46 protein-coding genes and 2 pseudogenes (2 of these 48 only partly in view) are annotated in these 57,671 nt (G+C 71.8%); 23 read left to right on the top strand and 25 right to left on the bottom strand.

Annotated features, from left to right (window positions below; all coding sequences use genetic code 11):
- The 3 genes from BF93_RS09255 to BF93_RS19330 form a co-directional block, all read left to right on the top strand.
- Positions 1-6,182, top strand: partial view of a DEAD/DEAH box helicase gene (locus BF93_RS09255; RefSeq protein ID WP_038372193.1) — the 3' portion only. The gene continues 469 nt to the left of window position 1, outside the view; the window shows 6,182 of its 6,651 coding nt (coding positions 470-6,651); the start codon falls outside the window, past its left edge; its stop codon occupies positions 6,180-6,182.
- The gene (locus BF93_RS09250) at positions 6,179-8,710 is read left to right on the top strand and encodes a UvrD-helicase domain-containing protein (RefSeq protein ID WP_038372191.1); all 2,532 of its coding nucleotides are present in this window, start codon (positions 6,179-6,181) and stop codon (positions 8,708-8,710) included. The genes BF93_RS09255 and BF93_RS09250 overlap by 4 nt, the downstream gene beginning before the upstream one ends.
- Positions 8,711-8,864: 154 nt before the next feature.
- A complete protein-coding gene (locus tag BF93_RS19330; RefSeq protein WP_084148421.1) occupies positions 8,865-10,586 on the top strand; it encodes an AAA family ATPase in 1,722 nt (573 codons plus the stop codon).
- 38 nt (positions 10,587-10,624) lie between these two features.
- On the opposite strand, the gene BF93_RS09245 is transcribed toward BF93_RS19330, so the two are convergent.
- The 4 genes and pseudogenes from BF93_RS09245 to BF93_RS09230 all read right to left on the bottom strand — a co-directional run bounded on the left by BF93_RS09245 (position 10,625) and on the right by BF93_RS09230 (position 12,588).
- On the bottom strand, positions 10,625-10,855 hold the full coding sequence (locus BF93_RS09245; RefSeq protein ID WP_198025399.1) for a PTS sugar transporter subunit IIC: 231 nt from the start codon (positions 10,853-10,855) through the stop codon (positions 10,625-10,627).
- 103 nt (positions 10,856-10,958) lie between these two features.
- A pseudogene (locus BF93_RS20295) lies at positions 10,959-11,330 on the bottom strand (PTS sugar transporter subunit IIB); the annotation flags it as partial.
- Complete coding sequence (locus tag BF93_RS09235) at positions 11,323-11,733, bottom strand: PTS sugar transporter subunit IIA (RefSeq protein WP_038372189.1); 411 nt, start codon at positions 11,731-11,733, stop codon at positions 11,323-11,325. The gene BF93_RS09235 and the pseudogene BF93_RS20295, both read right to left, overlap by 8 nt.
- A gap of 144 nt (positions 11,734-11,877) precedes the next feature.
- Complete coding sequence (locus BF93_RS09230) at positions 11,878-12,588, bottom strand: GntR family transcriptional regulator (RefSeq protein WP_038372187.1); 711 nt, start codon at positions 12,586-12,588, stop codon at positions 11,878-11,880.
- 282 nt (positions 12,589-12,870) lie between these two features.
- Between BF93_RS09230 and BF93_RS20290 the strand changes: the two genes are divergently transcribed.
- From BF93_RS20290 to BF93_RS19770, 4 genes and pseudogenes are all read left to right on the top strand, one after another.
- Positions 12,871-13,272 carry an IS1096 element passenger TnpR family protein gene (locus tag BF93_RS20290; RefSeq protein ID WP_084148420.1) on the top strand — a complete coding sequence of 134 codons (402 nt, stop codon included), beginning with the start codon at positions 12,871-12,873 and terminating at the stop codon, positions 13,270-13,272.
- Positions 13,185-13,406: pseudogene (locus tag BF93_RS20285) on the top strand (IS1096 element passenger TnpR family protein); the annotation flags it as partial. The gene BF93_RS20290 and the pseudogene BF93_RS20285, both read left to right, overlap by 88 nt.
- 284 nt (positions 13,407-13,690) lie before the next feature.
- Positions 13,691-14,200: a hypothetical protein gene (locus BF93_RS19775; RefSeq protein WP_051486778.1), complete on the top strand. Its 510-nt coding sequence runs from the start codon at positions 13,691-13,693 to the stop codon at positions 14,198-14,200.
- Between the two features lie 98 nt (positions 14,201-14,298).
- Positions 14,299-15,927 (top strand): homing endonuclease associated repeat-containing protein, encoded by a 1,629-nt coding sequence (locus tag BF93_RS19770; protein ID WP_038372186.1) that lies wholly within the window; start codon positions 14,299-14,301, stop codon positions 15,925-15,927.
- 280 nt (positions 15,928-16,207) lie between these two features.
- Here the strand turns inward: BF93_RS19770 and BF93_RS09215 are convergent, their stop codons facing one another.
- Together BF93_RS09215 and BF93_RS09210 are read right to left on the bottom strand one after the other, a co-directional pair.
- Positions 16,208-18,517 (bottom strand): sodium-translocating pyrophosphatase, encoded by a 2,310-nt coding sequence (locus BF93_RS09215; RefSeq protein WP_038372185.1) that lies wholly within the window; start codon positions 18,515-18,517, stop codon positions 16,208-16,210.
- Positions 18,518-18,670: 153 nt separating this feature from the next.
- The gene (locus BF93_RS09210; protein ID WP_232226294.1) at positions 18,671-19,513 is read right to left on the bottom strand and encodes a patatin-like phospholipase family protein; all 843 of its coding nucleotides are present in this window, start codon (positions 19,511-19,513) and stop codon (positions 18,671-18,673) included.
- 552 nt (positions 19,514-20,065) lie between these two features.
- Here BF93_RS09210 and BF93_RS09205 point away from each other — a divergent pair.
- The 3 genes from BF93_RS09205 to BF93_RS18970 all read left to right on the top strand — a co-directional run bounded on the left by BF93_RS09205 (position 20,066) and on the right by BF93_RS18970 (position 22,601).
- Entirely contained in the window at positions 20,066-20,845 is a 780-nt protein-coding gene (locus BF93_RS09205) for a CPBP family intramembrane glutamic endopeptidase (protein ID WP_198025394.1), read from the top strand.
- A gap of 127 nt (positions 20,846-20,972) precedes the next feature.
- Positions 20,973-22,049 carry a helix-turn-helix domain-containing protein gene (locus tag BF93_RS09200; protein WP_038372183.1) on the top strand — a complete coding sequence of 359 codons (1,077 nt, stop codon included), beginning with the start codon at positions 20,973-20,975 and terminating at the stop codon, positions 22,047-22,049.
- A gap of 72 nt (positions 22,050-22,121) precedes the next feature.
- Positions 22,122-22,601, top strand: a complete 480-nt coding sequence (locus tag BF93_RS18970; protein ID WP_051486777.1) for a hypothetical protein — start codon at positions 22,122-22,124, stop codon at positions 22,599-22,601.
- A 53-nt stretch (positions 22,602-22,654) separates the two neighbouring features.
- Here BF93_RS18970 and BF93_RS09190 read toward each other — a convergent pair whose 3' ends face one another.
- On the bottom strand, positions 22,655-23,254 hold the full coding sequence (locus BF93_RS09190) for a TetR family transcriptional regulator (RefSeq protein ID WP_084148428.1): 600 nt from the start codon (positions 23,252-23,254) through the stop codon (positions 22,655-22,657).
- 96 nt (positions 23,255-23,350) lie between these two features.
- Positions 23,351-23,641 (bottom strand): VOC family protein, encoded by a 291-nt coding sequence (locus tag BF93_RS09185; protein ID WP_232226293.1) that lies wholly within the window; start codon positions 23,639-23,641, stop codon positions 23,351-23,353.
- Positions 23,642-23,854: 213 nt separating this feature from the next.
- Between BF93_RS09185 and BF93_RS09180 the strand changes: the two genes are divergently transcribed.
- Complete coding sequence (locus tag BF93_RS09180) at positions 23,855-24,475, top strand: biotin transporter BioY (protein WP_051486775.1); 621 nt, start codon at positions 23,855-23,857, stop codon at positions 24,473-24,475.
- A complete protein-coding gene (bioB, locus tag BF93_RS09175) occupies positions 24,475-25,557 on the top strand; it encodes a biotin synthase BioB (protein ID WP_038372181.1) in 1,083 nt (360 codons plus the stop codon). Before BF93_RS09180 ends, bioB begins: the two co-directional genes overlap by 1 nt.
- A 39-nt stretch (positions 25,558-25,596) precedes the next feature.
- On the opposite strand, the gene BF93_RS09170 is transcribed toward bioB, so the two are convergent.
- The 9 genes from BF93_RS09170 to BF93_RS09130 all read right to left on the bottom strand — a co-directional run bounded on the left by BF93_RS09170 (position 25,597) and on the right by BF93_RS09130 (position 38,405).
- Positions 25,597-26,142, bottom strand: coding sequence for an RloB family protein (locus BF93_RS09170; protein ID WP_051486774.1), 546 nt, complete (start codon positions 26,140-26,142; stop codon positions 25,597-25,599).
- Positions 26,143-26,207: 65 nt separating this feature from the next.
- Complete coding sequence (locus BF93_RS09165; protein ID WP_038372179.1) at positions 26,208-27,542, bottom strand: AAA family ATPase; 1,335 nt, start codon at positions 27,540-27,542, stop codon at positions 26,208-26,210.
- 151 nt (positions 27,543-27,693) lie between these two features.
- Positions 27,694-28,875 carry a Wadjet anti-phage system protein JetD domain-containing protein gene (locus tag BF93_RS09160; protein WP_038372178.1) on the bottom strand — a complete coding sequence of 394 codons (1,182 nt, stop codon included), beginning with the start codon at positions 28,873-28,875 and terminating at the stop codon, positions 27,694-27,696.
- The gene (locus tag BF93_RS09155) at positions 28,872-32,309 is read right to left on the bottom strand and encodes an ATP-binding protein (protein ID WP_084148418.1); all 3,438 of its coding nucleotides are present in this window, start codon (positions 32,307-32,309) and stop codon (positions 28,872-28,874) included. Before BF93_RS09155 ends, BF93_RS09160 begins: the two co-directional genes overlap by 4 nt.
- Positions 32,306-33,013 (bottom strand): DUF4194 domain-containing protein, encoded by a 708-nt coding sequence (locus BF93_RS09150; protein WP_051486772.1) that lies wholly within the window; start codon positions 33,011-33,013, stop codon positions 32,306-32,308. The genes BF93_RS09155 and BF93_RS09150 overlap by 4 nt, the downstream gene beginning before the upstream one ends.
- 58 nt (positions 33,014-33,071) lie before the next feature.
- Entirely contained in the window at positions 33,072-34,544 is a 1,473-nt protein-coding gene (locus BF93_RS09145; protein ID WP_038372177.1) for a DUF3375 domain-containing protein, read from the bottom strand.
- Positions 34,545-34,653: 109 nt separating this feature from the next.
- Entirely contained in the window at positions 34,654-35,325 is a 672-nt protein-coding gene (locus tag BF93_RS09140; RefSeq protein ID WP_051486771.1) for a class I SAM-dependent methyltransferase, read from the bottom strand.
- A 66-nt stretch (positions 35,326-35,391) separates the two neighbouring features.
- Complete coding sequence (locus BF93_RS09135) at positions 35,392-37,038, bottom strand: sulfatase family protein (protein ID WP_051486770.1); 1,647 nt, start codon at positions 37,036-37,038, stop codon at positions 35,392-35,394.
- 11 nt (positions 37,039-37,049) lie between these two features.
- Entirely contained in the window at positions 37,050-38,405 is a 1,356-nt protein-coding gene (locus BF93_RS09130; RefSeq protein WP_084148416.1) for an MFS transporter, read from the bottom strand.
- 86 nt (positions 38,406-38,491) lie between these two features.
- Here BF93_RS09130 and BF93_RS09125 point away from each other — a divergent pair, with 86 nt between their 5' ends.
- Positions 38,492-39,124 carry a TetR/AcrR family transcriptional regulator gene (locus BF93_RS09125; RefSeq protein ID WP_038372176.1) on the top strand — a complete coding sequence of 211 codons (633 nt, stop codon included), beginning with the start codon at positions 38,492-38,494 and terminating at the stop codon, positions 39,122-39,124.
- Here the strand turns inward: BF93_RS09125 and BF93_RS09120 are convergent.
- Entirely contained in the window at positions 39,101-40,126 is a 1,026-nt protein-coding gene (locus BF93_RS09120; protein ID WP_038372175.1) for an SWIM zinc finger family protein, read from the bottom strand. The two genes, BF93_RS09125 and BF93_RS09120, sit on opposite strands and share 24 nt — an antisense overlap.
- A 39-nt stretch (positions 40,127-40,165) precedes the next feature.
- Between BF93_RS09120 and BF93_RS09115 the strand changes: the two genes are divergently transcribed.
- Positions 40,166-41,251: a hypothetical protein gene (locus BF93_RS09115; RefSeq protein ID WP_038372174.1), complete on the top strand. Its 1,086-nt coding sequence runs from the start codon at positions 40,166-40,168 to the stop codon at positions 41,249-41,251.
- A gap of 111 nt (positions 41,252-41,362) precedes the next feature.
- Here the strand turns inward: BF93_RS09115 and BF93_RS09110 are convergent, their stop codons facing one another.
- Positions 41,363-42,304, bottom strand: a complete 942-nt coding sequence (locus tag BF93_RS09110) for an AraC family transcriptional regulator (RefSeq protein WP_038372173.1) — start codon at positions 42,302-42,304, stop codon at positions 41,363-41,365.
- A complete protein-coding gene (locus BF93_RS09105) occupies positions 42,301-43,077 on the bottom strand; it encodes a phytanoyl-CoA dioxygenase family protein (RefSeq protein WP_038372171.1) in 777 nt (258 codons plus the stop codon). The genes BF93_RS09110 and BF93_RS09105 overlap by 4 nt, the downstream gene beginning before the upstream one ends.
- Positions 43,078-43,333: 256 nt before the next feature.
- Here BF93_RS09105 and BF93_RS09100 point away from each other — a divergent pair, with 256 nt between their 5' ends.
- Positions 43,334-43,543: a hypothetical protein gene (locus BF93_RS09100; protein ID WP_156954107.1), complete on the top strand. Its 210-nt coding sequence runs from the start codon at positions 43,334-43,336 to the stop codon at positions 43,541-43,543.
- 84 nt (positions 43,544-43,627) lie between these two features.
- On the opposite strand, the gene BF93_RS09095 is transcribed toward BF93_RS09100, so the two are convergent.
- The 3 genes from BF93_RS09095 to BF93_RS09085 form a co-directional block, all read right to left on the bottom strand.
- Positions 43,628-44,920, bottom strand: coding sequence for an MFS transporter (locus BF93_RS09095; protein WP_038372169.1), 1,293 nt, complete (start codon positions 44,918-44,920; stop codon positions 43,628-43,630).
- 154 nt (positions 44,921-45,074) lie between these two features.
- Entirely contained in the window at positions 45,075-45,815 is a 741-nt protein-coding gene (pepE, locus tag BF93_RS09090) for a dipeptidase PepE (RefSeq protein ID WP_038372168.1), read from the bottom strand.
- Between the two features lie 36 nt (positions 45,816-45,851).
- Positions 45,852-46,655 carry an IclR family transcriptional regulator gene (locus tag BF93_RS09085; protein WP_038372167.1) on the bottom strand — a complete coding sequence of 268 codons (804 nt, stop codon included), beginning with the start codon at positions 46,653-46,655 and terminating at the stop codon, positions 45,852-45,854.
- A gap of 195 nt (positions 46,656-46,850) precedes the next feature.
- On the opposite strand from BF93_RS09085, the gene BF93_RS09080 reads away from it, so the two are divergent.
- The 3 genes from BF93_RS09080 to BF93_RS09070 are packed head-to-tail and all read left to right on the top strand — an operon-like array spanning position 46,851 to position 50,223.
- Entirely contained in the window at positions 46,851-48,488 is a 1,638-nt protein-coding gene (locus BF93_RS09080) for an OPT/YSL family transporter (RefSeq protein ID WP_084148415.1), read from the top strand.
- Between the two features lie 19 nt (positions 48,489-48,507).
- Positions 48,508-49,245: an AroM family protein gene (locus BF93_RS09075; protein ID WP_198025393.1), complete on the top strand. Its 738-nt coding sequence runs from the start codon at positions 48,508-48,510 to the stop codon at positions 49,243-49,245.
- Between the two features lie 36 nt (positions 49,246-49,281).
- Complete coding sequence (locus BF93_RS09070) at positions 49,282-50,223, top strand: DUF1177 domain-containing protein (protein WP_038372165.1); 942 nt, start codon at positions 49,282-49,284, stop codon at positions 50,221-50,223.
- Positions 50,224-50,302: 79 nt separating this feature from the next.
- Here BF93_RS09070 and BF93_RS09065 read toward each other — a convergent pair whose 3' ends face one another.
- Together BF93_RS09065 and BF93_RS09060 are read right to left on the bottom strand one after the other, a co-directional pair.
- Positions 50,303-51,247 (bottom strand): arabinan endo-1,5-alpha-L-arabinosidase, encoded by a 945-nt coding sequence (locus BF93_RS09065; protein WP_051486790.1) that lies wholly within the window; start codon positions 51,245-51,247, stop codon positions 50,303-50,305.
- Between the two features lie 315 nt (positions 51,248-51,562).
- Positions 51,563-51,925 (bottom strand): iron chaperone, encoded by a 363-nt coding sequence (locus BF93_RS09060; RefSeq protein ID WP_038372163.1) that lies wholly within the window; start codon positions 51,923-51,925, stop codon positions 51,563-51,565.
- A gap of 209 nt (positions 51,926-52,134) precedes the next feature.
- On the opposite strand from BF93_RS09060, the gene BF93_RS09055 reads away from it, so the two are divergent.
- The 5 genes in view from BF93_RS09055 to BF93_RS09035 are tightly spaced (at most 40 nt apart) and all read left to right on the top strand, a layout consistent with a single transcriptional unit that may run on beyond the window.
- On the top strand, positions 52,135-52,821 hold the full coding sequence (locus tag BF93_RS09055; protein ID WP_038372162.1) for an NUDIX hydrolase: 687 nt from the start codon (positions 52,135-52,137) through the stop codon (positions 52,819-52,821).
- A 40-nt stretch (positions 52,822-52,861) separates the two neighbouring features.
- Positions 52,862-54,184, top strand: a complete 1,323-nt coding sequence (gene nadA, locus BF93_RS09050) for a quinolinate synthase NadA (RefSeq protein WP_038372161.1) — start codon at positions 52,862-52,864, stop codon at positions 54,182-54,184.
- 1 nt (position 54,185) lies between these two features.
- On the top strand, positions 54,186-55,964 hold the full coding sequence (gene nadB / locus BF93_RS09045) for an L-aspartate oxidase (protein WP_084148412.1): 1,779 nt from the start codon (positions 54,186-54,188) through the stop codon (positions 55,962-55,964).
- Between the two features lie 18 nt (positions 55,965-55,982).
- A complete protein-coding gene (gene nadC / locus BF93_RS09040; RefSeq protein WP_038372159.1) occupies positions 55,983-56,864 on the top strand; it encodes a carboxylating nicotinate-nucleotide diphosphorylase in 882 nt (293 codons plus the stop codon).
- A gap of 2 nt (positions 56,865-56,866) precedes the next feature.
- Positions 56,867-57,671: the 5' portion of a cysteine desulfurase family protein gene (locus BF93_RS09035; RefSeq protein ID WP_038372158.1), read on the top strand. Its footprint extends 317 nt past the window's final position; 805 of the gene's 1,122 nt are visible here — the first part of the coding sequence; the start codon lies at positions 56,867-56,869; its stop codon lies beyond the right edge, outside the window.

The following is a 57,671-nucleotide window of genomic DNA, read 5'->3' as shown; positions in this document are numbered from 1 at the left end:
TGGCCAACGACCAGGCCGGGCGACTCGCCCAGGCCATCACGGGCACCCCCGCCTACCGGGGCATCGCCGCCGCCCTGTACACCGGCGAGGCCTCCGCGCAGTCCTCCACGGTCGTCACCGAGAAGAGCCTGATCACCGACCGAGAGATGATCCGCGGCAGCGTCCCGGACATCCTGCTGACGAACTACAAGATGCTGGACCAGCTGCTGCTGCGCCGCGCCGACCGCCCCCTGTGGGAGGCATCCGCGGCCTCGCTGCGTTACCTGATCCTCGACGAGTTCCACACCTACGACGGCGCCCAGGGCACCGACGTCGGCATGCTGCTGCGGCGCCTGCGCCTGGTGCTGGACACCGTCGCCCCCGGCCGCGTGCACATCACTCCGGTCGCCACCAGCGCCACCCTGGGCGACGGCGACGACGCCGCCGCGGACATGCTCGAATTCGCGCAGACGGTGTTCGGCAGTCCCATCGGCCCGGACGCGGTCATCACCGAGACCCGCGTCGCGCTGGACGACTTCCTCGCCCCCGCGACCGCCGCGACCACCACGGTCCACGGGGCCCGCGCGCCCCTCACGCCCACCGCACCGACGGCTGAGGACTTGCGCGCCGTGAGCGCCCGGCACCTCGAACCCGGCACCGCGGTCGACGCAGACGCCCTCACCCGCGACCTCCTGGACGTGCTGTGGCGCAGCGACGACCCCGACGTCCCCGCGACCCGGACCGCCGCCGCCCACGGCTTCGCCGTGCGTGACCTTCTGCTCGCGCACGAGACCACCGGCACGCTCCTCGCCCTGACCACCACGGCCACGGCGCTCGAGGATCTCGCCCGCGCCGTCTTCTCGAACATCACCGACGACGCCGTCGCCCGCGGGTTCACCACGGTGCTGCTCGCCGCGCTCTCCCACGAGCGCGCCCGCGAGGGAGCGCCGCGCAACTCCTTCCCCTCCCTCGAAGCGCACTTGTGGCTGCGGGAGATCACCCGCGTGGACCGTCTCGTCGCCGGCGCGCCCGCGTTCCAGTGGTCGGACGCCGCCGGCGAGGAGAGCGGCAAGGCCCTGCCTGCCATCTACTGCCGTCACTGCGGCCGCTCCGGCTGGGGCGCGACCACGAGGGCCGTCGGGGACGACCTCGAGCTCACCCCGGACAAGATCCGCCAGGACGCCTTCCACAACAAGCAGCGGTTCCGCGCACTGATCCTCGACATCACCACCCGCGAGGAGGCCGCGGACCGTACCACCGAGGAATCCTCCCGCCGCCGTTATCTCAACCTCGACTCCGCCACCCTCGACGTGCACGGCCCCCTCGAGGACGACCCGGACCCGAACGTCATCCAGGTCCTGGTCTTCGCCGGCCTCGACGCGGGGGAGAAGGCGCTGGAGGACACCTGCCCCGCCTGTGGGGAGAAGGATGGCATCCGCTTCCTCGGCACCAGCCTCGCCACGCTCCTCTCGGTCGCGCTGACCAGCCTGTTCGGCACACCCGGACTCGACATGCGCGAGAAGAAGGCGCTGGTCTTCACCGACTCTGTGCAGGACGCGGCGCACCGGGCAGGCTTCGTCGAGGCCCGCTCCCACAGCCTCACCCTGCGCTCGGCGATCCACAGCGCCTTGCGGGCTGAACCCGCCACGCTCGACCAGATCGTCGACCGCATGATCGCCGCCGCCCAGGACGACGAGCAGCGCTACCGGCTGCTGCACCCCACCATCACCGACTCCGAACGGCTCGCCCCCTTCTGGCACCAGGATCCCCCTCGTCGCCGCGGCTTCCGCTCCGAGAAGCGGCACCGCGCCGAGGAGCTGGTCCGCTCCCGCCTCCGCTTCGACGTGGGCCTCGAACTGGGCCTGACAGGTCAGGTGGGCCGGACGCTCCTGCTCACCGGATCGGCCCAGGCCCAGGTCCGCGCCGCTGATCACGAACTCGACCAGGCCGCCGAGCGCGCCCTCGGCGCGAGCGCACCTCTGCTGGACGGGGACAGCGCCGCCCAGCGGCGCCGCTGGGGCCGCGGGATCCTGGAGCGCCTGCGCACCCACGGCGCGATCAGCCACCCCTGGCTGAAGAAGTTCCGTGAGGACGGCGGGCCGCTGTACCGGCTGTGGGGCGGCCGCCCTGAACGGGACGTCATGCCCGCCTTCCCGCCCGGGCGGGCCATCCCGCAGCTGCCCAGCATCGGCCCCCGGGGCAAGACCTGCGAGTTCGAGGATGCCGCCTCTCGTGGCAGCTGGTACGCCGACTGGACGGCCCGTGCCCTGGGTCGGGACCGCAGCACTGCCGCGACGTTCCTGCGCCCTCTGCTGGACGAGCTCGTCGAGCTGGGGATCCTCGACGCGGTCCCGGCCGGCCCCGGCGGGCAGCTGCGCAGCTTCGCCGTGCGTCCCGATCGCCTCGAAGGCTGCCTGCCCAGCACCGCCACGGCCGATGCCGAGGCTCCCACGCCCTCCCTCAGCTGCTCCGAGTGCCGCGAGACCGTCACCGGCACCACGCACAGTCTCACGCAGCTTGCCGACGGTCCTTGCCTGCGCTTCCGCTGCCCAGGACGTCTGCGCCCGCACGGGATCCGTTCCACCTACTACCGATCCCTCTACCAGGGGGACATGCGGCGCGTCGTCGCCCGCGAGCACACCTCCCTGCTTACCACCGAGGACCGCCTCGCCCACGAGACCCAGTTCAAGAACAGCTCCGAGGACCCGGGCGCCCCCAACGTCCTGGTCGCCACCCCCACCCTCGAGATGGGCATCGACATCGGCGGCCTGTCCACCGTGCTGCTCGCCTCGGTCCCGAAGACCGTCGCCAGCTACCTGCAGCGCGTGGGCCGCGCGGGTCGCCTCACCGGCAACTCCCTGGACGTCACGCTGGTCGCGGGCCGCGGCCGCACCGCGGGCCTCTTCTACGACCCGCTCGACCTGCTCAACGGCACCGTCCGCGCCCCGGGCGCGTACCTCTCGGCCGAGGAGATCCTCCGTCGCCAGTTCCTGGCGTCCGTGATAGATGCCCTCTCCGGGGATGAGCGCATCAGTCCGCCCGCCCGCACCACACCGATCCTCGCCGACATCGGCCCCGGCACCTACCTGGGACATGTCATCGAGGAGATGCAACAGCGCGGCCCCGCGTACGTTGACCGGTTCCTCGCGCAGTTCACGATCGGTGCCCACGCCTGGGACGGCCTGACCGAGCAGGCGCGCGACACGCTGCGTGCCTGGGCGCTGCCCGACGCGGAGGGCCGCAGCGGCCTCGTCATGACCATCGAGCGCGCCGCCGGCGCCTGGCGGGACAAGCGGGACGAGCTGCGCCGCCGGCGCGCCCGGATCCAGGCGAACCTCGACGAGCTCGAAACCGTGCCCGACCCGGAAGCACGCGAGGAGACCCGCCGCGTGCTCGAGGCGGAGAACTTCCTGATCTCCGCCGAGCAGGAGATCCTCGGAGACGAGACCGTCATGACCGAGGAGGAGCGCGAAGCGGAGCGCCGTCGCCTGCGCGGCACTGCCGGGCGCCTCAGCGCCGAGGCCGCCGCCGCGGACTCCGCCCACTGGATCGGCGTGCTCGAGATGCACGGCCTGCTGCCCAACTTCACCCTCGTCGACGACGCCGTCGCCCTCGAGGCCACCGTCATCTGGCAGGACGACGACGGCACCTGGCAGCACGTCGCCGCCAGCTACGGCCGCTCCGGCATGGCGGCCCTGACGGAGCTCGCTCCCGGGGCGCACTTCTACGCCCACGGCCGCGAGCTCGTGATCGACGCCGTGGACATCGGCGTGGGCGGCAGCGGACTGCACCGCACCGCCTTCTGCCCCCGCTGCGGCTTCGCCCACCGGTTCGAGCGCGATACCCCGCCCCGTTCCTGCCCGAAGTGCCGGTCTCAGGAGATCGCCGATGCCGGCCAGCACCGCGACGTCATCGACCTGACCCGCGTCTACTCGACCATGAACCGCAGCCGCACGCGAATCGGCGACTCCCGCGACGACCGCGAACGCGTCCGCTTCGAGACGGCCCTGTCCGCTTCCTTCCACGAGGCGACGCCCCTGCAGCGGTGGAGCGTGCCCGGCACCGGGTTCGGGATGGCCCTGGACCGCGGCACCACCCTGACCCGCCTGAACCTCGGCCGCCCCCACCAGGTCGCCGAGACGATCCGCATCTCCGGGCAGGACCGCACCGCCCCCGGCTTCCTCATCTGTCAGGAGTGCGGGCACCACGACACCGACACCGACGGCAACAAGCCCCAGGACCATCAGGTCTGGTGCTCGCTGCGCTACGAGCGCGAGGGGCGGAACGTCCCCGTGCTCCTGTCCCGCACCGTGCAGACGGAGACCGTGCTCATCACGCTTCCGGGCGAGATCCTCGAGGACCCCTCCGGTGCGCTGCTGCTCAACCTCAGCGCGGCCCTCCAGCTGGGCATCGAGACCCGCTTCGGCGGCAGCATCGGCAACGTCGAGCTCGACGTCATCGCACACCCCCAGCACAGCGGGAGCTCCGCGGTGCTGCTGTCCGACTCCATCCCCGGTGGCACCGGCTACCTCATGGAGCTCGCCTCCCCGCGCAGCGCCTGGGACATCCTCGTCGAGGCCCTCGACGCTCTCGAGGCGTGCCCCTGCCAGGACGAGGGCCTCGCGGCCTGCCACCGATGCCTGCTGCCCTACGTCCGTCCGGACGAGTACCCGCAGATGCGTCGTCTGGATGCGATCGAGGCGCTGCAGATCGTCCTGCGCGCCGATCGGCCGCAGAAGGGCGAGATGACCTGGGCCGTGGAGGAGAAGCAGCCCGAGTCCGTCTCCCCGTCCGAGTCGGCGCTCGAAGCGCGCTTCCGGCGTGCGTTCATGGCCGCCGCCGGCGAGATCGAGGGGGCCAGCGTGAGCACCCACGGCAGCTCCGTGAGCGTGCGCACCGCCAGCCGCACCTACACGCTCAGCGCGCAGGTCGATATCGTCGGGACGCGACCCGATTTCGTGCTCACCTGGTCCGGGGCCGATGTGGAGGGCATCGCGATCTACACCGACGGCCGCGCCTTCCACGCCACCAGCGGAAACAACCGGGTGGGCGACGACGCCGTCAAGCGCATGCGCCTGCGCCGCGCCGGCTACGTCGTCCTCACCGTCACTCACGCCGACCTCGAAGAAGATTCGGCCCGGCGCAGGGCCCCGAAGCGGGCCTACACCGCGCCCCTGCCGAGTCCGCTGGTCGAGGAGACCGTCCTGGCATGGTCGGAGGGGACCGTCACCACGCGCCAGCTCGCTCCGCTCCTGCGCGCGACGCCGATGGAGCTCCTCCTCGATGTGCTGCGAACCGGTCGCACCGACCGGCTCCAGCAGCTCGCCTACGAGCTGCCCCAGCTCCTCGTCTCCGCGCGGAATCGCAGCACGCTGACCAGCGCGGATCCGGACGAGGTCCAGGACCTCGCGAGCCATCTCCTGAACGGAAAGACCCCGGAGCCGTTCACTGACCCGACTCGGATGGCGATCGCGCGCCGCAGTGACGAGCTCGCCGCCATCGCCCTCCTGGGCGTGGGCGTCCGGAACCTCACGTTGGTCCTCGACGACCGCGAGGCGGCGATGCATCGGCCCACCTTCGAGGATTCCTGGCGCACCTGGGCGCAGATGGCGAACCTCGCCCAGGGGGACCCGCACGGCGGCACGCTGCGCTTGACCACGATGAGCCTCATCGAGTCCGGCATCGACGTCACCGTCGATGCGCAGCTCCCCGCAGCTGCGCCGAACGTCCCCGCACAGGAGCCCTCGAGACAGGGCGCGGACGCGTCACGCAAGCCGTCCGTCGCATCGTCTGCTCCTGGCGTTGCCGATGCACTCGCGGATGGTGCTCCGGTCGCGGACGCCGAGCACACCCGGCACAAGCAGCAGGCCGACTACATGGTCCTCGCCGAGCCCACGGAAGTCGATGCCAGCGGCCTTCCGCCCCAGTGGCAGGAGCCGTACGAGGAGGTCCTCACCGGTACCGAGCGCGCGATCATCGTGGCTGCCGCCCGGCTCGGCATGGACGTACCGGTGATCGGCGAAGAGTTCGGGCCGGGCATCCCCCTGGACATCGCCTGGCCGGACCTGCGGCGAGCCTACGTGGTGGAAGCACTCCCGCAGCGGGATCTTGCCGCCCTCGAGAGAGACGGCTGGAGGATCGTCGGACCCGGTGCCGACAATGTCCTCGAGGCCTTGGGACTGACGGAAGGAACTGCCCGATGAGCGACGGCATCATCTCCATCTCCGATACTTTCCTCGAATCGATACCGCGCTCTCTCCTGGGGCAGGTCACCTCGACCCTCAACCTGCTGCGCACCACTCCGGAGTCCCCGGGCTTGCATGTCGAGCCCATTTACCAGGCGGCCGATGACCGGATCCGCTCGATCCGCGTCAACAAGCAGTACCGGATCCTTGCGTTCCGGCTGAACTCTTCGGGCCAGGACCTGTGGCTCGCTGAGGGCGTCTACGACCACGACGACGCCTACCGCCGGGCCCGGAAGCTGTACCTGCGCATGAACCCGGTCTCCGGCACCACGGAGATCCGTACCGACGAGGACGCGCTGCGCGCCGGAGGCTTGTCCGAGTCCGAGGTCCAGGCGCGTGCCGCCGCGCTCGCCGCCGAGCAGCTCGCCGAGTTCCAGCGGCAGGAAGCTGAGCGTCTCGAGCAGGAGCGTCGAGCCGCCGAGATGGCAGAACCTGACGAGAAGCCGTCGGGGGCCCCTGACGCGGGGGAGCAGCAGCCGGGGTCATCACTGGCCCCTGCGGAACAGGCGTCGAGCGCCCAAGCGGGACCGATCGACCAGTCATCGGACGAAGACGGCGGGACAACGGAGCCGGCCGTGGACGGCGGGACCGGGAGTGTCGGCCGGTCCGGCCCCGTCCTCAGCGTGACCGCGCAAGAACTCATCGACGTCCTCGGCATCGACCCCGTCCTTGCGGCCGCAGCGGTCGAGGCCGATGAGGCCGCCCTGCTGGACCTCGCGGAGGGCGCCCGCTCCTGGCAGGGCTCCGCGCTGCTCGACCTCGCGACCGGCAAGACCCTCGACGAGGTACGCGAGGCGTACTTCACCGGAGTCAATGGCGGTAGCGATGTCGGGACCCCGTCCTCGACCGACGACATCGTCGAGTCGCTGACCGCGGAGAAGTCCCAGGCCAGCTACCACCTCATCGAGGACGACGACGCTCTCGCCAAGGTGCTCGCCTCCGGGAGCTTCGCCCAGTGGCGCATCTTCCTGCACCCTGAGCAGCGCACCTACGTCTATGTTCGCACCCGCGGTCCCTACCGGCTCACCGGCGGCGCCGGGACCGGCAAGACGGTGGTCCTCGTGCACCGAGCGGTGCGCCTGGCCCAGGAGGCGCAGGCGGAAGGACGCGAGGCCCGGATCGTTCTGACTACCTACACGCGCAACCTCGCCGACGCGCTCGAGGAGCAGGTACGCACCCTTGAGCCCGGGGCGCCACGCACGGACGTGCTGGGCCGTCCCGGGATCCACGTCACCGGCGTGGACCGCATCGCACATGGGGTGATCTCCGGTTCCCGCGCCCTCGCCGCGCCGATGCGCGCGGTCGTCGGCTGGGACACGCGCAGTCCCAAGTACTCGCGCAGCGCCCACGACTGGGAGATCGCGATCGCTGCGGCCGTCGCCTCCGGCGCGGTGCGCGACCGCACCCAGGCGCACACAAGCGCCGCGTTCCTCGCGGACGAGTACCGCGAGGTGATCCTCCCGCACCGGATCCTCGACGAGACCGGGTACCTCCGGGTTCCGCGCGGTGGTCGCGGGACGCGCCTGGGTCGCAACCAGCGCCGCGAGGTGTGGGCGATCGTCGCCGTGTACCGGGAGGGCGGCCGACGCTCCGCGAGCATCGACTGGGACGAGACCTCGGCCATCGCCGCTGCGGTGCTCGATGCGCAGGCCGAGGCGACGGGGGAGAGGCCCGCCGATCACGTCCTCGTGGACGAGGGGCAGGACCTGCGGCCTACGCAGTGGCAACTACTGCGAGCGTTGGTCGCCGAGGGCGACGACGACATGTTCATCGCCGAAGATTCGCACCAGCGCATCTACTCCAATCCTGTGAAGCTGGGCCGGTACGGCATCGGGATCCGCGGGCGCTCACGGCGCCTCAAGCTCAATTACCGCACCACCGCGCAGAACCTGGCCTTCGCGGTGAACGTACTGAAGGGCGGCGACTTCGACATCGCCGCCATGGAGGACGACGTGGACGAGACCGGCACCCCGCTCGAGCACGGCGGGGATCACGGCGTCTACCGGTCCGCCCGCAGCGGCCCCGAGGTGCTGCTGCTGCCGGCTCGTGACCTCGCCGACGAGCTCGAGCAGGTCGCCGCGCTATTGCGCGAATGGGCCGAGGAGATGGGCCCGGAGGAGGATCTCTCCACCATCGGCCTGTTGACCCGGTGGGCCTCGACCCGTGACCTGCTGGTGCGGGGCCTCGACGACCGCGGCATCCCTGTCGCCTCGGTGGACCGGAACGTCGCATATCGCAAGGGCGCGCCGCTGGCGATGACCTTCCACCGGGCCAAGGGCATGGAGTTCACCCGAGTGGTCCTGTTCGGCATAGATGCCGACTCGCTCGACGACCGTCCGGGCCGCAGCTATGACGAGCAGACTCATGAGGCGGCGGAACTGCAGGAACGGTCGCTGTTGTATGTGGGGGCGTCGCGGGCGAGAGATCGGTTGGCGGTGGCGTGGAGTGGGGAGGTGAGCGAAATGTTGAACGGCTCCACCGTGTAGGTCAATATGCTATCAACTATTGTCCCCAGAGTGACTGATGTGTTGATCCTGGGGGCAAAGAATCCATCCAGATCCACACAATGCTCTCGAATATATACGTAACCCCGCTAAGACGTTGAGTGGGGGAGGACTTCAAGCCCAGGAGGCAAGTCTAATGTATGTTAGATCGGTATCTATTCAGTGCTTCCGCGGCATTCAAGGCCCATTCACCATTGACTTTCCGGAAGCGCCGCCGCCGCCGGGATCTCTTACGCCACCACTTCTCATACTCGGATCGAATGGCAGCGGAAAGTCCAGTATCTGCGAAGCGATTGAGTTCGGTGTACGAGGGTCGGTGAGCCGTAGATATATCGGCGGCGAGAAAGATCGTCGTGAGCTCGCGAACTTGGTAACCAATCGCGCCCCCGCCGTGACTGTAGAGCTCTCGAACGGAGAGGTTTTGGCGCGAGGAAAAGGAGCAAAAAACCGACAGCCGCATGACGCATTCTCGATTGCTCCGCTAATCATCCGGCGTAAATCTGTTGAAACATTTTGGGGTGCGCCAGAAAAGTATCGCCTTGAAGTATTCTGGGACTACTTCAAGCCGAATGTTGCCGGATGGCGCACGCCGAGCGAGCAGCAGATTTTGGATTCCTATTGCGAATATGTGAAGTTTGGAAAACGGGACCTGCAGGACCTCAGAAACCTTGCAAGGCGGAAACTTCAATTAAAAGCCGTGCGTGAACCCCGAACGGTGAAGACTCTTGAATCGTTGCGGACTGATCTATTTCAGAGGGCCGCAAGCGTCCGCATGTCGCAGAAAGAACGGTTCGAACTTGAAGATATATGGCGAGACTTCGAATACTCGTTTCTCCGAATAATCGAAGGCCGCTCCCTGGCGAAGCAAATTGAAGAAAAGCCGGAGATTGATTACGAGAAACTGCGGTCGGTCATCGAGCCTGCCGGGAACGGGATTGCGTCTCAGTTCCGAGAAATTGCAAACATTCCTTGGATTGAAAAAGTTGAACTTGAAATAGTCGGCAAGTCGGGCTTGCGTGCCATGCTTGAGTTGTCGAATGGAACGAAAGTCAGTCCTGATGGCGTGCTGAGTGAAGCGTATCTCGATCTGCTGGCGTTGCTCATCCTGGTGAAGGTGCATACCGCTTCGGCAAATCTGGGCCAAGCGAAGGTGGTTATACTTGATGATGTTTTTCAATCAGTAGATGCACCATTGCGTCAGGGCGCGATGCATGCTATCGTTCGGGATCTGCCTGATTGGCAGCTGATAATAACGATGCATGACCGTTTATGGTCCGAAATTTTGGTCAAGTCGCTTTCTGCAGAACTCGGCGTCAAGCCACACTTGCTGGAATTGCGTCGAGAACCGGGGGCGGTGACGCCACACGCGAAGACATTGAATCCAGGAATGTTGAGCGATTTACAGTTCGTTAAGGAGCACCACGGTAGTCCGGTGCTGATGGTGGCCACTGCAGGGCGCGTCCTTGAGGCGATTCTTGAGCATTTGTCGATGATCTTCCGGTGCAGGGTAAGTCGCGCCGTTGATGATAAGTACACCATAGGCGATCTGCTGGTGCCCGTTGTCGATGTTCTGCGGGCCAACTCAGACGAAAGAGTTCGCGACGCGGCAGGTCGACTCAGCGACCTTCAACAAAGAAGAAACTTGTTTGGGGCTCACTATCATCCGGAGGCCGATTCAATAAGCCCGGAGGAAGCGCAGCAGGTCGCCGAGGCGGTCGAAGTTATAGCCGCCTCAATGTACTGCGCGACCTGCGGCCGAATCATGAAGAAGGGTGGCCTTGAGGTAAAAGGTGATTCGAGGTCGGGTCTGTGGTCTTTTGAATGCTTGAAGCCGGCCCACAATGCGAGGTCGCGGTAGTTCACTTTGATCGCTTGGCGGAGAGCTGGGGGTGGCGTTCATGGATCCTTCGATACGGCCCGTGCCAGCAGGGCCGCGAGGAACGCAGGGATGAAGGTGGAGAGGAAGAACAGGATCGGAGGGATCCACATCATGAGCGTGACGCCGCGTAAGTCCCCGCGCGGTGCGAAATGGTCCGCGCGATTGTCGAAGTGCAGGTTGATGATCTGCCCCAGGACGCCGAGGGACTGGGCGAGCACGGCAACGAGCATGGCGATCGCGAGGGCCACGCCCACGCCCTCCCCGGAGAGGATGGCGAGGGTGGTGCCGATGACGCCAGTCGATCTCGACGCCCCGCGCATGCAGCGCCTCCAACTGGTCGAGCTCCTCGATGGTGACCGCGGTATGGTCGGTGAGCTTGATCCGTCCCTCACCGGCGCGCTGGCCGCCGATGTTCAGACGGGTGATGACCTCGCCGCTGGTCTCGATGAGGGCGCCGGCAACGGCCACGGTCTCCAGTAGGACCATGACACAGGACTTCTGGGCCGTCGCGAACTTCCGGACGATCTCGCCGGACTCGGCGACAGTTCGGATGTAGAGGTCGACGCCGGACGGGGCGGCCATATTCAGGGCCATGGTCTGGGTCTTGTCGGACTGGGCTGCATCGTTGACGACGAGGATTGTGGTGGCGCCGACGACTGCGGTCCAGCCGATCGCCACCTGGCCGTGGATGAGGCGGTCGTCGACTCTGACGTGGTCAGTCATCGTTGTTCTCCGTGTTCTGGATGAGGGCGGAGATGTCGATGACCGAGTCCTTTCCCGCAGTGACGACGTGAGTTCCGGTCGAGGGTGTGAGCGAGGTGAGGGACTCGAGGACCATTGGGAAGTTCAGGCCGGCGACGAGGGCGAAATCGCCGTGCGCGATGAGCAGTCGGCTACAGATGTTGAAGGGGCTGCCGCCCTGGATGTCGACCAGGACGAGCAGGCGCTCCTGCTGTGCCCGTCCGGTGACCACGAGCTCGGTGAGCTGCTGCTCGGCATCGGCGTGGTGAAGGCCGGCGGTCATCTCGAAGCTGCGAATCCCGTCGGTGGCGCCGACGATGAGCCGCGCGCTCCGGATGAGGGCGGTGGAGGGGTCTCCGTGGGCGGCGATGAGGATGTTGGGCATGGCTGGGCCTCGCCTCCTGGGCGTTTTCGGGCAGGGTTGAGGGCGTGACGGTGGCGCAGAGTTTTCGGGTGCGACGAGGCGCCCCGATGTCAGGGTGGTTCAGAACAGGGCCGGCACTGTGCAGCCCCGGGTCGGCGCCCCGGGTCACTCGGGGTTCAGGGACTCCCGATTGACGATGCGGACGGTCCGCACGTCGCCTCGCGTGTATTCGTAGGACCACCACAGAGGTCTGCCTCGCTGGTCGTACGAGGGGCCGGAGGTGCGCAGCCAGGGCTGCGTCGGATCGGTGGCGAACCGCTCCTGGATCTCAGGGGGCAGGTTCGCGGCCGAGACGTCGACCACCGAGTTCCGCACCGAGCGGCCGTGGCGATCGGCGATCTCGCGCATCGAGGTGTGCCAGTCGACGGCCTGCCAATCCGGCACATCGGAGGGGTTCAGCAAGTTGATCGCGTAGGTCAACAGGTCGTTGCCGTCGACATATGCGCGCTGGACCTCGTGGACGTCGCCGTCTTGGTGGAAGAACGAGGACTTTTCCGGCTCCGCCGGCCGCGTCACGGCAGCGAGGATCTCGACTTGCGGCTGGTGGCCGCGTACTTTGAGGTAGCCACGCATGCTGCGGATCAGGTTCGCGGAACCTTTCATGATCGTCGAGGCGCCCGGGACGATGTATCGCCCCGAACCGCGCCGGACCTCGACAATCCCTTCCTGCTGGAGCATCGAGTACGCCTCGCGCACGGTGGTGCGGGAGACGTTGTACGTGCCGCAGCTCTCCGGCTCCGAAGTCAGCTTCGCGCCGTCGGGCAGGTCCCCGTGGAGGATCTGTCGGCGCAGATCCTCGTAGACCTGCTTGGTCATCGAGCTGGCCCGCAGTGGGTGCGACGGGCGTTACGCGCGGCCTTGCCCGTGAGGCAGGGAAGCAGTCCGACGTGAAGTGAAGATCTGGAGTGCTGTGTGCTCCGCACATGTCGTCCATCGAGACAACGGACCGGGTGAGCACAGGACGAACTTCGTCGTCGATCAAAGGCGACCGGCCGACCACTGGCCACTTTCTGATCTCCGTAAGATTTCCACACGCCTCGCGCCTCCGACGACGAACAGCCCGATCTCGCCCGCCTCCTCGGGCTCACCCCGGAGGAGCTGGCGCAGGCGGGCCCCTGGAGCTGGACTTCGGCCCGGCCCGCCCGTCCCGACCTGCGCCGCCCCGAACCGGAGGACCCGCAGGTCATCACGGTCCGCGTCGATCTGAACCACGCGACTCCGCCGATCTGGCGGCGTCTCGAGCTGCGCTCGGACCTCACCCTCGCCGATGTCCACGAGGTGCTGCAGCTCGCATACGGCTGGGCCGGGTACCACCTGTGGCGCTTCGCCGCGGGTGGGAGCCCCTTCGGGGGCGATTCCAAGCTGTTCCTGTGCCCGTTCGATGTCGAGGAGGGCGAGGACGACGGCATCCCGTGGGGGAGGTGCAGGTCGGCGAGCTGCTGCAGGAGCACGGAGATCGCCTGGAGTACGTCTATGACTACGGGGACGGCTGGGATCTGAAGATCGTCGTCGAATCCGTGCGGCCCGCCCCGGCAGATGCCCCGCCGGCCCGGGCGACCGGTGGCCGGCGTGCCGGTCCGCCGGAGGACTGCGGCGGCGTGCGCGACGCGCAGGGCCTCGGCGAGCTGCTCGAGGATCCCGCGGCTTTCGACCTCGCCGCGCTGGACGAGCAGCTGCGCACCGGGCTCCCCATCCTGCGGGACCCCTCCGAGTTCACGCCGCCTGCTCTCCTCGTCGAGCCGATGCGGACCCTGGGGCGCAGCGGCGCGGGAGTGGAGCTGCAGATCCGCGCCGCCCAGCTTGTCCTGGAGCGGAGGAGCCCGATGATGCCCCCGGCCCCGATGCCCTGCGGGCAATCACCTGGTTCCTCGAGCAGGCCGATGCCGAGGGCGGCATCCCGCTCACCGGCGCCGGATACATGCGCCCCGCCGCGGTCGAGGCGGCCTGCGCCGTGGTGCCCGCTATTGAGGGCTGGCTCGGCGCGAACAATCGCGAGCTGCAGAGCATCCCCCTGCTGGAGTTCCGGGAGTCCCTGCAGCGGCTCGGGTTCCTGCGCAAGTACAAGGGCAGCCTGCTGCCCTCCCGGCGGGCCCGGGCGGCGCTGCACGCCGATGCGGTGCACGAGCTGGTCGTCGAGGCGCTGCTGCCCGCGACCGGAAGCTTCGACCACGCCGCCGGAGTGCTGCTGCTCGCCTATATCGCGACCACCGAGCCGGGAGCCAAGGTGCCCATCGATGCCGTCGCGGCCGCGGCGACGGAGCTCGGGTGGAGAGTCGACCACGGCCCGGTCCCGGCGGAGGCGATCCGCGACATGCCGCTCTGGGTTCTGCTGACCAACATCGGCCGCCGCCCCGGAGACTGGCGCGATCGCTTCGGGACCTTCTCCCCGGAGGCGACGACGATCGCCCGCGAGGCGCTCCTGCGCTGAGGGCCACGCGTGGAACGACCCGTGCCGCGTCGTCTGTCCCACCCCCTTTGCACACTCGGTGTACCGCATCCATCAGGGGAAGGGAAGGTGCGAGCACGATGACGATCACCGACATCGGCCGGCGCAGCATCGGCCGGCGGCAGGACGAGGACGCCCTGCACCACAAACTCATCGACGCGACCGCAGGCGCCACGGCTCTCGACGTCGACGCCGCCGTCGACCTCGCCCAGCAGGGCTACACCACCGGGGAGATCGCCGAATTCTTCGGCGTCACGCCCGCCCAGGTCGAGGCGGCGCTCGATGCCGCGATCCCGGGCGGAGCGGCGAGCGTCCGCGTCGCACTCCGCGGCCGGCTGCGGGCCTGGGCCGCGCGCACCGCCGACGACGGCTGGCAGGCGGCGGAGGGCGCCTTCGGGATCCCGCACGCGAACATCACCCGCCTGGTCCGCTCCCCGGAGCAGGACATGGCCCTCGCTGCGGGGGAGGGGCCCGAGGCCGATCGGCCGGGCTACCTGGACTCCGCCCTGTACGGCACCGCGCTCGAGGATGAGCGTGCTCGCACCTGCGTGCGCTGCTACGCGATGGGCGCGACCCTGCAGGAGCTGGGGGACCGCTTCGGAGTGACCCGCGAGCGGATCCGCCAGATCATCACGAAGCACACGCCGTGGAGCACGAAGGACATCTCCCGCACCCTGCGCGGCCTGCGCGAGGCGCGGGAGCAGGAGCACCGCGAGGCCGTGCGGGCCTGGTCCCTGACCAGCCCCGGCGACACCTTGGAGAGCGGGGCGCGCACCCTCGGCATGACCGAGGAGCAGGTGCGGGACCTGCTGGGCGCCCGGCGCAATAACCACCTCGCCCCGAAGGTCCGCCCCGCCTCCGTGGCGCGGCGCAGCGACGAGCAGATCCTCGAGGACCTGCGCGCCTACCACCGGGAGACCGGGAAGAGCACCGCCAGCGGCTTCTCTGCCTGGGCGAAGCAGCACGGCGTGCCCGGGAACCAGACCGCCGCCATCCGCTTCGGCACCTGGAACGAGGCCCTGCGCGCTGCGGGGCTCACCGCCGAGCGCGGCCGGCCCCGCTCCGCCCTGAGCGACGACGACCTGTGGGCCGCGGTGATCGCCGCGGTCGCCGCTCCGGATGGCGGCACCTCCAACACCAAGGTCGACGCCTGGCTGCAGCGGCACGACGGCGCGCCGTCCCTCGCCCTGGTCCGCCAGCGCCTGCCGTACCGCTGGTCCGAGATCGCGGAGATCACCCTCGCCGTGCTGCGCGGCGAGCCCCTGGACCTGGGGGAGGAGTTCAACGAGGCGTGGCGCGCCCGCGTCACCGCGCCGCGGGACTGGAACACGGCGGCGCCCGAGCCCTCGCCCGCCCAGCACCTGCGCGATGCGATGGCGGGCCTCGGCGACAACCTCACCATGGCCGCCTACCGCACCTGGGCGAGCGCCCGGCACCGGCCCACCGTGCAGACGCTCCTGCGCCGCAGCGGCCTGACCTGGGGCGCCCTGGTCCGCGAGGCCGGCGGGATCGCCGGTGGGGCGAAGCCCGAGTGGACCGACGCGCACTGCCGCGAGGCCGTGCGGGAGTTCCGCGCCGCACAGCCTGGCGGCGGATCCGAGGCGTACGCCCGGTGGGCGCGCGAGTGCGCTCGGCCCTCGCTCGCCACAGTGATCAAGCGTCTCGGGTCGTGGCGCGAGGCGGCGGCGGAGAGTGGGGTGCGGGGATAGTCGGCTCGCGAACTGCCCGTCAACAGCCTTGAACCCGCGCTCCGGCCCGGGCGCTACGAATGGACAGGTAGAGCGTACGTGCCGCTTTCCACCGACACTCGGAGACATCTCAACCCGCGCATTCTGTCGAGGTATGACGACCACCGGCAGTCGCCTACTCCGTGCCGTGCACGATGCGGGAATGCGTCAGAACCAGCATGCAGAGCGCGCGCAGGAGTCTCCCGACGTACCGGGCTGACACCTCTCGGCCCGATGCCGAGAGGCGTCCGCCCCACCCGCCTCAGCCCCCGGACCCCTCCACGATCCGCGCCGGCTCCGCCTCGTCGTCCCCGGCATCCTCGAGGGCGACGCCGCGGCGGATCGAGATGGTCACGGGCACGGCGATCGCGACGATCGCGACGGCGGCGATGAGGTAGCGCAGCGGGTTCGGGTCCCCGCTCAGCGCGCTCATGCCCACCACGGCGGGGGCGATCAGCACGGCGACCAGGTTCATCACCTTGATCAGCGGGTTGATGGCGGGGCCGGCGGTGTCCTTGAACGGGTCGCCCACCGTGTCGCCGATGACGGTCGCGGCATGGGCCTCGGAGCCCTTGCCGCCGTGGTGGCCGTCCTCGACGATCTTCTTCGCGTTGTCCCAGGCGCCGCCGGAGTTCGCGAGCAGGATCGCCATGAGCACGCCCGCGGCGATCGCTCCCGCCAGGTAGCCGGCCAGAGCCGGCGCGCCCAGGCCGAAGCCGACGGCGATCGGCGCGGCCACGGCCAGCAGCCCCGGGGTGGCGAGCTCGCGCAGGGAGTCGCGGGTGACGATGTCGACGACCTTGCCGTACTCGGGCTTCGCGGTGCCCTCCATGATCCCGGGGATCTCCCGGAACTGGCGGCGCACCTCGAAGACGACGGCGCCGGCCGCGCGGCCCACCGCGTTGATCGCGAGCCCGGAGAACAGGAACACGACGGCGGAGCCGATGATCACGCCCACCAGGGTCTGCGGCGCGAACACGACGGCCTGGGCGAGGAACTCGTCGTAGCGCTCGCCCAGGACCTCGTGGATCGCGTCGGTGTAGGAGCCGAACAGGGCGGTCGCGGCGAGCACCGCGGTGGCGATCGCGATGCCCTTGGTGATCGCCTTGGTGGTGTTGCCGACGGCGTCGAGCTCGGTGAGGACCTGCGCGCCCTCCCCGTCGACGTCCCCGGACATCTCGGCGATGCCCTGGGCGTTGTCGGCGACGGGGCCGAAGGTGTCCATCGCGACGATCACGCCGACGGTGGTCAGCAGCCCGCAGCCGGCCAGGGCGATCGCGAACAGGCCCGTCACCCCGGCGCCGCCCAGCAGGAACGCGCCGAACACGGCGCCGGCGATGACGAGGGCGGTGAACACCGCGGATTCCAGTCCCAGGCCGAAGCCGGACAGCACCACTGTCGCCGCGCCGGTGCGGGAGGTCGCGGCGACCTGCTGCACGGGACGGTCCTCGGTGCCGGTGTAGTAGCCGGTCAGGTACAGGATCAGCACGCCGAGGGCGATGCCGATCGCGACGGATCCGGCGGCCACCAGGCGCGGGTCGTCGACGGCGGCCTGCGCATCGGCCATGCCCAGCTCCGCGAAGCTGCCGGGCAGGTACACGAACGCGGCCACCGCGCACAGCACGGCGGAGATGATCGCGGCCGAAAGGAAGGAGCGGCGGATCGTCACGAGCGCGCTCACCCCCGACTTCGGCCGGATCAGGTACAGGCCGATGAGCGCGGTGAGCACGCCGATCGCCGGGACGATCAGCGGGAACACCATGCCGCTCTCGCCGAAGGCGGCGCGGCCCAGGATCAGCGCCGCGACCAGCGTCACCGCGTAGGACTCGAAGAGGTCCGCGGCCATGCCCGCGCAGTCGCCGACGTTGTCGCCCACGTTGTCGGCGATGGTCGCGGCGTTGCGCGGATCGTCCTCGGGGATGTTCTGCTCGACCTTGCCGACGAGGTCGGCGCCCACATCGGCCGCCTTGGTGAAGATGCCGCCGCCGACGCGCATGAACATCGCGACCATCGCGGCGCCGAATCCGAAGCCCTCCAGCACGAGCGCCGCGTTCCCGCGGAACAGCAGCACGACCGCGCCCGCGCCCAGCAGGCCGAAGCCGATGGTCGCCATGCCCACGCAGGCACCCGTGCGCACCGCGATCATCATCGCGGGATCCCGCCCGGTGGTGTGCGCCGCGGCGGCCACGCGCACGTTGGCCCGGACCGCGAGCCACATGCCCAGGTAGCCGATGAGCCCGGAGAAGCTCGCCCCCACCAGGAACGCGACCGAACGGGCGACCCGCAGCACGACCGCGCCGCTGCCGTCGGTGCCGTGCACCGGCAGCAGGAACAGCAGCACGAAGGCGATCGCCGCGAACACGCTCAGGGTCCGCAGCTGGCGGCGCAGGTAGGCGGCCGCGCCCTCCTGGACGGCGCCGGCGACCTCGTTCATGGCGGGGGTGCCGGTGGCGGCGCGCAGCACCTCGGCGCGGAACCGCAGGGCCATGGCCACGGCGATCAGGGCGATCACCACGATCACGGCGACCGTGGTCAGGCTTCCGGCGGAAAGGGTGATGGTGTCGGGGTTCATGGGTCCTCCACACGTCCTCGTGCACTGGGTCCCGAGGCCGGACCGCACGTCCGCGGCCGACGGTCCTCGTGCGGGCACTCTACTCAGAGGCGACGACCGGGGGAGGGCTTTCCGGCTGATCGGCCGTCCCCGAGAGAGCGCCGACCACGGCGGTCAGCCCCAGAAGGCCGCGATCTCCTCGGCGAGCAGCGTCCCCTGCCGGTGCCCCTCCCGGGCGGCGTCCGGGCGCAGCGCCGCGGTCATCGCGGCGGCGCCGAAGAGGTGCTGGGCCTCCGGTCGCGGGACGACGACGCGGACCGCCGAGCCCTGGGCTCGCAGCTGCACGACCTGGTCCTCGAGGTGCGTGCCCCAGGCGCGCGCTTGGAGGGACCTCCCGCCCAAGGGCGCGAGGACCAGGACGCGCCCGTGCCCGGCGGCGAGGTCGGCGTTCTCCGCGCCGCAGCGGAAGCCGCCGTCGAGGAACCGCTTCTCGCCGACCTGGTACGCCGGGCCGCTGGAACAGCTCGCGGCGACCGCGTCGACGAGGTCGAGTCCGCTGTCCCGGTCCAGCAGCGCCTCCTCGCCGGTGCGGGCATCGATCGCGGTGAGGACGATGCGCCGCTGCGGCCACTGGATACAGGGCAGCCTGCGGGCGACGATGCTGCGCCATCGGGCGGAGTGCTCGGCGCCGAGCTCCGCGTCGTGCTCCATCGCCGCCGCGGACATCCGGCGGCGCATGTCCGGGAGGTCGGTGGAGGCCTCGACGACGGCGAGGATGCGGTCCAGGGCGGAGGGGGCACTGCCGGGCGCCGGGGCGGAGACCGGGGGAGCGGCCGACGGGGGAGCGGCCGCCGGGGGAGCGGCCGCCGGGGGAGCGGCCGCCGGGGGAGCGGCCGATGGGGGTGCGGCCGGCACCTGCAGCGCCCCCGGGTACAGCTCTGCGGGAGTCGCCCCGGCGCACTGCGCCGCGGCGGTCGCTCCGGCGGAGGTGCCGATGGTCAGATCCGCGCCGGTCACATCGGCGCCCGCCTCCGCGAGGCCGGCGAGGACGCCGATCAGCCACGCGTTGCCGGTGGAGCCGCCTCCGCCGAGGACCAGGGCGCGGCGGTCAGGGTCTGGGCGCCCTCCCGGGAGGTTCTGCGGCGACGGTGCAGGCGCAGGATCGGGGAGGGAGGGGGTGAGGGAGTTCGTGTGCAGGGGAGTCGCCTTTCGCGCGATGCGTGGACGGGGCTCCCGGCGGCGGCTGCGTCAGCCGCGCGATCGTGGACGTCGGGGAGCGCCCATGGGTGCTGCGGTCATGGGTCTCACCTCCTGCGTCGTGGTCACGATCGCACCGAGGGTAGCACCGCTCCGCTCGCGCCGACCTCGACTCACGCAGGCTGCCTGGTGGACGAAGGTCTCGGTGTCGCGGCGGAAGGTCTCGTGGATCCCGTCGGGGCTCGCGGAGCCCGAGGGCACGGCCGAGCATGGGATGACCCGGCATCCTGGCCGGCGGAACGACCGGAGGGCGACCCCGTGCTCGAGACGACTCCTGATGGCCCGACGCGCGCCTCGACATCGCCATGGGCGGTGATCGTCGTGTGGCTGCTCGTGTCCAGTGCGGCCGCCGTGGGCATGCTGTCCCTGCAGGAGCCCCTCGGCGTTCCCTCCGGCGTGCTGTCGCTGGTCATGCTCGCACCGGCGATCGGGGCCGGGGCGACCTGGCTCCTCGTCCCCCGTGCTCGGCATGCCGGCCTGCCCGCGGCGTCGACCGCACGGTTCCTGTTCTCCCTGATGCTGGCGTCGATCGCCGTCGGGGTCTTCGTCCTCGGCGTCCGCCTCGCCCGCGGAGAGTCGCCGGCGGTGCCCGAGGCGCTGGTGGATACGCCTCTCGCGCTGATCCTCGTCGCACAGCTGCTGGGTGCCGTGTGCGAGGAGGTCGGCTTCCGCGGGGTGCTGCTCCATCAGCTGCTCCGGAGGGTGAGCCGTCCGATCGCCGCTGTCGTCGACGGTGCGCTCTTCGCGCTCTGGCACGTCCAGTACTTCTCGCTCCCGCCGCTGCAGCACGCGGCGTTCGTCCTCGCGGCGATCGCCCTCACCGTCACGATGGTCTTCGTGATGACGGGGTCGTTCTGGCAGCGGATCGCGATCTGCAGCGTGATCCACCTGGGTGCGAACCTCGCCCTGGCGTTCACCGGCGAGGACGTGGTCGACATGACCGTCTTCGCCGCGATCTCCCTCGTCGCGGCGGGGATCCTCGTCCCCGCGGCGATCCTCCGCGACCGGCGGTCGATCCCTGCAGAGGGCCCGGGGCATCGTCGCGACGTCCTCGATCGGGAAGGAGAAGATCCCCCGAGTGCGATTCACTGAGAGGCGTGGCGGATGTCGCGGTCAAGGCCCACCAGCGACACGTGCTGGTCCTCCACACCGCGGCGCCGTGGGGTGGCGCTGTCCACAGGTGCTTGGGAAAATCCCAACCTCGGCGTACCGTCGAGGCATGACCACCATCGGCAGCCGCGTCCGCTCCGCGATGCAGGGAGCCGGGATGCAGCAGAAGCAGCTCGCGGAGCGCGTGGGGATGACTCCCGACGCGCTCTCCCGCGCGCTCAACGGCCAGCGAGGCTTCGCCGCACTGGAGCTCGCCGACATCGCCTCTGTGCTCCGGGTGGACGTGCATTTCCTGATCACGGGAGAGCCTGATCCGCATCGACTTGTGCTCTCCGCGCGCCACTCGTACGACCAGGAGACCCGATCTCGGAGCGTCGACGGCCTGGACGGCGATCGTGCGATCCTCGAGGACATCCGCCTCGCTTACGCTCAGGCCGGGCCGCCGCCGCCAGGGGTCGCTCTGCCCTCGGATGTCGAGCAGATGCGGCGCCTTCTCCATCCCGCATTCGTGCGGAAGTTCATCGACCATCTCGCAGAGCTCGACGTCGATGTCGTGCGTATCGACGGGGTGAGCACGGCGTACTCGTTCACCGTCGAAGGTCGCCCTGTCATCGTTCTTCCCGAGAGCGGAAACTGGTTCTACGAGAACTGGTCTCTCGCCCACGAGCTCGGTCATCTGGTTCTGGGGCATGAAGGTGTGATCGCCGGTTCGGAGGCCTACGACGCGAAGGAACGCGCGGCGAACGCCTTCGCCGCCGAGCTCCTCCTTCCGGAGACGGTCATGCGAGCACAGGCGTGGCCGGGGATGGATCTCGCTGCGGTCGCCGAGCTCGTGTGGACCTGGGGTGTCTCGACGGATGCGCTGCGTCGCCGGCTGAACGCGTTGGCCCTGGCGCCCTGTGCCGAGGTCGCGGACGCGCTGGCAGGGACGACGCAGAAGCTGCTGCGGCGGCACTGGACGGGCGCGAGGATCGGCGACCCGATCTCGGGACGCATGCGGGAGGCCGGGGAGCGTCGCTTCCCGGACTGGCTCCAGGAGGCGCACCTCGAGAGGATTGCCGACGGGGCCGTCGGCAAGGGCACTCTCGCATGGATGCTCGGAGTTCCCTCGGAGTCTCTCGAAGTCGACGAACCGGGACGCGGCGCGGAGCTCTCCGACGACGCCCTCGACGCACTTCTCGGGTGATCGGAGATGACCGACGCACCTCTGCTGTTCTTCCACGACACGTAGGTCCTCGTGAACTTCCATCGGCCCGGGGTGATCCCTGTGCTGAAGCCGCTTCTCCGCGACAACGCGCGATGGACGGCAACGATCCGCACCGAGTGCGCGCGACAGCAGCGACGCCTCGATCTGCCCGGTCTGGTGGACGCCGCAGAGGAGCTGCTCGGTGATCCGCTTCGGCCAGAAGATGGCGAGCAGCTCGCAATTCGGCAGCTTCGCGGCCAGATGGCGTCCCCGGGCGACCATGCTGAACAGCATCTCGGTGAGGCGGAGACGATCACTCTCATCCAGAGGCGCATGCTCCGCGCCGTGTTCCTGACCGATGACCGGACGGCGATGCGGTGGGCCGATCCCATCGACTGCGTCGGCACGTGGAAGCTCATCCGACTCGCACGGCGGCGAGACCTCGTCACGCCGAGCCAGGCGGCGCGGCTCTGGGAATCGTTCGTCAGCGCGGGAGGGACGCCACCCCGTGAGATCGCCACGCGAGACGCGTTCGTCCGCAGTCTCGAGTGATCGCGGGCAGACGCGGGACGTGCCGGCCCCGGTGCACGTGCTCCCGGGGCGACTCACTCTCCTGTGCGCAACCCGGCGATCAGCGCCGCCACCCCGAAGCGGAAGTCCTCCGCATCCGAGCCCTCCGGCCGTGCTGCCGCCGGCTGCTCGCCCTGCGCCGCCCGCACGCCCAGGCGCTCGTACTGCACCCGTTGCTGCTCGAGCGACACCTGCCCCAGCACCAGGTGCAGCATCGTCGAGGCCGCGCGATCGGCCGTGAGCTCGTCGAACGGTCCGTCGGCGAGGGCCCGGCGCAGCCGCGCGAGCGCGGGGTTCGCGCCCAGTCCCAGGGCGATGGTGCTGGAGACGACCTCGGCGCTGTCGCGATGGGCCAGCAGCGCCGCGCGCAGCGCATCGGCCTCCGCATGCAGTCGGGCGGCCCAGTCCTCGCCGGCGGCGGGCTCATCGCCCTCGGCCGGGTCGAGGGGGAGGATGCGGTCCGCGACCGCGGCCAGCAGCGTCTGCTTGTCGGGGAAATGCCAGTACAGGGCGCTGGGCTGGACGCCGAGCTCGGTGGCCAGGCGGCGCATGGTGAGATCCGGCAGGCCCAGCTCGTCCAGGACGCGCAGGGCCGTGCGGGCGACGTCGTCCGGGGTGAGCTTGCGGGGGTGCACCCGCACGAGTCTAGGGGCTGCGGCGCGGCGCTCCCGGTGCTCAAGGGCCTGTGGCTCAGGGGCCCATGAAGATGACGCGGTTGTCGTCCGGATCGGTCAGCGGCAGGATCCGCGCCCCGCCGCCGGGCTGGGCCCCTCGTGCGGGATGCCGATGTCGGTCGCGTGCGAGGCCGCGGCGTCGATGTCGGTCTCGCCGAGCACGACGGTGGACCTCCCGGCGCGCTCGGGCTCGGACCACACCTGCAGCCCGAAGGTGACGCCGAGGTGCCATTCGAGCAGGCCCGGCATGGGGCGCGCGTCGGGCCCGCGCCCCAGCAGGCGGGTGTACCAGTCCTCGGCGCGGTCGAGGTCGGTGACGGTGCAGTGGGCCAGCAGGCGGTCGATCATGACGTCTCCTTCGACGTGGGCCACGAGGAGCGGCCTGCGCGGCGCGCGTCCTCGTCGCGCCCGGGTCGGGGCGGGGCGGCCCGGCTCCCGGGTACGGCGCTCTCTGCGAACCTAGGCAGGCTGCGGCTGGTCGTCAAGGTCGGTGCGGCGCGGGGCGGGACCGCTCTGCTAATCTCCTGAACGCCGTTCAGTGAACAACGTTCAGGAGATGTCATGTCCCAGCACGCCCTCGCCCGTCCCGCCCTCGCGCGGCCCGGCGCCCACCTCGCCGATGCCCTCCCCGGAGGCCTGACCCGGGACGTCCTGCTGGTCCTCGCCGGCACCGCGCTGATCGTCCTCGCCGCGCCGCTGACCATCCCGCTGCCGTTCACCCCGGTGCCGATCGCGCTGTCGACCTTCGCCGTCTTCGCCGTCGGCGCCTCGCTCGGCCCGCTGCGCGGCGTGCTCAGCGCGGCGCTCTACCTGGCGATCGGCGTCGCCGGGGCGCCGGTGTTCTCCGGCGGGCAGAGCGGCGTCGGGATCCCGACCTTCGGGTACATCATCGGCTTCGTGATCGCCGCGGCCGTGGTGGGGCGCCTCGCCTCCCACCGGGCGGATCGCCACGTGCCCGGCACCCTCGCGCTCGGCGCCCTGGGCACCCTGGCGATGTACGCGTGCGGGGTGCCGTGGCTGGCAGTGAGCCTGGGCATCGGCCTGCGCGAGGCGATCATGCTCGGCGTCGTTCCCTTCCTCCTCGGTGACGCGCTGAAGGTGCTCGCGCTCGCGGGCCTGCTGCCCACGGCCTGGAAGCTCGTCGGCGCCCTCCGCCCCGAGACCGCGCCGGAGCGGCGCTGATGCGCTGGGACGACCTCGTCGCCCGAATCCGCGCGGGGCACCGCCTGGAGGCCGAGGAGGCGCTCGCCGTCCTCGCCTGCCCCGAGGAGGAGACCCTGGACCTGGTCGCCGCGGCCTCCCGCCTGCGCCGCGACGCCTTCGGCATGCGGGTGAAGCTGAACTACCTCGTCAGCCTCAAGACGGGGCTGTGCCCCGAGGACTGCGGCTACTGCTCCCAGGCCCTCGGCTCCGCCGCGCCGATCCTGAAGTACAGCTGGCTGGACCCGGCCGAGGCCGTGCGCCAGGCCCGTGCCGGCATCGACGGCGGCGCCGCCCGCGTGTGCCTGGTCGCCAGCGGCCGCGGGCCGATGGACCGCGACGTCGACCGCGTCGCGGGCATCGCCTCCGCGCTCAAGCAGGAGCATCCCGGCGTCGAGGTGTGCGCCTGCCTCGGTCTGTTGAAGGACGGCCAGGCCGAGGCGCTGCGCAGCGCGGGCGTGGACGCCTACAACCACAACGTCAACACCGCCGCGTCCCATCACGAGCAGATCGTGCGCACCCACACCTACGCCGACCGCCTCGCCACCCTGGAGAAGGTCGCGCAGGCCGGCGTCTCCCCGTGCAGCGGCCTGATCATCGGCATGGGCGAGAGCGACGCGCAGATCGTCGAGGCCCTGTTCGCCCTGCGCGACCTCGAGGTCGAGTCCCTGCCCCTCAACTTCCTCATCCCCTTCGACGGCACGCCGATGCAGGGCCGATGGGATCTCACGCCCCTGCAGTGCCTGCGGGTCGTGGCGCTGGCCCGCCTGATCCACCCGCGCACGGAGATCCGCCTGGCCGGCGGGCGCGAGCTGCACCTGCGCGGCCTCCAGGGCCTCGCCCTGCACCTGGCCAACTCGATCTTCCTGGGCGACTACCTCACCTCGGAGGGCCAGGCCGCGAGCGCGGATCTCGACATGATCCGCGACGCCGGCTTCACGATCGAACGGCCGACGGGGGAGCAGCCGGGCGCCTGCGGAGAGGCCGGCAGCGCCTCCCCATCGGCCGCAGCCCCGAGCCCGCGCCGCCGCGGCGCCGGGACCGACGTCGAGGCCAACGCGTAGGCACGCGGGACATCTCGATTCCGCCGGGTGCGCGCCGTGTCATGTACGCGGCCGGGTGCCGGTCTGCAGGAGGTCCACGAGGATCGGGACGGCGGACGACGGATCGGGCCCTGCCCGGTTCGGGCGCATCGCCGGATCCGCCGAACGTGCGATCTCGCAGGCCCGATGCACGTCGGCGATCGGGAACCGCGGTGACAGTGCCTTGTCCTTGATGAGGCCGAGCTCTTCGCACTTCTGGTCCAACTGCGCGGACGAGAGGACAGATCTCTTGTTCTCTCTGTGCCATCGCAGCCACACCTCGAACTTCAGGTTCGAGACCAGCAGGAGCACGCCCTCGCGTTCGGCGAGCTCAGCGGCTTCGCGAAGGGAGTCGTGACGGTCGACATCGACAAGGCAGACGCAGTGGTCGAAGGCCTTCTCCGTACCGCGGTTCCTGTCGCGATGCTCGAGGCACTTCGTGACGACCCTCAGCGGGTCGCGACCGACGCCGATCGACCTGACGGTCGCCGTCGACCCCTTGCTGCGCAGGTAGGCGTCGAGCAGCTCGACGTACCGCGGTTCGGTGAGCTTGCCCTCGGTGACCACGAGGATCCTGGCGGACGGGTTCCGTCGGGGCCTGCGCGACCGGCCGCCTGACGAGCGTGCCACCCTCACCCCTCCCGGTCACCGACGAGTATGGCGAACGAGCTGGGGGACAGACGCGGCGTTCCGCCGTAGCGACCCGTCAGGTACCGCCGTGCCACATTGGCGTCCTTGTGCTTGGGGAAGTCGGCCAGGCAGGTCAGCTCGGTGACGCCCTCGTAGCTCTTGTCCGTGAACCACACCTGCTCGGGCTCGAGCGTCACATCGCTCAGCGGAGACAGGATGTAGGACTCATGACTGGTGAAGATCAGCTGTGCCTGCCGCGTATTGACCTCGGGATCGGCGAAGGCGCCCAGCAGGAGCTCGAGAAGGTGGGGATGCAGGCTCGAGTCGATCTCATCGACGAGCAGGACGCCACCTGATCTCAGGGCCTCGAGCGCAGGCACCGCCGTCGCGAGCCAGGCGATGGTGCCATCGCTCTCGCTGCGGATCGAGAACGGAGGGCACTCCTCGGACGTGCCGCGATGCGTGAAGATGAGGGATCGGACGACCTGTGCGAGCTCGTCCTCGTCGAGATCGTCGGAGTCGTCTCCTGCTTCGCCGTCCACCTGATCTTCGGCACCGCCGTCCTTGGCCACCGCGCGCACGAACCGCTGGAACAGGCGGCGAGCCCGATCGGAGATGTTGGTCTCCTCGATGTCGACCTTGAGCACGCCGATGTCGGCGGCCTGCAGCAGCGTCTCGAGATCGGCGAAGCTGATCGCCCCGTCCGCGAGCGCATCGGCGATGCTGGACAGACGGGCCTCGCGGTGCGAGTCCTTCACGAGGACGACGTCGAAGCTGTCGGCGAGATCGAACGCCACAGGGTGCAGGGGAGAGTCATGCAGCAGCAGGGCGCGGCTGAGCACCAGCTCTCGACGAGTCACCTCGACCCTGCCCCTCAGGCTCGCGTGGAACGTGAGGGTGTTCTCCTCGCGGTCACGCTCCAGCAGCGTTCGCCACCGGGACGTGGGCACATCGCGCAGCCATTCGCGCCGGATTCCCTCCGCATCGACCTCGAACCCGTACAGATGGCGGCGGCCCTCATGGACGAAGTCCAGCTCATACGAGCTGGAGCCGTCCCTCGCGGCTTCATCGAGCTGGAACGGCGCCCGGCGCATGGCGCGCGAGTCCTGCCAGGACGTCGCGGACTGGCGGATCGCGCCGAAGACGTAGTGCAGGGCGTCGAGCACGCTCGACTTCCCCGTCGCGTTGCCGCCGAAGATGCCGACCAGGGGGTATGCCGCCGCCCGCCAGTCGCCGTCCCGGGGCTTCAGCGTGCGCAGGGTGGGGCGCATCAGGTCGACCGTGATCTCGTCGCGGATGCTGGCGTGGTTGCGCACCGTGAAGCTCAGCAGGATCATGGGGCGACGCTAACATGCGGAGCCCACCGAATTCCACGGTTTTCGCGCAGATCGGGCCTCTCCGATTGGCCAGTGGTCTGCTCAGCGGCCCGCCGACCTCCCGCGGTACTCGGCGCCGCGACCGGCCGCTCGCCGGGGTGATGGTGCTCCGTCACGCATCGAGCTCCCGCACGGCCGCGCGCAGCCTCTCGACGGCGTATCCCAGCTCGATCCGTTCCTGCTCGAGACGCTCCCCGGTGGCGCTGAGCTCGACATGAAGATCGGACTCCGCGGGTGTGAGGCGCGTGAGCGCGGCCGGGCTGCGCTCGCCGCCCGACCCCGCCAGCTCCCGGTGCGCCTCGAGGGTCTCGCGATTCATGAGCACGCTGACCACACGGGCGTGGTGGTGACGCGCCCGGTCGAGGATCCGCAGCCCGTCCGCATCGAGGTCGCCCCAGTACAGGACGGGGACGGCACGGATCCAGGGGACGGCGAGCAGCTCGGCGAGGTTGTACCCCTCCCCGCTGACCGCCACGGCGCCCGGCAGGTCCGGCAGCACCTGAACGGTCTCGGAGTTCTCGCAGACGATCACGGCCGAGGGTTCCAGGCCCGTCTCCCCAAGTCCCAGGACGTCCAGGCGCGAGGCGCGGGGGAGCGCCGCAGCGGCGGCACGCAGCGCCGGGTCGAGCACCACGAGATCATGGAAGACCGGGGAGGGCCGGAGGCCCAGGGCCGTGGACCCGTCGGTCCTCGCCGCCCCGACCAGCCCTTCGACGGCGGATCGGTGGGCCTGCAGCCACTTCGTGTGCATGCCGGGCAGCGGCACCTGGCGGATGCGCAGCCCGGAGTCCGGATGCGCGAGCAGCCAGGCCGCCGCGCGGATGCACAGCTCGGCGTCCACCGGCGGCATCTGCAGCCACTGCGTCCTGCGGCGGGCGATCGCGGCCGCGGTCCTGTCCCGCAGGGCCGACGGCTCGTGGGAGGAGCTCGTCGCGAGCGCGGCGACGGCGTCCTGGCATCGCGCGGAGAGCAGCACCCACTCGCGGGCAGGGCCGGCCCCGGCGAGGCGGCACAGGAGCCCGGCCTCCTGGGCCTGGAAGCGCACCGGGACGCGCTGCGCGCCCAGGTGCGTCCATCGCCGCTCCTCCCAAGCCACGTGCTCGGCCATCGGCCCGGCGTCCGCCCAGCCGGTGATCCACGCATGGACGGCTGCCGGATCGGAGAGGGCATCGGCCCCGGTCGGCGGGTGCAGCGGGACGTCGGCCGATGCCCCCTCCGGATCGGCCAGCCAGGCGGAGGTGCTGCGCGACCAGGCGCGCTGCAGCCGCTCGCGGATCTCCCCGGGGCCTCTCATCGCGCGTCCTGCGCGGTGAAGGTGACAGCCGCCAGAGAGGACCGGCTGTCGGTCCCCTTCGCCACCACGACCGCCCCGCCGACGTACTCCTCGATGGTCTGCAGCATCTTCAGGGGGGTGGCCAGCAGCATCTGGAACCCGAAGGAGCGGAACACCTCCAGCCCGGCCCGCGTGTAATGCATGTCGGAGTTGCCGAACGCCTCGTCGAGCACCACCAGGCCGTAGGGCGGATCCCCATCGGCGGAGTCGGTCAGCTGGTAGCGCAGCGCCGCGGCCAGGCAGAACGTGACCAGACGCTGCCGCTGCCCGCCGGAGCGACCGCCGGCGCCGCGGTAGATGTCCACCACCTCCCCGGACTCGTCGAGCTCCCGGGCCACGAACTCGACGTGCCGCCGGGTGTCCAGCACCCGGCGGCGCCAGGAGACATCGGCGGCCTCCGCGCTGCCCAGCCGGCGCATCAGGGCGTCCATGCGGGCGTACCGGGCCTCCGCCTGATCGATGTTCTCCTCGCCCTGTCCGAAGGCGCCCTGGGTGATCTCCAGCAGGGCGGTCAGAAAGTCCCGCACCTCCTCGGTGTGCTTCTGCTGGGCCACGAGGGTCAGCCAGGTGCGGCGCTCGGTGTCGAAGGCGGTCGCGGCCAGGGACCGGTTGACGGGCGCCAGACGCTGGTGCACGTCGCGGATGGCCTGGCTGATCACGGCCCGCAGCTGGCCGATGTTGTTCTGCGACTGGCTGCGCAGCAGATCCCGGAAGCGGTGCTCGAACTCGGGCAGGCGATCGGTCTCCAGCTGGGCGAGGATCCGCAGGAAGTCCTCCGTGGCGTCGATGTCGTCGACCAGGTTCGCCGATCGGTCGGGCCAGCGTCGCAGGTAGGTGCCGCGGGCCGTCCCGAGGGCGGACTCGGCCCTGCGGATCGTCTCGCGCCGCGCCTCGAGGTCCTCGCGGATCCCGCGCTCGAGGTGCAGTACGGCGTCGGGAAGGGCGGCCCGGTCCAGGGCGGCGCGGCGGCGCGCACGGATCCTACGGTCCAGCTCCTGCCGCAGCTCCGGGTCCGGGTCGATGCCTTCCAGCTCGGCACGGGCCCGCTCGAGGTCGGCCTGCGCCTGCCCGGCCTCCCTCTTCAGGGTCTGCAGGGTCAGCCGTGCGTCGTCGTGCCCGGAACGGGCCTCGGCGTGATCCGCGGTGGCCTCGGCGAGGGCACGATCGAGGGACTCCAGATCAGCGTCGGCGAGCAGGACGGTACGTCGGGCCTCCAGCGCGCGGGTGCGCTCCTGCGCGCCGGCGAGGTCGAGGTCCGCCCATTCGGTCTCGAGCAGGCGACCGAGCGCCTGCTGCCGCTCCTGCAGCGCGCGCCGTTGCTTCTCCAGCCCCGCGAGCGCCGCCTGCGCCCGACCGATGTCCTGCTGCGCCTCCTGCAGCTGCTGCCGGCGCAGCTCGAGCAGAGCAGAGTTGTCGGTGCCGATGATCCACCGGGAGCGGTCCTCGATCCGGTGGCGGTCGTCCTTGACGTGATGGTCGCGGTTCTTGATCTGACCAGCGATGGTGAGGGCCCGATCGTGGCGATGGAGATCGCTGATGTCGTCGACCAGCACGTGCGGGTAGCTGCGGCCGATGCGGGCGCGCAGCCAGTCGCGGAACGGGGAGTCGGCCAGCTGCAGGACGGACAGCACGGTGCGCTCGCCACCCGGCGGGATCCCTCCGGTGTCCCGCCGCGCGGCCTCGCGCACCCGCTCGTAGGCGATCCGCTGGCCCCAGTGCCGTCCCTCGACGGACCGGGACACCCGCGCGTACAGCCGCTCCGGGACGAGGATGGTCACGGACAGCGAACCCAGCAGCCGCTCCACGGCGCCCTGCCAGGCGGGATCGCGCACGTCCATCAGTTCGGCGACGAAGGGCAGGGAGCCGGGCGCCTCCCCGGCGGCCTCGGCGAGCTGGTCGCGCACGGCCACCAGATCAGCAGACAGGTTCGAACGGCGCGAGCGCAGGGAGAGGATCTCCTTCTCGGCCGTCTTCCGCCGCTGGTCCGCGTCCTCGAGGGCGGCGTAGTGGGGGCGCGCCCCCTGCGCGAGCTCCGCGGTGACCGTGGCGATCCTCTCCTGCTCCCGCTCGGCGAGGGCATGCGCGGCGGCGAGCTCCTCAGGGCCCGTGGGCTGCGGTGCGCCGAGCCGCTCGAGCACCGGCCGGAGCCGCTCGACGGCAGCGGCGATCCCCTCGGCCTGCGCGCGGGCGTCCGCGAGGTCGCGGTCGATGAGCTGGAGCGCGGCGCCTCCGCGCGCGTCCCGCTGGGCCTGCAGCTCCCGTTCGCGCTGCGCGGCATCGGACCGGGCGGTCTCGGCGTTCTCCTGGTCGACGGTCGCGACCTTGACCCTCGCGCGGAGGGAGGCGAGGTCGGCGGAGGCGAGCTCGGCGAGCACCGTGTGCTGGTAGGGGGTGACGGCGTCCAGCAGCTGCTGGAGGCGATCGCGCTCCTCGCTCGCCCGCCGGTGCACCTGCCAGTGCTCGCGCTGGGGCAGCAGCACGTCCACCTGGGTGCGCGCGTCCAGGACGGTCGCGTGGGCGTCCTGCAGGGCCTGGAACTGCTCGACGGCCTGCTGGGCCAGGGAGAACGTCTCGGGTTCCTCGAGCATGAAATCCCGCAGCAGCTCGTCCAGCGACGTGAGGGACTTCGCCGACTGCGTGCGGTGCAGCAGCTTCTGGGCCCCTTCGCTGCCGATCCCGGTGAGCCGTCGCAGCTGCACGCCGAACTTCGTGTACGACTCCTCGGCGAGCAGCGGCGAGAGAGTCCGCTTGAGCCTGCGCCGGTCGATCCCGGAGCGGCAGGGGGCCAGCACGTCGGCCAGTTCGATCGGGCGGTCGAACAGGACGAAGGCGGTGCGCAGGTCCGCAGCGGCGGCCGAGCGTCCGCTCACGTGCAGAACGCGGACCGCGGTGACGGTGCGGTCCCGGCCGTCCTCGAAGGTCAGGGCGATGCCCGAGACAGTGGTGGCGGGACGCAGGTATCCGGAGGTGACCTCGCCGGTGTCGTCGTCCGCCTGCTTGCGGTACGCGCCGCGCACATAGCTCATAGGGGTGCGGTCGCGGTCGCCCGCGGGGCCGTCCTGCGCCGCGGCGTTGAAGCGGGTCTCGCCGGGGCGCATGAGGACGGCGCTGAGAGCGTCCAGGATCGAGGACTTCCCGGATCCCGACTCGCCGGTGAGCAGCAGGCCGCCGCGAGGGACGGGCAGGTCGTGCCCGCCGTGGAAGGTGCCCCAGTTGTGCAGCTGCACGTGGGACAGGCGCATCTGCCCAGGGCGCAGAGGATCCGCGGACACTGCTGCTGCGGATCGTCCGTGAGCCACGGGCCGTTCCCCGTCGCCCGAGGCCGGGGACGGCTCCGTGGCCTCGGGCCCCGTGACAGGAGCGGGCAGGTCGAGGTCGAACTCCGGCTGGCTCATCGCAGCTCCTCCTCGTCGTGGTCCTCGCCCTCGGTCCGGTCCGGATCGGGCGCGTCGTCGCGGTCGTCCGGATCCCGGCCGGCGGCCTCGCGCAGGCGCTCGTACTCCTCCTCGATCCCGCCGATCTCCTCGGCGGTGAGGATGAGCGCCAGGATCGAGGAGATCTCCCAGCGGTCCTCGGTCTCGGTGCGCAGCAGGATCGAGTACTCAGACATGCGCTTGACGGACGCGTCCAGGCGCTTGCGGAACTGCGCCTCGTCGTTGCCGCTGGAGGCGACGTAGGCCTGCATGTGCGCGTCGATCTCGTCGCGGCCGATGACCACCCGCTCCTGGCGGGCCGCCCCCTGCAGGAGCAGGTGGCGCAGGTGCAGCAGCAGGGCCGAGTCGATGAAGCTGAGCGGCGCCGTGCGCAGCACGCTGGGCACGGGGGAGTCGAAGTCCGGATCGGGAACGAGGTTGCGGGAGAAGGCGACCTCCGCGTCGGCGTCGATGGCGAGGTCCAGCAGCAGGTCGCCCAGGCGGCGGCGCACCACCCCCTCGTGGGCGAGCAGGGCGGACCACAGAAGGGGGTCCTTCTGATGGGACACGTACGGGCCCTTCAGCAGGGCCACCAGCACGCGCCGCACGTCCAGCGGGAGGGTGCCGGGGTCCCCCGGCCACAGCTGCACCCGGCCGTCGGCCGAGCCCGCTTCGGCATCGGTCACCGGTCCTTCCGGAGGGAAGCCGTCGGGGAGGGTCCCGTCGCCTGGCGCGGCGCTGTTCTCAGTCATGGACGTTCTCCCGGAGCGGGTGGGTGAAGCGCAGGGTGGGGAGCCGGGCGGCCCTGGTGACGTGGCGGGTCTGCCAGGTGACGAGCTCGGTCGCTCCCTCCTCGGGAACGGGCTCGCCGTGCCGCTGGGCGAGGACGACCAGGCCGACCACGGAGGCGAGGCCCTGAGTGGCCGGGTGCGCGGCGAGCACCTCGCCGATCGTGGCCGAGGGCTGCTCCGCCAGCACGGCATCGACCGCGGCCTCGAGCTCGGCGAGGTCGATCTCGGACTCGCGGATGGTGGCGCGCAGCGCCTCCAGGTCGAGCGTCGCGGTGGGGGCGAGGTCCAGGGGGTCGGCCGCCGTGGACTCGCCGGGGGAGAGCAGGCGGAACTGGCCTACGGAGCGCGGGGTGAAGGTGGACAGCGTCAGCTCCATCCCGAGCCTGGTGTGCGGGCGCACGTGCGGGGCGATGGCGAGACCCAGGCGCTGGGGACGGCGCAGCCGGTCGGCCAGCGCCCGGAACTCCTCGAACTGGCGCGAGCGCACGAACTCCCGCAGCGAGCGCGAGAGGTCGATCATCGCCTGTCGGACCTGGTGGGAGTCCCGCTGGAGGCGAGTGAGGTAGGACTGCAGGAACAGCACGCGCTCAGGGCCCAGGGTGGCGGCGAAGGGCCGGGAGGCGAGCGCGTCGACCGCCTCGTGGAAGCGCGCCTCCTGCACGGGGTCGATGAGCAGGGCGTGGAACGCGGCGAAGGATCGCCCGGCGTCGGAGTCCTCGATCGCGTCCACGCCCAGGAACAGCTGGTCGAGGATCTCTCCCTGCGGGCCGTCGTGCTCGACGAGGTCCAGGCGCAGCTTCCGGTGCAGGCGCTCCAGCTCGCCGCGCACGCGCGTGAAGTCCGAGGGGACGTCAAGAGCGAGCGAGTACAGCTCCTCGGCGGCCTCGACGGCCTGGGCCTGCGGCAGGGGCTCAGCCCCGCGCTCCCGGATGGAGTCGATCAGCTGGTCGATGCGCTGCCGTTCCGCCTCGAGCGCAGCGATGCGGCGGGCGGTGTCCGGATCGGTCTCCTGGGCGAGAGCACGCAGTCGGTCCGTGAGCAGGGCCAGGCGGGAGCGCGTCACGGCGTCTCGTGGGGCGTGCACCTGGTCCAGGATCCGCAGCGCCGCATGGGCGTGCTCGGTCAGGGAGAACTCCTCCGTGCGCTCGGTCCGGGCGGCTCGGCGGGTGAGGAACCCCTGCGCGACCCAGGTCGCGCAGTACTGCTGGGCGGTGCGCGGAAGGTCCACGCCGTGCAGCCGCAGCTCCTCGAGATCGGCGTCCAGGAGGTCGTAGAGCTCTGCGGCGGTCCGGACGCGCCGCTCCCCGCCGAGGTGCTCCGCGAGGAGGCCCAAGGTGTACGGCGCGTGCTCCGTGCGCAGCAGCCTCAGCGGGCCGGAGTCCTCCATGAGCTCGCGGTTCTGCAGTGCGCGGCTGAGGCCTGTCATAGGTCGCCTCTCTTCGTCGTCCGGGTGGACCGATGGGAATGCGCTCCGGGATTCCGACTGACACGGCCAGCGTAGGGGCAGTGACCGACGAACAGGCGCCCGATCGCTCTCACCGCACGGCCTGCCCCCACACCACCGTATTCACCGGCCAGACCGGCGAGTGGCGCAGCAGGCCGCGGCGGGCGCGGACGGTCGTGAACCCGGCCGCGTCGATCCGGGCGAGCGTGTCGCGGTGGGGGTCGCAGCCGCCGGCGAGTGCGCCCCACGGCCGCTGCACCGCCGTCTGCACCCGGCCGCGCAGGCTGCCCGCAGGCGCGGCCACGTGCTCGACGAAGCGGAACCTCCCGCCGGGGCGCAGCACCCGCACCACCTCGGCGAGGGCGGCCTCGGCGTCGGGGACCGTGCACAGCACCAGCGAGCAGATCACCTCGTCGACGCAGGCATCGGGCAGGGGCAGCGCCTCGGCGGAGACGGGCAGCACCACGGCCTCGATCCCGGCCCGGGCGCAGCGCTCGCGCAAGGGATCGTGCATCGTCCGGTTCGGCTCGACGGCGTACAGCCGCGTGCCCTGCGGCAGCCAGCCGAGGTTGGAGCCGCCGCCGGCGCCCAGCTCCACCACGTTCCCGGCCGCGAGGCCGGTGAAGGCGTGATCCTTGTGGGGGCCGGTGCAGTGGTTCATGGCGCGGATCCCGTGGTCCAGCAGCCGGGCGCCGAGCGGCGTCATCCGCCCGTGGTCGATCACGACCTCGTGGTGGGGCAGGACGCTCAGCGGGACGGTCATCGCCCCACCGTAGCCCCGGCCCCGGGGCCCGTCACGCCTGCGCGGCGGCCCGGGCCCCGGGGTCCGTCACGCCTGCGCGGCGTGCGCGGGCTGCGCGGCGTCCTGCTCCGCTGCGGGATCGGGCAGCTGCAGGATCTCGCTGGGGTCGTAGCCGGGCCGCCAGGCCCGCACCCAGACGGGCCGCTCCCCCCGGTAGGCCGCCGCGAGCTGCCAGGCGCCGGCGCTGGCGATGCCCATCAGCCGGGACTGCCGCGGGGCCGGATCGGCCGCCGGCGGGGCGGTCGTCCAGCCGACGCGCGCGTGCGGGGTGTCGCAGACGAGGTTGCCGTCCGCGTCGATCCGCGGGGTGCTGACCTGCCGGATCCGGCCGCCGGGCCGCCAGGCCTCCAGCAGCTCCGCCTCCTCGCCGGCGCCGAGGTCGCCGTGCTCGGCCAGGTGCGCGTCCAGCAGGTCGCGCAGGCGCTGCAGGTCCTCGGCGTGACGGGGGTCCGCGGCGAGGTCGTGCATCTCGTGCGGATCGGCGTCGGAGTCGAAGAGCAGCTCGGCGGGCTTGCGCGGGGCGACCAGGGTGCGCTGGGCGGGGGTGAGCCGGTCGGGCGCGTCGCCGGCCCCGCGCTGGGTGGCCTCGGCGAAGGCGAGCTCGCGCAGCTCGGCCCAGGTGGGCAGCGCATCGGGGTACCGGCAGTGCTGCATCGGCGGCCGATCCGGGTGCAGGTTGCGGACGTAGCGGAAGCGGCCCGCGCGCACCGTGCGCACGGTGTCCTCCTGCTCGTCCATGCGGTCGCGGGCCCCGGGCACGCACGCCGGTGCGGGGCGGTGCGCGCCGGTGCGGTCCAGCAGGGGAGCGGCCTGCATCCACGCGGGCACGTCGAGGCCGCACATCTCCAGCATGGTGGGGGCGAGGGCGTAGGTGCCCACCGGCTCGGTGACCGGGCCGGGGGCCAGGCGGCCCGGCCATCGGATGATCATCGGCACCCGCAGGCCCGCCTCGCCGGCCCACCGCTTGTGGCCGGGGAAGCCGGCGCCGTGGTCGCTCCAGAACACCACGATGGTGCTCTCGGCCAGGCCGTCCTCCTCGAGCTGGTCGAGGATCGCGCCGACCTGGTGGTCCATCTCGGCGATGAGGTCGAGGTAGGTCGCCCAGGCGCGGCGGAACGTGGGGGTGTCGGGGTGGTACGGGGGCAGCTGCACGGCGGCGGGGTCGCAGCGGTCGGCCTCGGCCACGTGCGGCGTGGCCTCCCGCAGGGCCTCCGGGTCGAGGTGGACCTGGGACTCGTGGGTGATCATCCCGTGGAAGGCGGCGAAGAACGGCGCGCCCTCGGGGCGGCCGCGCCAGTGCGCGGCGGGGGAGTCGTCGTCGAAGGCGGTGCCCGGCGCCTCGGTCTGGAAGTCGCGGAACCAGTTGTTGGTCGTGTAGTACCCGGCCTCGCGCAGGATCTCCGGCAGCAGCCGCACCTCGTCGGGCAGCACGGCGTTGGAGCGCATGTGCATGGTGCCGATGGAGGTGGGGTGGCAGCCGGTCATGATCGCCGAGCGGGAGGGCGCGCACACCGGCGCGGCCGCGTAGGCGCGGTCGTAGCGGGCGCCCTGCGCCGCGAGGGCGTCCAGGCGCGGGGTGCGGGCCTGCTCGGCTCCCGGCCAGATGCCGGCGTAGGTGCCCAGGTGCGGGTTGATGTCGTGGGTGCTGATCCACAGGATGTTGGGTCGGGTCACGGCGGAGGACCTCACTCGGCGAGGGCGGGCTGGGCGGCGGGGGCGGTCTCGGTGCGCGCCAGCAGGGCGCGACGGTCCCGGCGGAAGGTGACCTGCAGGCCGGTCAGGACGACGCCGTTGACCAGCACCACGGCCACGATGGTCCACAGCACCGCGCCCTGGGTGCCGATCGCCCCGGCGACGAAGCCGGTGATCAGCGCGAGGACCGAGTAGCTGATGGACTCCACGATCGAGATCATGAACCCGAAGGCGGTGCCGCGCTGCTCGGGCGGGACGATGGCCATGACGATCGGCCGGTTCAGGATCGGGTTCCAGCCCTGGAACGCACCCATGAGCGCGAAGAACAGGCTGTACATCCACACGCCGTCGTAGGTGACCTGGGTGGCGAGGAAGGCGAGGCCGCCGAAGGCGAACTGGGACAGCTGCAGCAGGGTGACGCGGCCGTGGTCGGCGCTGAAGCGGTTCGCGATGTCCCCCAGGTAGCCGATGACGATGTTGCCGACCAGGTAGCCGATGCCGAAGGGCGCGAAGGCCGCCGTCGCCACCTGGATGGACAGCCCGTGCGCCTCGACCAGGAGCACCACGGCGAAGGCGCCGAGGACGGGGTGCGGGGACAGCAGGCGGCTGATGATGAGCACGACGTAGCTGGGCAGGCGGAACAGGGATGCCACAGTCCGCCAGCTCACGCCGTCGTCGGTGGCGGTGGTGGTGCCGGCGCGGTGCTGGTCGGCGCGGCCGTCCATGTAGCCGATGCCCGGGTCGCGGAGGAACAGCAGGATCGCCAGGCCGGCGAGGATGTTGATGACGCCGATGGCGACATAGCCGTAGCGCCAGCCCTGGGGGACATCGGCCAGCTGGCCGAAGAGGGGGCCGAGCAGGGAGCTGCTGATCACCAGCGCCCCGTACACCCAGCCGATCACGCGGCCGCGCTTGGCATCGGGGAAGGAGTCGCCGACGATCGCGGGCAGGAACACGTGCGCGGCCGTGAAGCCGGCGGCGGCGATCGTGTTGAGGATCAGCAGCTGCACGAAGTCCTGGGAGAAGGCGGCGACGATCGCCCAGACGCCCCAGAGCCCGCTGGCGATCGCGAGCACGGTGCGGCGGGCCAGGTAGCGGGTCAGGAACACCCACAGCGGCCCGGAGACGACGCTGACCAGCCGCCCGGCGGCGATCAGGACGCCGAGGGCGCTGGTGGCCAGTCCCAGGGAGGCCGCGATCACCGGGAACAGGGCGCTGAGAAGCCCGCTCTCGGCGGAGTCGGTGATCATCGCGGCGGAGATCAGGGTGACGTTCCGCTTGCGGTGCGGTGCGCCCTGGGGATCGGGGCCGATGGCGGCCGGTGCCATCGGGGAATGCTGAGCGGTCATGAGGTCCTCACGTCGTCGTGGGCGGGATCGGTCGCCGCAATCTACCGAGTACTCGGTAGATAAGCAAGGGATGGCACACTGTCGGGATGGACGAGCCGACCCCCCGCCCCCGCCGCGAGCGCCTCTCCCGGGAGGTCCGGCAGGCCCGCATCCTCGACGCCGCGATCGAGGTCTTCGGCAGGTCGGGCTTCCGCGAGGGCTCCCTGCAGGAGGTGGCGACGGCCGCGGGCATGACGGTGCCGGGCCTGCTGCACTACTACCCGAGCAAGGTCGAGCTCCTCTTCGCCGTGCTCAGCCACTGGCAGGCGCTCCAGACGGCGCTGCTGGAGACCGTCGGCGTCCAGACCACCTTCGAGCGGGGCCGGATGATCCTGCAGCGGAACCTCGAGCACCGCGGCATGATGCGCCTGCGCGTCACCCTCACCGCGGAGACCGCCTCGGAGGACCACCCCGCCCATGCGCGGATGGTCCAGCGCTACCGCGAGACCGCCGCGTCGTTCGAGCACCACCTCGCCGAGGAGATCGCGCGCGGGGACCTGCCCGCGCTCGCCGACGTCCCCGGCACGGCCCGGGCGCTGATCGCCCTGCTCGACTCCCTGCAGATGCAGCACTTCCTCACCCCGGAGGTCGACATCGTGCAGGTCTACGAGACCGGGGCCCGGCGGCTGCTGGGCATGGAGGACCAGCCCTCGCGCTCAGCCGGGGGGACGCGGGCCTGAGGGCGCGGCGTCCGATGCGGCGCCGTGCTCGAGGTCGCGGGCGAACGCCTCGAGCACGCTCCGCTCCTCGCGCGTCCCCTCCTCCTGCGCGGACAGCTGCGCGAGGCGCTGCCGCACCAGCTCATCGAGGCGGGCGAGACCCTCGGCGCCCAGCACCTCGGCGTACCGGGCCGGGGCGTCGCGGAACGGCCCGAGGCCGCAGCGCAGCGCCGTGTCCAGCAGCGTCGCGGCGAGCTCGCGGGGATCGGGGCGGGCGGCGCGGCAGGCGCGCAGGTGGATGTCCTCGAGACGGCGCAGGGTGCGGACGGTCCCGCCGTCGGGGTCCTCGACGGCGGCGCTGCTCTCCTCGAGCAGCCGCAGGCCCTCGCGGGCCAGGCGCGCCGCCGCATCGCCGTGGCCCTCCTCGATCAGCGCCTCGACCAGGTCGAGGGCCTCGTCGATGCGGGCGAAGTGGTCGCCGGCCTCCCGGTGCGGGACGAAGTCGGCGATGAAGAACGCATGCTGGAGGTGGGCGTGCAGCGGCGCGGTGTCGAGGTCGCAGCCGGGACGGCCGCCGGCGGCCAGCTGCAGGCGGGCCCGCAGCTGCGGGTCGCGCTCGCCGGCCAGCAGCAGCTGGTCGACCAGCCAGTCCGGGTCCTGGCGCCGCAGGAACCGGCGCAGCTGGGCGGTGTCCGGGGCCGGGGGCGCGCCGTCGATGCGCGCGGCGGGCAGGTCCCCGCGGTGCGCCCGGTCGCGGCAGGTGATCGCGGTGGCGACCAGATGGGCGCAGAAGCTGCCGTCCTGCGCCGGGGGACAGGTGCAGTCCCCGAGCAGCATGCCGTGCTCGCCGATCTCGAGCTCCACCTCGATCAGGCCGGCGCCGGCCGCGACGGCCCGCGCCGAGCACCCGTCGAGGTGCTCGACCCGCATCGCCCCGTCCGCCGCGAGCTCCCGGCCCCGGTGCAGGACCAGGTCGCCGGAGACGGCGCGAAGGTCGGCGTCCGTGATGCCCGCCCACGTCATGCCCCCAGTGTCCTCCTGTTCCCCGCTACCATCCACCCCATGACGAGGATCGCCGCCGACGCCCTCTACGAGGTCTCCTACCGCTCCACCTGGGGCGCGGCCGATGGTCCCCTCGGCCACCTCGTGATCCGGCGCCTGGACGACCACGCGATCGTCGTCGAGCATCCCGCCGCGACGGAGGCCGAGGCCCGCGCGCTCCTCGACCGCGCCGAGGCGGAGGTGCGCGGCCCGGCCCCGGAGTTCGAGGCGGCCTGGGGCATCGGCCCCGCCTCGGCCGCGGATCCCGGCCCCGATGTGCGGCCCCGCCCCGCGCCCGAGGACGCCGCGCCCGATGCCGCCGGCACCGTCTCGCCGGATCGCGCGCCGGCGTCGGGTGACCGCGCGCCGGCGCCGGGGGAGCGCGTCACCGCGCCGGACCCGCGGATCACCGTCCTGCCGGACCCCGCGGACGTCTTTGCGCGGGAGCAGCCGTGGCTGGCGCGCCTCCTGCACCCGCTGGTGTCCGTCGACCTGCGCCTGGCCGACCCGGCCTGGAGCGGGAGCGCGCCGCTGCTGAGCCCGGTCGAGCCCGTCGACGGACTGCTGGGCGAGGAGACCGCCGCGCATCATGATGCCCATGCCGGGACGAACTGGATCTCCTTGCGCCAGCAGGCCGACGGCCGATGGCGGTACCTCGGCGCCCGCGAGCTCTTCGCGCTCGAGGGGCTCGAGGGACTCGAGGCCCGGGGCGAGGCGGCGATGCCGGGCCTGCGGCACCACTATGCCGAGGCGGAGGCCGAGATCGCGGGCGCCCGAGCCCGCTGGGATCGGCTGGGCGCCCTGGTCTGGGGCGACGAGGAGGATCCCTCGCAGCAGCGGGCGGGCTGGGGGACGGACTTCGCCCTCGTCGATCAGCTGGGCGGGGAGCCCGGGTACGGCAACTGGGCCGGCTTCCCGCCGCCGCCCGCGTACATCCTGGACGAGAGCGATCCCGTGACGCCGGTGCTGCGTCTGCGTGACGGCCGTCCGTTCGTCTTCCTCGCCGCCACCGCCGGCACCCCGTGGCGCGGCGCGGGCGCCGATGCGATCCTCCTGTTCGTCGAGCCCGGGACGCGCACCGCGGTGCTCACCTTCGACTGGAGCTGAGCCCTCGACCCGGTGCTCCTCGCCGGCGCCCCGGGGCGGCGGCTCGCCGTCCTCCCGCAGGGAGCACGGCGCCACGGGTCTCGGGGACGATGCGGACGTCGGCACGCCTCCTCACCTGCGCGCGTCCTCCTCCGCATCCAGGTGCCAGGTCCCGCGGTTGCGGCGGAAGGCGCCGGGCGCCTGGCCGTGGGCGCGGCGGAATGCGGTGATGAAGGCGCGGATCTCCGGGTAGCCGCAGGCCCGGGCGATCTGCCCGATGGGCTCCTGCGTCTCCAGCAGCAGGCGCGCGGCCCGCTCCAGGCGCAGGGCGCGCAGGCGGGCCATGATCGGGACGCCGGTGTGGCCGGCGAACATCCGCGCCGCGTGCCGCTCGGACAGGTGCACGACGGCGGCCACGTCCCGCACCCGCAGCGGCCGCTCGAGATTGTCGGCGAGGTAGCGGTCCATCGCGGCGACCGCCGGGGTGGTGCGGTCCGCCGGCACCGCGCCGATGGCGAGATCGGCGTCGCTCGCGAAGGCGCGCGCCGTCTCCAGCACGAGCATCGTCCCCAGCGCCTGCAGCCGTGCCCGATATCCGGAGCGCGGGGTCGCGGCCTCCTCGGCGAGGGCGACGACGACTTCGGGCAGGGTGCCGAGGCTGCGGGAGACCAGCGGCCCGTCGGCCCGGGTGAGGCCGCTCCACCAGCCGCGCTCGCCGATGCCGCTGCCTCCGGCGCCCGGGTCCATCGGCCGCTGCAGCGCCACGCCCCAGAAGGCGATGCCCAGCGGCGCCTCGCGGCTCGAGATGATCTCGTGGACGTCGCCGGGCCGGGCGATGAACACGTCCCCGGCCGTGACCGGATGCGCCGTCCCGTCCACGGTGAACGTGCCCTCGCCGGCGTAGGCCAGGCACACCTCGTGGAAGGAATGGGTGTGCAGCCAGTTGCGCCAGGGCTTGGGCGCGTAGAAGCCCCAGCTGAGGAAGTCCACGCCCACGCCGTCGACCTCGCCGGTCTCCAGGAGTCCGGCGAGGTCGACGATCGCGCCCGCGCGGGCGACCTGCGCGAGGCTCACCGGGTGTGGGCCCGCCCGGTCGGGTCGGTGCCGGCGAGGATCAGGCCCTGGCCCAGCGAATGCGTGTGCTGGTCGCCGATGAGCGTGTCCTCCGGGTCGCGGAACTGGACCAGCCAGGTGGTGCGCGCCTCGTCGGAGACGTTCACCCCGGAGCTGTGCACCGTGAGGTAGGTGAAGAACAGGACGTCGCCGGCCTCCGCCTCCTGCGGGACCAGCTGGTCCTGCGGGAAGTCGGGCAGGTGGTAACTGCCCTCGGGGTCGTGCTCGCGCGGACCCTCCCGGTGGCTGCCGGGGGCGATGCGCACGCAGCCCTTCGCATCGGGCGCATCGTCGAAGTGGAAGATCGCGGCGGCGACCTTGTGGTTCTCGTGCGGGAAGAACGGGTGGTCCTGGTGGGGCGGGAACGGCGACCCGTTCTCCGGGGGCTTCACGAACATCTTGGTGTGGTGCAGCTGCACGTTCGGGGTTCGCAGGACGGCCGCCGCGACGTCCGTGAACCGCGGGTCCGTGAGCAGGCGGGTGAAGGCGGCGTCGTAGAACTGGGCGTCGTGGAGGTGCTGGAGGCTGGTCATCTGCCCCATGGCGGCCTCGGCGGCGCTGCCCCAGGTCGGGTCGTCCTCGCGCTTCAGGCCCGCCAGCAGCTCGTGGCTGCGGCGGCGGTACTCGGCGGCCTCCTCCTTCGTGAGCAGGCCCTTGACCAGGACGAAGCCCTGCTCGTCGTAGGTGTCGGCCAGAGCGTCCAGGTCGGGGGATCGGGCTTCGAGAGTGGTCATCGTCGACTCTTCCGTGATCGGTGGGCGAACGGTTCTCCGTCCGACCACGAATCTAGGGAACACCCTGCGTGCCCGATAGGCGAGGACCGGACGCCGATGTTCGCCGGACGGACACGCCTTTTCGTCCCCGTGGTCCCACGGGTTCCGGCCGTCGTCGCGGGCACCGGAGGGCCATGCACGGGCTCCGGCCGTGATGTCGGGGTGCCTGGAATACTTCTCCGAGCGCTGCGGGGACATCGAGGACAGGGGGACCGACGTGCTGTACGAGGTGGACGGCGAGCGATTCGAGGTGGAGGAACGGTCGCCCGGGAACTACGCGTACCGGTGGGTCTCGCACCGGGATCCCCAGTACGGCTTCTCCGTCGCTGTGTCCGGGGGCGGCGCGATGACGCCGAGCGGGCACCGCGAGCACATCCGGGAGTTCATCTCACTCGTCGACCCCGTCACCGGCTATATCGAGGACTGAGCGCTCGCAGTCGGCGGAGCCTCGGGTACGGCGGCGATCTCCGGCGCCCCTGGCGTCAGGAGAGGGAAGCGCGTCGCGTCCGCGTCACCGCCGCGCATCGCGCCGCCCCGCCGCGATCGCCGCAGCGAGCGTGACCAGGGACAGGGCGATGAGCACCGCCGCCGGGTGCCACCAGGCCTGGCCGGTGGCGGTGCCGAGGACTCCGGTCAGCAGCGGCACGAAGCCGCTCACCGTCGCCGCGACCGCATAGGCGAAGGACAGCGCCGAGGTGCGGAAGCTGCCGGGGAACAGGTCGCTCATGAGGCCGCCGAGCGCGGCCCAGGACATGGTCGGCAGGATCCCGCCGATCACCATCATCGCCACCAGCACGGAGAAGGTCGCCGAGCCCAGCAGCGCATACATCGGCAGGGCGATCAGCGCCGTCCCGGCCGCGCCGACCCCGACCACGAGCGCGGAGCCGGTGCGCGCGGCGAGCGCCCCGAACAGCGGCACCGTCACCAGCTGCAGCAGCGCGCCGATGGTCGCGGCCGTCAGCAGCTGCATGTACGGGAAGCCCAGCACCTCCGCGCCGTAGTTCATCGTGTACGTGTTCATCAGCGCGTAGGAGCCGATGCCCAGCTGCGCGGCGGCGATCGCCACCAGCAGGGCCATCGGCCGGGTGCGCAGCATGTCCAGCACCGGCGTGCGGTCCCGCCTCCCCTCGCGGGCCATCCGCAGGAACTCCGGGGTCTCCTCGATGCTGCGGCGCAGGTACAGCGAGACCAGCAGCAGCGGGATCGCGAGGAAGAACGGCAGGCGCCAGCCCCAGGAGGCCATGGCCGCCTCCGGCAGGGTCAGCGACAGGACGATGAACACCGCCGCGGAGAGGATGGAGCCGATCGGTGATCCCAGCTGGGGGATCGCGGCGTAGAAGGCGCGCCGCACGGGGCGGGCGTGCTCGGTCGCCAGCAGCACCGATCCGCCCCATTCGCCGCCGAGGCTCACGCCCTGCACCAGGCGCAGCAGCACCAGGCCGATCGCGCCCAGCCAGCCGGCCTGCGCATAGGTGGGCAGCAGGCCGATGAGTCCGGTCGCGACGCCCATCAGCGAGACCGTCCACAGCAGCGTCGCCCGGCGTCCCCGGCGATCGCCCATGTGCCCGAACACGAGCGCCCCCACGGGCCGGATCACGAAGGACACCGCGATGGTCGAGAAGGAGGCGAGGGCGGCGCCGGCCGGGCCCAGCGGCTCGAAGAACAGCGGCCCCACGAAGAACGCCGAGAAGTACGCGTAGAGGTAGAAGTCGAACTGCTCCAGCGAGGTCCCGATCATCGACGCCCAGGCGATCCGCCACGGGGCGCGGCGCGCGGTGGGCGCCGGGGGAGCGAGGGTGGTCATGCGTGCTGCGCCTCCTGCCGCGCGAGGCGCCCGGGAGGGTTCCGGGATGCTCGTCCGCACGGTGCTGGCCAGCCTATTCAGCGCCCGATGCCGGTGGGGTGCGAGGCGATGGGCCTCACACCCCGCGGCGGCGGGAGGGCGGACGGTGAACGCGTCAGTGCGTCCCGACGTCGAGCCGTGCAGGTTGGGCCAGGAGGTCGGAGACGTCGCCGGAGACCTCGCGCGGTGCCGCATCGCGCGTGAACACCAGGGCGGGGCCGGGTGCCGAAGGCTGCACCGCCTGGCCGCTGACGCTCGCGGTCTCCCCGTCGAGGCGCAGCCAGGTCCCTTCGCGAAGGCCCAGCACCGCGGCGTCGTTTTCCTCGAGGAACTCGGCGAGGCGCTGCTCCCGCGTCTCCCCGTTGTGCGTGCTGCTCGGGTCGGCATCGAGGTAGTGGGGGTTGATCTGGAACGGGACCAGGCCGAGCGCCGCGAAGGAGGTCGGCTGGACGATCGGCATGTCGTTCGTGGTGCGGATCGATGCACCCGCGATGTTCGTCCCGGCGCTCGCACCCATGTATGGCATTCCGGCGCGGGCGCGCTCCCGCAGCAGGTCGAGCAGGCCCCGGCGTTCGAGCGCGGCAAGGAGGCGGAAGGTGTTCCCTCCGCCGACGAACACGGCCTCGGCCCTCCGCAGGGCATCGCGGGGGTCAGCGGCGGTGTGGACGCCGGTGACGCGGATGCCGTGGGGGGACAGAGCATCGGCGACCTTGGCGGTGTAGGCGTCATGATCGGCGAGGGCGTAGGGGACGAAGGTGAGCTCGGCGCCGTCCAGGAAGGACAGCACTGTCTCCCGGGCATGGGCGAGGTAGCCGGCGCCGTGGTTGGTCGAGTTCGAGAGCAGCAGAGCCTGCATGGGTCTTCTCCACGTGTGATCGGGGACGGAGTGGGGTCAGGGGCGGCGTCGGGTCATGGCGCTCTGGTTCGCCAGCAGGTTCCCCAGGCGCACGGCCGATTCGAGGAGCTCGGGAACGTGGCTGGTGAGCTCGTCCTCGTACATGTAGACCTTCGGCTCGATGACGGAGATCGAGCCGACGGGAGTGCTGCCGATCCGCACGGGAGCGGCGATCGCCCGCGTGGTCTGGTCGAACTCGCCCTCGGAGCTCGCCCAGCCCAGCCGGTAGGTCTCGTCCAACAGGCTCTCCAGAGCGGCCTCGTCCACCTGCGTGAGCTCCGTGTACCGGGCGAACGGCCGGCCGCTGAGCATGTTTCGACGCACCAGCGGGTCCAGGAAGGCGAAGTACGCGCGGGAGGTCGCCCCCGCATGGGCGGGGTAGAGGTCTCCGACGAGGGGGTGAGTCCGCACGGGCCCGGAGTCCCCATCCACGGCGGCGACGCAGCGCACGTGATAGCCGTCCGGCACGGTGAAGGACGCTGTGCGGCCGGTGGAGGCGGCGAGGTCGGTGAGGACCGTCTCCGCGAGCCGGGCCAAACCTCCGCCGCGCTCCCAGAGAGCAGCCATGTGCCACATCGCCGGGCCCAGGCTGTAGCGCCGCGTGTGCGGGTCCACGAAGAGGAAGCCCCGGGACGCGAGAGCGGCCAGGAGGCGCTGGCTCGTGGAGCGGTTGAAGCCGAACTCCTCGGCCAGCTCGGTGACGCCCCAGTCCCGGCGCCCTTCGCTGAAGGACAGCAGGATCTGCAATGCGCGGTCGACGGTCTGGAGCGGGGCGCGAGCGTCGGAGGATGCGTGGTCCATCGAGGTCCTTCATCGGGGGATCGTGTGCGTCCCAGTATCGGAGTCGACCTCCACGGTGACGCATCGGTGACCCCAGTGTCCACATTCTGTCGCAGCAACCCATATAACGGGAAGTTGTTGCACCACGGGAGTGCGGCCCCCACTCTTGTGCGATCGCCGCAGGAGCAGCGATCACTCGTCCCAGGGAGGCACGACATGCCCACAGCCCCCGCCGCGTCCGAGACAGCGGCCGCAGTGCACCCGCGCGCTTTCGACCCGCTGACCGCGCTCATCACCCTTGTCGTCTCCCTGCTGGGTGCGGCGATCGGCATCCACATGATCACCACGCTCGGCGTCTCCCCGAACACGAGCGTGATCGGGGCCGTCATCGCCATGCTGATCGGCCGCATCGGCTTCGCGGGTCTGCACCGCATGCGGGACGTGAACCGTCAGAACCTCGTGCAGTCCTCCATCTCCGGAGCGACCTTCGCCGCCGCGAACTCCCTGCTGACGCCGATCGCGATCCCGTTCCTCTTCGGGCGCCCCGACCTCGTCTGGCCGATGCTGCTCGGCGCCAGCCTGGGCCTCGCGATCGACGTGTACGTCCTCTACCGCGCCTACGGCTCCCGGTTCTTCCCGGCCTCCGCCGCCTGGCCGCCCGGCGTCGCCGCCGCGGAGACGATCAAGGCCGGAGACCAGGGCGGCAAGCAGGCGGCGGTGCTCATCGGGGGCGGCGTGGTCGGCTTCGTCGCCTCGTTTCTGGGGCTGCCGATGTCCGCCGCGGGCATCGCCATGATCGGCAACATGTGGGCCCTGCTGATGTTCGCCGGTGGGCTGCTCGTCGCTCAGTACGTCCCGGGTCTGTTCGACGTGGACTTGGGGGCGATGTACGTCCCCCACGGGGTCATGGTGGGCGCGGGCGTGGTCGCCCTCGTCCAGATCGTCCTCATCATGGCCGGGAAGCAGACCGCTCGGCAGGCGGCGCGGGCGCGGGACCTCGAGAGCGCGGCTCGCAACGACCCGGCGCTCGCCCCGACCGTCACCGACGCCGCGCTCCGCCGCGCGCTGACATCCGGGTTCGGCATGTTCCTGCTCGGCGGGCTGCTCCTGGCCGTCGTGGGCGGCATCTGGGCCGAGCTGCCGTGGTGGGGCATTCTCTGCTTCGCCCTGTTCGCCGCCTTCGCCGCGATCGTGCACGAGCTGATCGTCGGCCTCGCCGCGATGCACGCGGGCTGGTTCCCAGCATTCGCCGTCACCTTGATCTTCCTGAACTTGGGACTGCTGCTGCAGTTCCCGCCCGTCCCCCTCGCGCTCCTGATCGGCTACTGCGCCTCCACCGGACCTGCTTTCGCCGACATGGGATACGACTTCAAGGCCGGATGGATCCTGCGCCGCGACCGCCGCCCCTATACGCCCTTCGAGCTCGAGGGCCGCCGTGAGCAGCTCAAGGCCTCGGTCCTCGGCTTCGTCATGGCCATCGGCCTCGTGGCGCTGGTGTGGCCGACCCTCTTCGCCGACGGGAAAGTCCCGCCGACCTCGCAGGTCTATGCCGACACCATCTCCGCGGGCCTCTCCGACCCCTCCGCGCTGGTCAACCTGCTCGTCTGGGCGATCCCTGGAGCGCTCGTGCAGATCATCGGTGGCCCCAGCCGGCAGATGGGCATCCTCCTGGCCACCGGCCTCCTGGTCGCCACGCCGAACGCCGGCTGGCTGGTCCTCGTCGCCCTGCTGGGCCGCATGCTCTGGCAGCGCTGGCGCGGTGCCGCGGGCGAGCAGGAAATCTCGCTGGTGGGCGCCGGTCTCATCGCCGGAGACTCCGTGCACTCCGTCGGCACCATGATCTGGAAGCACTGAGCGGGGAGCGCGGACCACCATGACCAGCACCTCCGCACCCGCGACCGCCCGTGCCGCCCGCCCGATGCGCCTGGGCGTCGTCACCATCGGGCAGACTCCCCGCACAGACCTCACCCCCGAGCTGGAGCAGCTCCTGCCCGGCGTCGAGCTCGTCGAGCGCGGCGTCCTGGACCGCCTCACCGGCGCCCAGATCGCCCAGCTCGCCCCCGACGCCGGGGATCACGCCCTCACGACGCGCCTGGCCGACGGCGGCTCCGCCGTCATCGGCGAGCGGGTCGTGACGGACCGGCTCCCGGGCCTGGTGCGCTCCCTCGAGGAGGAGGTCGACGCCGTCATGCTCGCCTGCACCGGCCCGTTCCCGCGCATCACGCACCGCCGGCCGTTCTTCGTGCCGGATCGGATCATCGCCCACGCCGTCGCCGCCGCGGCGCCGGCCGGGGCGCCCGTCGGCATCATCGCCCCCCTGCCGGAGCAGACGGACGACACCGTCGAGAAGTTCGCGGCGGTGCTCGGCGAGGACCGGCCGGTGCTGGTCGCGAGCAGCTCCCCTTACACGGGCACCGCGGCCGAGCTGCGTTACGCCGCCCGGAGCCTCGCCGAGCAGGGGGCCGCCCTGCTAGCCCTGGACTGCTTCGGCTACACCACCGCCATGCGCGCGGTCGTCGCAGAGGAGACCGGGCTGCCCGTCATCGTCGCCCGTTCGATCGCCGCCCGGCTCGCCGCCGAGGCGCTCGGTCTCGCGGCCCTCACATCCTGAATGCCTGTCCGACCCATCCACAGGAGAGAACCCCTCATGTCCTTCAGTCATCTGATCGCCGCCTACGACCTCCTCGACGACCCGGCCGTGCGCGGCGCAGACGTCGTCGCCTTCCTCCGGGCCATCGCACCGGAGGCCGATATCGAGGTCCAGGCGGTCACCACGGAGATCGGCACCACGGACTTCCTGCGGGTGGTGGTCCCCGGCGGCCAGGGAAAGCGCGCCGGAGGCCCCGCCCCGACCCTCGGGATCCTCGGCCGCCTCGGCGGGCTCGGCGCACGGCCCGAGCAGATCGGCTTCGTCAGCGATGGGGACGGCGCGCTCTCCGCCGTGACGATCGCGGCGAAGCTGCTGTCGATGGTCGAGCGCGGCGACCGCCTGCCCGGGGACGTCATCGTCGCCACGCACATCGATCCGGACGCCCCGACCCAGCCGCACGAGCCGGTCCCCTTCATGGGCTCCGTCGTCGAGCAGGACGTCAGCAATGAACACGAGGTCAGCGACGAGATGGACGCGATCCTCTCGATCGACACCACCAAGGGCAACCGGGTCCTGAACCACAAGGGCATCGCCATCACGCCCACCATCGCCGACGGCTGGATCCTGCGTGTGTCCGAGTCTCTGCTGGACGTGCTGAGCCGCACCACCGGGCGCGCGCCCGCCGTCATGCCGATCACGATGCAGGACATCACCCCCTACGGGAACGACGTCTACCACGTGAACTCGATCGTCCAGCCGTGCACCGCGACCGCTGCGCCGGTGGTCGGCGTCGCGATCGTGACCGAGTCCGCCGTCCCCGGCTCCGCGACAGGTGCGACTGACTTGCACGACGTCGACCAGGCCGTTCGCTTCGCCCTCGAGGTCGCCAAGGACTACGGCCGTGGCATCGTCTCCTTCCACGCCTCGGACGAACTGGCCCGGCTGCAGGAGCTGTACGGCTCCATGGGCGTCCTGCGCACCCAGGGCGTCGTGGCGTGAACTGACTGGCCCCGCGATCCCTGTGGTCGAGCCGTGGGGTGCAGGGCGCCCGCCCTGCGCCCCACGGCCACTGGCCACCTCAGTGCACGTACGGCCAGCCGGAGGAGTCGTAGGCCAGCAGGTTGATGCCCAGGCGCGGCGTGCCGGCGTCGTCGTAGTAGTGGTAGAAGAGCACGTCGGAGTCGGCATCGGCGAGCACGGCCTGGTGGCCCGGCCCGTGGATCGAGCCCTGCCCGGCGAGGATCTCGGTGCCGCCGCCCGCAGTCATGTAGTTCCCGGCGCGGTCGCGGTAGGGGCCGGTGACCGAGGTCGAGCGGCCCACCATGACGCGGTAGGTGCTGTCCGCCCCGCGGCAGCAGTAGTCGAAGGACACGAACAGGTAGTAGTAGCCGTTCTTGGCGCGGTGGATGGTCGGCGCCTCGATGGGCCCGCCGCCCCGACTGGCCAGCCGGTGCATCTCGGTACCCGAGCGCAGCCCGGTCGAGGAGCTCAGGCGGATCATCCGGATCCCGTCCCCGAAGGAGCCGTAGGCCAGCCACCAGGTGCCGGCGGAGTCCACCACGAGCGCCGGGTCGATCGCATTGTGGTCGCTGTTCTCGAACGTCTCGACGACCAGGCCGCGGTGGGTCCAGGTCCCGGCCGCGCCGCTGGGGCTGGTGGCCACGAAGATCGCCGATCGCCTCGACCCGAAGGTCGAGGCGGAGTACCACAGGTAGAACTGCCCGTTCGCGAAGTGGATCTCGGGCGCCCACAGGTGCCGGCTGCCGCCGGTGTAGGGATCGGCCCAGGGCGTGCCGCCGGGGAACGCGGCGCCGGCCGCGGTCCAGTGCGTGCGGTCGGTGGAGGTGCGCAGCGAGATCCCGTCGCCGGTGCTGGGGAGCAGGTAGGTGCCGCTGGACGTGCGGATGATCTCCGGATCGTGCACCTCGGTGATGTCGCCGGTGACGATCCCGGGGCCGGGGTAGGCGGCGCTGGCGGACTGCGCGGTCAGTGCGGCGTGGCCGCCGAGCACGGCGGCGGCCATCCCCGCCATGAGGGTGCGCCGTCCGGGGCGGAGGCCGCCGGCTGCATCGGCCGCAGCCGAGCTTCCGGCCGATGCGCGGGACGAAGCGCGGGCAGGTCCGGTGCGGGGCACCGGTGCCCGACCGGGGGTGGCGTGGGGGCGTGATTCCATGGTTCCTCCTCGTCGAGGTGAGCGCGGTCACTCCGCGCGGACGCAAGCTTTGCATCGATGCAAACGGCGCGCAAGAGGCTCGGAGGGCAGAATTTCCATCGATGTATACGTGAGTGCAGGGAGGCGGGGGCTCTCCGGGTGCGTCGGTCGCGGCCCGACCTCCGCTCAGCGGCGGTCGGCGTCGATGTCGCGCCGGTGCGCGCGGACGAGGTCCTCGATCAGGTCGTCCGGCAGCGGGTTCTCCAGGGTGAACCGGATCGCGTGCTGGGTGGTCGGGTAGTCCGCCAGGCGGTCGCCCAGCTCCTCGATCGCCCAGCTGGAGGGATAGAAGCTCATGTGCTTCTTCGAGGCCGTGAAATACACCAGGGCGCGGCCGCGGTAGCTCAGCGTGGGCATCCCGTAGCTGATCGACTCCTCCACCTCGGGCACGAGGCCCGTCACGAGGGCGCGGATCCGCTCCAGCTCCGCGCGGACCTCCGGTGCGAGCGGTGCGAGGTAGTCGTCGATGCTCGTCGGCTTCTCGCTCATGCCCCGAGCGTAGTCCCGCGGGGCTCGATCGCGGCGTGTCGGCGGCGGCCTCCGGCCGCTCGTCGGCCCCGAGGTGACCGGAGTTAAGGTCACCGACCCTGTGACCGCCGTCATAGCATCCCGGGCATCCCTCCACTTCTGGTCGCAGTGACCCTAAGGTCGACGCAACTCATAAGGTCCCGACGACTTTAAGTGGAGGTGTCCCGGACATGGCCGATGAGGTCTCGCTCGCCGTCTCGACGGTGATCTTCGCGCTGCGCCCCCACCCCCGCACGCGCCGGCCCGTCCTGTGGATCCCGCTGGTGCGCCGCATCCGCGCCCCTCACCAGGGGACATGGGCTCTGCCGGGCGGCCCGCTGGCACCGGACGAGGGGCTCGCCGCATCGGCCGCACGGAACCTGCGCGAGACCACGAAGCTCGCCCCGAGCTACCTCGAGCAGCTCTACGCCTTCGGCAGCCTGGACCGCGCGCCGACCGCCGCCGAGCGCACCGTCTCGGTCGTGTACTGGGCGCTGGTGCGGGCCGACGAAGCCGAGGCCGGCGTGGAGACCCTCAACGTGCGCTGGGTCGTCGCCGACGAGCTGCCCGAGCTGGCCTTCGACCACGCGCTGATCGTCGAGTACGCCCTGTGGCGCCTGCGCAACAAGGTCGAGTACTCCCGCATCGCCGCCGCCTTCCTCGGCGAGACCTTCACCCTCGCCGAGCTGCGCGCCGTCCACGAGGCCGTGCTCCAGAGGACCCTCGACCCCGCGAACTTCCGACGCCAGATGGAGGCGTCGGGCCGGCTCGTCCCCACCGGCGAGTTCCGCACCGGCGGACGCCACCGCCCCGCCCAGCTGTACCGCCACGACGAGTCCATCGAGCTCGCTGACAACGGCCCGCTCACCGGCCTCTGACCCCCGCCCCGATCCGCCCCACCCACCCCGAGGAGACACGATGACCACCACCGCATCGGTCGACCTGACCATCCGCGACATCTCCCGCGGCGCCGCCGCCGGCAGCACCTGCTCCACCCAGCTGCTGGACGCCCCCTGGGACGTCGACGCGCGCGACCCCGGCTACGGGCCCGGCGCCTCGATGGCCGATCCGATCCCGGCCGCCTCCCCGCGCCAGGGCGAGATCCCCGCCCAGTACCGCGAGGCGAGCCGCGAGGAGCTCGATGCGCGCATCCGCGCCGCCAAGGCGCAGCTGGGGGAGAAGGTCGTGGTCCTGGGCCACTTCTACCAGCGCGACGAGGTCGTCCAGTACGCCGACTACGTGGGCGACTCCTTCCAGCTCGCCAACGCCGCGAAGGCGCACACCGAGGCGGAGGCGATCATCTTCTGCGGCGTGCACTTCATGGCCGAGACCGCGGACCTGCTCTCCACCCCCGAGCAGGCCGTCATCCTCCCGAACCTCGCCGCCGGCTGCTCGATGGCCGACATGGCCGACATCGACCAGGTCGAGGAGTGCTGGGAGCAGCTCACCGAGATCTACGGGACCGAGCCCGACGCCGAGGGGCGGGTCCCGATCATCCCCGTGACCTACATGAACTCCTCGGCCGCGCTGAAGGGCTTCTGCGGCCGCCACGGCGGGATCGTGTGCACCTCCTCGAACGCCGCGACGGTGCTGGAGTGGGCGTTCGCGCGCGGCCAGCGGGTGCTGTTCTTCCCGGACCAGCACCTGGGCCGCAACACCGCCAAGGCCATGGGCATCGGCCTCGAGCAGATGCCGATGTGGAACCCGCGCAAGGCCCTCGGCGGCAACGACGAGCAGACCCTCCAGGACGCGAAGGTCGTGCTGTGGCACGGCTTCTGCTCGGTGCACAAGCGCTTCACCACCGCGCAGATCGACAAGGCCCGCGCCGAGCACCCGGGCGTGCGCGTGATCGTCCACCCCGAATGCCCGATGCCCGTGGTCGACGCGGCCGACGAGGCCGGCTCCACCGACTACATCCGCAAGGCCATCGAGGGCGCCGCCGAACCGACGACCTTCGCGATCGGCACCGAGATCAACCTCGTCCAGCGCCTGAACGCCCAGCACCCCCAGCACGAGATCTTCTGCCTGGACCCGGTGGTGTGCCCCTGCTCGACGATGTACCGCATCCACCCCGGATACCTCGCCTGGGCGCTCGAGTCGCTGCTGGAGGGCGAGGTCATCAACCGCATCACCGTCTCCGACGACGTCGCCGAGCCCGCGCGCCTGGCGCTGGAGCGGATGCTCGCCGCCAAGCCCGGCTCCGCGGCTCCCGCCCGGGGGACCGCCGGGGCGGAGGCCTGACATGACCGCGCGCCGCAGCGCGCCCGGCGCGGCCGCGCCCGAGGAGGCCGTGGACGTGCTGGTCATCGGCTCGGGCATCGCGGGGCTCAGCGCCGCGCTGCGGGCCGATGCCTCCGCCCGCGTGCTCGTGGTGACCAAGGGCGAGCTCGCCGACGGCGCCACCCGCCTCGCCCAGGGCGGCATCGCCGGAGCCGTCGGTCCGGGCGACACCCCCGCCGCCCATGCGGCGGACACCCTGGCCGCCGGGGCGGGCCTCGCCGAGCCCGAGGCCGTCCGCGTGCTGTGCGAGGAGGGCCCGGAGCGCATCGCGGAGCTCATCGCCCTCGGGGTCGCCTTCGATCGCACCGACGGGCCCGGCAGCCCGCACGCCCTGGGGCTGGAGGGCGCCCATGGCCGCCCCCGCATCCTCCATGCGGGCGGCGACGCGACCGGCCTCGCCATCGAGACCGCGCTGGTCGCGGCCGTCCGCGCCCGCGGCATTCCGGTGCGCGAGCAGGCCGCGCTGGTGGACCTGGTGGTCGAGGACGGCGCCGTGCGCGGCGCCCGCTTCCTCGCGGCCGATGGCCGGGAGCTCACCGTCCGGGCCGGGGCGGTGGTCCTGGCCACGGGCGGCGCCGGGCAGCTCTACGCCCACACCACGAACCCCGCGGTCGCCACCGGGGACGGGATGGCCGCCGCTCGGCGCGCCGGCGCCCGGCTGGCCGATCTCGAGTTCTGCCAGTTCCATCCGACGGCGCTCGCCGCCGGGAGCGGTGCGGGATCGTTCCTCGTCTCCGAGGCGGTGCGCGGCGAGGGGGCGCTGCTGCGCGACGCCCACGGCGACCGCTTCATGCCCCGGATCGACCCGCGGGCCGAGCTCGCCCCGCGCGACGTCGTCGCCCGCGCGATCGTGCAGGTCATGCAGGCGCAGGGCGGTCGGCCCGTGCTGCTGGACGCCACCGCCATCGGCCCCGCCGGCATCGACGCGGACGAGCGGGCGCGGCTGCTGGCGCGCCGCTTCCCGACCATCGACGCCGCGGTGCGCGCGGCCGGCTTCGACTGGGCGCGCGAGGGCGTGCCCGTCACCCCGGCGGCGCACTACATGATGGGCGGGATCCTCACCGATCTCGACGGCCGCACCACCGTGCCGGGCCTGTTCGCGGCGGGGGAGTGCGCCCGCACCGGCGTGCACGGCGCGAACCGCCTCGCCTCGAACTCCCTGCTCGAGGGGACCGTCTTCGGCGCCCGCGCGGCCGATGCCGCCCTCGCCGAGGCGCGGACCGCCGCCGTCGCCGCGGGGTTCCTCGCCGCGGCCGAGCGGCCGCAGCTCGCCGAGGCAACCGCCCCCGACCATCGCAGCACCGCTCGGCCCGGCACCGCGGCGGCCGGCACCGACCAAGGAGCATCGGCCAGCCGGGACTGGACCCGCGCCCAGCTGCAGGAGCTCATGTGGCGGCAGGTCGGCCTGCTGCGCACCGGCGCGGAGCTGGAGGAGGCCGCCCGCATCCTCGCGACCTGGGCCCCGCCCGCGCCGACCACCCTTGCCGCGCTCGAGGACCGCAACCTCCTGCACCTGGCCCGCTGCGTGGTCGAGGCGGCGCTCGCCCGACCCGGCTCCGTCGGCGCGCACCACCGCCGGGATGCGGCCGATGATCCGGTCCCGGCGCACCCGCAGGACGCCCCGAAGCGCGAGGCCGCCTCGGCCGCCGCGCGGGAGCCCGACCCGAGCTTCCCGCGCGGGGACGAGCTCGTCGATCTCCCGCCCCTCCCGTCCCCTCGACCCCTGCAGCCCACGCGCTGATCCCGCCCTGGAGGCCCCATGCTCACCCCCGCCCACATCGACCGTGTCGTCGCCGCGGCCCTCGCCGAGGACGCCCCCTGGGGCGACGCGACCGGCGAGGCGTTCCTGCCCGCGACCGCCCGGGCCCGGGCCGAGCTGCGCGCCCGCGAGGCCGGAGTGCTCGCCGGCGCCGAGGTGTTTGCCGCCGCGTTCCGCCTCACCGACCCGGCCGTGCAGGTGACCCTGCACGCCGCCGACGGCGACGCCTTCGCCGCCGGCGACGTGCTGGCCGCCGTCGAGGGACCGGCCCGCGCCGTCGTCCAGGCCGAGCGGATCGCCCTGAACTTCACCCAGCGCATGTCCGGCATCGCCACCCTCACCCGGGCGTTCGTCGACGCCGTCGCCGGCACGGGCGCGCGGATCACCGATACCCGCAAGACCACGCCGGGCCTGCGCGCCGTCGAGCGGCACGCGGTGCGCGCGGGCGGCGGCATCAACCACCGCTTCTCCCTCTCGGACGCGGTGATGGCCAAGGACAACCACCTCGCCGTGCTGCGCGAGCAGGGCCTGGACCTCACCGGCGCGATCCGCGCGGCCCGCGAGCGCCTGGGCCACACCACGCGGATGGAGGTCGAGGTCGACCGCCTCGACCAGATCGAGCCGGTGATCGCCGGCGGCGTCGACGTGATCATGCTCGACAACTTCTCCCTCGAGGACCTGGTCCGCGGCGTCGAGATCGTCGCCGGCCGCGCCGTCGTCGAGGCCAGCGGGAACGTCACCCTGGAGACCGTCGGCGCGATCGCCCGCACGGGCGTGGACGTGATCTCCTCCGGGGCGCTCACCCATTCGGTGCGCAGCCTCGACCTGGGGCTGGATGTGCAGGTCCGCGCCGGGGACCCTGCCGACCGGGCGGCGTCCTGAGCATGCTGTACCTCGACAACGCCGCCACCACCCCGGTGCGCCGGGAAGCCCTCGAGGCGGCCTGGCCGTACCTCACCGGCACCTTCGGCAACCCGTCCAGCCACCACACGGCCGGGGAGGCCGCGGCCGCCGGGCTCGAGGACGCCCGCCGCCGGGCCGCCGCGGTGCTCGGCGTGCGGCGCAGCGACGTCGTCTTCACCAGCGGCGGCACCGAGGGCGCGAACCTCGCCATCAAGGGGCTCGCCCTCGCCGCCCCGCGCGGCCGCCACCTGGTGACCTCGCCGATCGAGCACGAGGCCGTGCTCGAGAGCGTGGATCACCTGGCGCGGATCCACGGGTTCGAGGTCTCCTTCGCCGAGGTCGGCGCAGGCGGGGTCGTCACGCCCGACGCCCTGCGCGCCGTGCTGCGCCCGGACACGACCCTGGTCTCCCTCGCCTACGCCAACAACGAGATCGGCGCGGTCGCGGACATCCCCGCGCTCGCCGACGCCGCGCACGAGGTCGGCGCCCTGCTGCACACCGACGCGGTGCAGGCCGCCGGGTTCCTGGACCTGCGGGGCCTGGGGGCCGATGCGATCACGCTGTCCGGCCACAAGCTCGGCGCCCCCAAGGGCACGGGCCTGGCGATGATCCGCGGTCGCCTTCCGCTGGAGCCGGTGATCCACGGCGGCGGCCAGGAGTCCGGGCGCCGGTCCGGGACCGAGAACGTCGCCTTCGCCGTCGCGCTCGCCGTCGCTCTCGAGCTGGCCGAGGCGGAGCGGGAGGAGAAGGCCGCGCGCCTGGCCGCGCTGCGGGACCGGCTGATCG

Source organism: Brachybacterium phenoliresistens (assembly GCF_000576425.1).
GTDB classification, from domain to species: domain Bacteria; phylum Actinomycetota; class Actinomycetes; order Actinomycetales; family Dermabacteraceae; genus Brachybacterium; species Brachybacterium phenoliresistens.
This window is presented reverse-complemented; position numbering and strand designations above follow the sequence as displayed.

Excerpts from the sequence above, each read along its gene's own strand:
- BF93_RS09055 (WP_038372162.1), top strand. The coding sequence starts at position 52,135 with ATGGCCGATGAGGTCTCGCTCGCCGTCTCGACGGTGATCTTCGCGCTG.
- BF93_RS09060 (WP_038372163.1), bottom strand. The coding sequence starts at position 51,925 with ATGAGCGAGAAGCCGACGAGCATCGACGACTACCTCGCACCGCTCGCA.
- BF93_RS09200 (WP_038372183.1), top strand. The coding sequence starts at position 20,973 with ATGACCACCATCGGCAGCCGCGTCCGCTCCGCGATGCAGGGAGCCGGG.
- BF93_RS09165 (WP_038372179.1), bottom strand. The coding sequence starts at position 27,542 with ATGATCCTGCTGAGCTTCACGGTGCGCAACCACGCCAGCATCCGCGAC.
- nadA (WP_038372161.1), top strand. The coding sequence starts at position 52,862 with ATGACCACCACCGCATCGGTCGACCTGACCATCCGCGACATCTCCCGC.
- BF93_RS09250 (WP_038372191.1), top strand. The coding sequence starts at position 6,179 with ATGAGCGACGGCATCATCTCCATCTCCGATACTTTCCTCGAATCGATA.
- BF93_RS09115 (WP_038372174.1), top strand. The coding sequence starts at position 40,166 with ATGACGAGGATCGCCGCCGACGCCCTCTACGAGGTCTCCTACCGCTCC.
- BF93_RS09075 (WP_198025393.1), top strand. The coding sequence starts at position 48,508 with ATGACCAGCACCTCCGCACCCGCGACCGCCCGTGCCGCCCGCCCGATG.
- BF93_RS09155 (WP_084148418.1), bottom strand. The coding sequence starts at position 32,309 with ATGAGCCAGCCGGAGTTCGACCTCGACCTGCCCGCTCCTGTCACGGGG.
- BF93_RS19770 (WP_038372186.1), top strand. The coding sequence starts at position 14,299 with ATGACGATCACCGACATCGGCCGGCGCAGCATCGGCCGGCGGCAGGAC.
- BF93_RS09085 (WP_038372167.1), bottom strand. The coding sequence starts at position 46,655 with ATGGACCACGCATCCTCCGACGCTCGCGCCCCGCTCCAGACCGTCGAC.
- BF93_RS19775 (WP_051486778.1), top strand. The coding sequence starts at position 13,691 with ATGCGCCCCGCCGCGGTCGAGGCGGCCTGCGCCGTGGTGCCCGCTATT.
- BF93_RS19330 (WP_084148421.1), top strand. The coding sequence starts at position 8,865 with ATGTATGTTAGATCGGTATCTATTCAGTGCTTCCGCGGCATTCAAGGC.
- BF93_RS09235 (WP_038372189.1), bottom strand. The coding sequence starts at position 11,733 with ATGCCCAACATCCTCATCGCCGCCCACGGAGACCCCTCCACCGCCCTC.
- BF93_RS09130 (WP_084148416.1), bottom strand. The coding sequence starts at position 38,405 with ATGACCGCTCAGCATTCCCCGATGGCACCGGCCGCCATCGGCCCCGAT.
- BF93_RS09105 (WP_038372171.1), bottom strand. The coding sequence starts at position 43,077 with ATGACCACTCTCGAAGCCCGATCCCCCGACCTGGACGCTCTGGCCGAC.
- bioB (WP_038372181.1), top strand. The coding sequence starts at position 24,475 with ATGCGCTGGGACGACCTCGTCGCCCGAATCCGCGCGGGGCACCGCCTG.
- BF93_RS09180 (WP_051486775.1), top strand. The coding sequence starts at position 23,855 with ATGTCCCAGCACGCCCTCGCCCGTCCCGCCCTCGCGCGGCCCGGCGCC.
- BF93_RS09080 (WP_084148415.1), top strand. The coding sequence starts at position 46,851 with ATGCCCACAGCCCCCGCCGCGTCCGAGACAGCGGCCGCAGTGCACCCG.
- BF93_RS09065 (WP_051486790.1), bottom strand. The coding sequence starts at position 51,247 with ATGGCCGCCGCCGTGCTCGGCGGCCACGCCGCACTGACCGCGCAGTCC.
- nadB (WP_084148412.1), top strand. The coding sequence starts at position 54,186 with ATGACCGCGCGCCGCAGCGCGCCCGGCGCGGCCGCGCCCGAGGAGGCC.
- pepE (WP_038372168.1), bottom strand. The coding sequence starts at position 45,815 with ATGCAGGCTCTGCTGCTCTCGAACTCGACCAACCACGGCGCCGGCTAC.
- BF93_RS09070 (WP_038372165.1), top strand. The coding sequence starts at position 49,282 with ATGTCCTTCAGTCATCTGATCGCCGCCTACGACCTCCTCGACGACCCG.
- BF93_RS09125 (WP_038372176.1), top strand. The coding sequence starts at position 38,492 with ATGGACGAGCCGACCCCCCGCCCCCGCCGCGAGCGCCTCTCCCGGGAG.
- BF93_RS09140 (WP_051486771.1), bottom strand. The coding sequence starts at position 35,325 with ATGACCGTCCCGCTGAGCGTCCTGCCCCACCACGAGGTCGTGATCGAC.
- BF93_RS09185 (WP_232226293.1), bottom strand. The coding sequence starts at position 23,641 with ATGATCGACCGCCTGCTGGCCCACTGCACCGTCACCGACCTCGACCGC.
- nadC (WP_038372159.1), top strand. The coding sequence starts at position 55,983 with ATGCTCACCCCCGCCCACATCGACCGTGTCGTCGCCGCGGCCCTCGCC.
- BF93_RS09215 (WP_038372185.1), bottom strand. The coding sequence starts at position 18,517 with ATGAACCCCGACACCATCACCCTTTCCGCCGGAAGCCTGACCACGGTC.
- BF93_RS09095 (WP_038372169.1), bottom strand. The coding sequence starts at position 44,920 with ATGACCACCCTCGCTCCCCCGGCGCCCACCGCGCGCCGCGCCCCGTGG.
- BF93_RS09145 (WP_038372177.1), bottom strand. The coding sequence starts at position 34,544 with ATGACAGGCCTCAGCCGCGCACTGCAGAACCGCGAGCTCATGGAGGAC.
- BF93_RS09230 (WP_038372187.1), bottom strand. The coding sequence starts at position 12,588 with ATGACCAAGCAGGTCTACGAGGATCTGCGCCGACAGATCCTCCACGGG.
- BF93_RS09120 (WP_038372175.1), bottom strand. The coding sequence starts at position 40,126 with ATGACGTGGGCGGGCATCACGGACGCCGACCTTCGCGCCGTCTCCGGC.
- BF93_RS09160 (WP_038372178.1), bottom strand. The coding sequence starts at position 28,875 with ATGAGAGGCCCCGGGGAGATCCGCGAGCGGCTGCAGCGCGCCTGGTCG.